This window comes from Pseudarthrobacter sp. NPDC059871 (assembly GCF_042731175.1).
Lineage (GTDB): Bacteria > Actinomycetota > Actinomycetes > Actinomycetales > Micrococcaceae > Arthrobacter.
In genome coordinates this window covers 1-56,440 of record NZ_JBHWJV010000007.1, presented here as the reverse complement: position 1 = coordinate 56,440, position 56,440 = coordinate 1, and the positions used below count along the sequence as shown (strand labels likewise).

The window sequence follows — 56,440 nt, the reverse complement described above, 5'->3', positions numbered from 1 at the left end:
GGTCTGCGGCGGTGCGTCCACTGCGTCCTTGATAACGGTGTCATCCACCAGGCGGCGGACGGCTCCACGGGACTGCAGCAGGTAGTACAGGCCCCGGCTCCGCGAGATGTCGTGGTAGGTCAGGTCCAGTTGGGCAATCCGCGGCGCATCCAGGCCCAGCCCGTGGCGTTCGCGGTAGCTGTCCATGAGCTTCTTCTTGATGGCCCAGTCAATTTCGGTATCAATGCTGCGTGTGTCGCCGCTTTCGATGGCCTTGAGCGTGCGCTCCCACAAGTCCAGGATCAGCGGTACGTGGGGGTTGTGGGCACCATGTTCCCGCACGAAGGCGGTGACTTTCGTCAGGTACTCCTGCTGGATTTCCAGTGCTGTCAGTTGGCGGCCGTTGGCCAGCCTCACCAGCGCGCGGCCGCTGAGGTCGTGGGAGATTTCGCGGATGCTGCGGATGGGGTTTTCCATCCTCATGTCCCGCATGATGACGCCGGCTTCGATCATCCGCAGGACCAGGTCGACGGTGCCCACCTTCATCAGGGCAGTGGTCTCCGACATGTTGGAATCACCCACGATGACATGCAGCCGGCGGTAGAACTCCGCATCAGCGTGCGGCTCGTCCCGGGTGTTGATGATGGGGCGCGACCGGGTGGTGGCGGAAGAGACGCCTTCCCAGATGTGGTCCGCCCGCTGGGAAAAAGCGTAGGTTGCCCCGTGCGGTGTCTTGAGGATCTTGCCCGCACCGGCGATGAGCTGGCGGGTGACGAGGAACGGGATCAGGATTTCGGCGAGCCGGGAGAACTCACCCCGCCTCGGAATCAGGTAGTTCTCGTGGCTGCCGTAGGAGTTGCCGGCGGAATCGGTGTTGTTCTTGAACAGGTAGACCGTGCCATTGAAGCCCTCGGCGGCAAGGCGGGCCTGGGCTTCGTCCACGAGGTCGTCCAGGATGAGCTCGCCGGCCCGGTCATGCGCGATGAGCTGGGCAAGATCGTCGCATTCGGCCGTGGCGTACTCGGGGTGCGACCCGACGTCCAGGTAGAGCCGGGAACCGTTCGTGAGGAATACGTTGGACGAACGGCCCCAGCTGACAACCTTGCGGAACAGGTAGCGGGCTACCTCCTCCGGGGCAAGAGGCCTCGAATCGGGGCTTGAATACGAGATTCCGAATTCTGTTTCGATGCCGAAGATTCTCTTGTCCATCTCTCCTCCTACGCCAGCAATGCAGTGATGTCTGCGTCGTTGAGCCTGCGGAAGGCGCGGCGGGCGCCGCGGACTTCCTCTGAGTGCCGGTCAAGGACCGCCACTTCAATCGCGCGTGCCGGGACCGGCTTGTCCGTTCCTTCCGCCTCAGGTGCGGGAGCCAGGCCCTTAAGGGCGAGGCGGACGGCGTCGGGGAAACCCAGGGACGCCCGCCAGCCCTCGTCGATGGCTGAGGCGACGCGGTCTGCCTGGCCACCCATCACTACGAAGCTGTGCTCGTCCGCGATGGAGCCGTCGAACGTCAGGCGGTACAAATGATCCTCAGCCTGCGTGGCACCAACCTCGGCCACCGCCAGTTCAACTTCGAACGGCTTCTGTTCGGCGGTAAACACGGCGCCAAGGCTTTGGGCGTACACGCTGGCGAGTCCGCGGGCAGTGACATCCTCGCGGTCATACGAGTAGCCGCGAACATCCGCATAGCGCACACCGGCCTGGCGCAGGCTTTCGAACTCGTTGTATTTGCCGACGGCGGCGAAGGCGATCTTGTCGTAGATCTCACCGATTTTGTGGAGTGAGGGAGAGGGATTTTCGGCCACCAGGGCGATGCCGTCCTCGCAGCTGATCACCACCACTGACTTTCCGCGCGCGATGCCCTTCCGCGCAAAGTCCGCACGGTCCTTCATCAGCTGTTCGGGAGAGACATAAAACTGCTGCGTCATATCAGGCCTCCCGTCCGGCAATGGTGCGGGCTTCGATGACGTTCAGTGAGGCCGCGGCGAGTTGCTCCTCCGCCACGCGGCGGGTGCCGGTGTTGTCCACCGTGTACACCACAGGCCAGAGCCTGCGCACGGTATCCGGGCCTCCTGTGGCGGAGTCGTCATCTGCGGCATCGAACAGGGCCTCGATGGCGACGGCGACGGCTTCCTCTGCGGAGAGGTTGGGACGCCAAAGTTTCTTGAGGGCTCCACGGGCGAAGACCGACCCGGAACCCACTGTGTGGTGTTCGTGTTCTTCGTACCGGCCACCGGTCACGTCGTACGAGAACAGCCTGCCCACACCGGCGCTGGTGTCGAAGCCGGCAAAAAGGGGTACTACAGCCAAACCCTGCAGGGCCAGGGGAAGGTTCCCGCGGATCATCGCTCCCAGCCTGTTCGCTTTGCCTTCAAGGCTGAGGAGGGTTCCCTCGATTTTTTCGTAATGTTCCAGTTCCACCTGGAACAGCCGCGTCAGGTCAATGGCGATACCTGCAGTGCCGGCGATGCCCAGGACCGAGTACCGGTCAGCAGGGAACACTTTCTCGATGTGCCTGCTGGCAATGACGTTGCCCATGGTGGCCCGCCGGTCCCCCGCCACCAGCACGCCGCCGTTGTAGCTCATGGCAACGATAGTGGTGGCATGGGGCACCTGGAGCGGGGCAGCAGCCGTTGCGCCGCCCTGCCCTGAGCGGCTAAACGGCAGAAGCTCCGGCCGGTCGCGCTGAAGGTGTTCGGTGAATGACGAGGTGGCGTTCGCGGCTACCTTGTTGGCGGTTGATTCCTGCACTCATGCACTCCTAAAACGTGGTGTTCAACGTCGGTACAGATTCCGGCCGTCCGCGGCTTCCGCCACCATCCGGGGTCCGGGTTACTGGCCGCCCTTTTGGACAAAAGCCCTGACGAATTCCTCGGCGTTCGATTCAAGGACCCCGTCGATTTCGTCGAGCAGGTCGTCCACGCCTTCGGTCGATGCCGAGGCCTGCGCCTCCGGGGGTGCGGGCGGTGCCTCGGGAATGTCTTCGTCGACCTGGCTGTCGCGTGATTGCGGCTGCTGCTGCTCCTGGCCTGCCATTGCTATGCCTTCCCTCTCGTTGCCGGCGGATCCGGCCGATCCACCAATATATGCCCATCCTGCCACGCCCCGGGGCGTCCCGTGCGGTTTATGCCGCAGGCGGAGCGGTGTTATGTCCCAGCAGTTCACCGAGGAACGGACCGGCCTCGCGGTAGCGTTCAAACAGGGCCCCCGTCAGCGCCTTTGTGCCGCGGAGGGGCTCGCGGGTGGGCACCCGTTGCAGCCGCCCGTAGCCGGGGACATCGAAGATGACGGAATCCCAACTGGCCCCCACGACATCCTTGCCGAAGCTGCTGATGCACTTGCCGCGGAAGAACGCCCGGGTGTCAGCCGGCGGTTGCCCCACAGCTGCCGAGATTGCGGCGTCCTCCACCACGCGCTGCATCCGGTTCCGTGCCAGGACCCGATAGTAGAGGCCCTTCTCCGGACGGATGTCGGCCCACTGGAGATCCACCAGTCCCAACCGGGCGTCATCCCATTCCAGGCCGTCACGCTGACGGTAGCCGTCCAGGAGCGAAAGCTTGGCAAGCCATTCCACCGAGAACGCCGCGGCCGCCCGGTTGCTGTCCAACTGCGTGAGGACTTCAGCCCAGCGTTCAAGGACCTCGTGGGTATGGCCGTCACCATCCACGGCGTCGCCTACACCGGTGTCCTGGGCCAGTTTGGCCGCCGCTTCGTGGTAAATCCACTGCAGGTCGAGGGCGGTGACGCGGCGGCCGTCCGCCAGGCGCACGGTGGCAGTCAGGGACGTGTCGTGGCTGATTGCCTGCAGCGCCCGCACGGGCTCGTGGACTTCGACCTTCGGTGCCAGCCCGGCCTCAATAAGGCTCAGCACCATGGCGGTGGTTCCGAACTTGAGGTAGTTGGAGACCTGGCTGAGGTTGGCGTCGCCAATGATCACGTGGAGCCGGCGGTACTTGTCGGCCGTGGCGTGCGGTTCATCCCGGGTGTTGATGATCGGCCTGCGGATGGTTGTCTCCAGCCCCACCTCAGCTTCGAAGAAGTCCGCGCGCTGGCTAATCTGGTAACCCGCCGTCGAGCTGTCCTGGCCAATGCCCAGGCGTCCGGCGCCGCACACGGCCTGGCGGCTCACGAAGAAGGGCGTCAGGCCCCGCACAATGTCGGCGAAGGGAACCGAACGCGGCATGAGGTAGTTCTCGTGGGAACCGTAGGACACCGATTTGTTGTCCGTATTGTTCTTGTAAAGATTCACGGGCGGCAGGTCCGGGTCGGCGGCGAGCCGGCGCACCGCGGCCAGGGCCACAAGGTCCCCCGCAGCGTCCCAGGCCACGGCGTCCCGGGGGTTCGTGACCTCGGGGCTGGAATACTCAGGATGCGCATGGTCCACGTAGAGGCGTGCCCCGTTGCCGAGGACCATGTTCATCAGGAGGGATCCGGACTCGTCCTGGCCATCGAACTCCAGGTCCTCCCGTCCGTAGGCCAGGGCCACCGCTTCGGCGTCAAGAACGGGCGGCTGGTCAGTGAGCTGGCTGGGATGGGCGGATTCCCGGTCCACGGTCCACCCGCGGGCGTCATGCAACGGCTCCTCGTCCGTATAGTCCCAGCGGGTTTCCGCTCCGCCCGCCGCGCGTTGCCGGGTGACCTGGGCGTACGCCTGGACCACCCGGGCACTCATCATGGTGGCGTTGGCCGTAGGCGCAGTCGGAGCGTGGATCCCGTATTCGGTTTCTGCGCCCATAACCCGCATGGCGCCGCCGGCGGGAAGGCCTTCCCCGCCCGCCGGGTCCGGTGCAGCCGTCACAGATACTGCCCGGTGGTGGGCGTGGTTTCGATGGACTTGCCGGGTTCCTGACCGGCCTTGCCCTGGACAATCGTCCGGATATAGGTGATCCGTTCGCCCTTCTTGCCGGAGATCCTTGCCCAGTCATCAGGGTTGGTGGTGTTGGGCATGTCCTCGTGCTCCCGGAACTCATCAACCACAGCACGGAGCAGGTGCTCGATCCGAAGCCCCTTCTGCTGGCTGGTGAGCAGGTCCTTGATGGCGTACTTCTTGGCACGGTCCACCACGTTCTGGACGACCGCGCCGGAGTTGAAGTCTTTGAAGTACAGCATCTCGGTGTCCCCGTTGGCGTAGGTCACTTCGAGGAACTCGTTGGACTTGTCGGTGGAGTACATGGCTTCCACGGTCCGCTGCACCATGGCGTCCACTGTGGCCTGCACGTCGCCGTTGTGCTCGGCAAGGTCAGACTCGTGGAACGGCAGGTCCGGGGTGATGTATTTGTTGAAGATGTCCGCAGCCGCTTCGGCATCGGGGCGGTGGATCTTGACTTTGACGTCCAGGCGGCCGGGCCGGAGGATGGCGGGATCAATCATGTCCTCGCGGTTGGAGGCGCCGATCACGATCACGTTGTCCAGCCGTTCCACGCCGTCGATCTCGCTGAGCAGCTGCGGGACGATGGTGGTCTCGACGTCGGATGAGATACCTGTGCCCCTGGTCCGGAACAGCGAATCCATCTCATCGAAGAACACGACAACGGGGCTGCCGTCCGACGCCTTTTCACGGGCACGGGCGAAGATCAGCCGGATGTGGCGCTCCGTTTCGCCCACGTACTTGTCGAGCAGTTCCGGGCCCTTGATGTTCAGGAAGTAGCTCTTCAGGTCCACGTTGCCGGAGCGTTCGGCGGCGCGGGCGGCCAGCGAGTTGGCCACCGCCTTGGCGATCAGGGTCTTGCCGCAGCCCGGGGGGCCGTAGAGGAGGATACCCTTGGGGGCCTTCAGGCCGTGCTCGCGGTAGAGGTCGGGGTGGAGGAACGGCAGTTCCACGGCGTCGCGGATTTGTTCGATCTGCGGGCCAAGGCCGCCGATGTCCTCGTAGGTGATGTCCGGAACTTCTTCGAGGACGAGGTTCTCCACCTCGGAGCGGGGCACCTTCTCCAGTGCGTACCCTGTCCGTGAATCGATGGACAGGGCGTCCCCCACGCGGAGCTTCTGCGCCAGGAGGGCACCCGAGAGCCGGACCACGCGTTCTTCGTCGGCCCGGCCCACCACGAGTGCGCGGTCAGCCCCGAGCATTTCCTTGAGCGTGGCAAGCTCCCCGGCACGTTCGTAGCCCAGGCCCGCTACGATCAGCAGGGCCTCGTTCAGCAGGACCTCCTGCCCCACAGAGAGCTGGTTGATGTTCACCAGGGGGCTGAGGCCCACGCGCATCTTCCGGCCCGCGTTGAAGATGTCCGCTGACTCCTCCGTGGCCGCCTGCCCGCTGCTGCCCGGGGCCGGTTGCCGCCGCGGGTTCAGCTGCAGGATGGTGCCGAAGCTGTAAGGTGGCTGCCCTTCCTGGTCCAGCGCGTTCTTAAGGCGGAGGATCTCCGCCTTCGCTGTTTCAAGCATGCTGACCAGCTTGGTGTTGTTCTGCGTTGCGGCAGCCAACTGGCGGTCGATGTGCCTGAGTTTGTCCCGGAGGATGTTGACCTGGCGGTCGGCAACCGAGAGGTCATTGGCGGCAAATTGCTCTGCCGGTGTACGTCCGGAGTCCTGGTTCGGTGTCTCCATGATGCATCAGCCCCTTCCTGCTCTTCTCTTAAGACATTAGTCCCAAGAGGGCAGCTAGGGATGGAGACTCCCGAAATGTGGACTAGTTCGTGACCTCGGGGGTGTCCTTGACGTTGGTTCCGGCAATCGCATCGCGTGCGGCGCGGCGAAGTTTCTTGTCCGACACGGCCCGCTCACCCACTGCGCCGGGGGTCCAGGCGTTGACGTCTTCTTCGTTGAACTCGGTCTTCGACGGCCGGCGCTTAACGGAGATGCCGGTGACGCCCTCGGCGAGCCGCCGGGTGACCAGCAGGAACCCGGTGTGGGCCACCATGCGGTGGTCCGGGCGCACGGCAAGGCCTTCGAGGTGCCAGCCGCGGACCATTGATTCCCAAGCATCCGGTTCGGTGAACCGGCCGTCCGCGCGGATGGCTTCAGCGGTGCGGGACAGCTGGGTGACGGTGGCGACATAGTTGATCCAGACGCCGCCGGGGGCCAGCACGGTGGCGACCGCGTCGAGGCATTCCCAGGGCGCCAGCATGTCGAGGACCACGCGGTCCACGGAGCCGGGGGCTTCGCTGCGGACCACCTCTTCCTGGAAGTCGCCCAAGGAGATCTGCCAGGCCGGGTGCGGGCCACCGAAGATTGTCTCCACGTTGCCGCGGGCGATGTCCGCAAACTCTTCCCGGCGTTCGAAGGAGTGCAGGTAGCCCTGGTCCCCTACGGCGCGGAGCAGGGAGATGGACAGGGCCCCGGAGCCGACGCCTGCTTCAACGACGCGCGCGCCGGGGAAGATGTCCGCCATGGTGACGATCTGCCCGGCGTCCTTGGGGTAGACGACGGCGGCGCCGCGCGGCATCGAGAGGACGAAGTCAGAGAGCAGGGGGCGCAGCGTCTGGTACTGCTGGCCCACGTTGTTCACGACGACGGAACCGTCCACTTTGCCGATGATGTCGTCGTGGTTCAGGAAGCCCCGGTGGGTGTGGAAGGCCCCACCGCGTTCAAGGGTGACGGTGTTCATCCGGCCCCGCTCGTCGGTCAGCTGGACGCGTTCGCCTTCTCGGAAGGGTCCGCGGCGCCGTGCCGCTCCGACGGGCTGCGAACCGCTGGCTGCGCCACCGGCCCCGGCTGCTGCTGTGGCGTCGTTGACGGCAGTTTCGCTGCTCATGATGTTCCTCACTCCTGTAAACCTGTGGTGCCTGCGCATGGCTGCCTGGCGATCGCGTCGGCGGCGTGGCACACCGGCAGGTAACTCTACCGGTTCCGCCCCCTTCGCTACTTGCGGGAGGGCTGCCCGGGTTCTTATGCCTGGCGGGTGCGGCGGTTCTTCCCGGTGATGGCGGCGAGGACGGCGTCCTGCGACAGCAGCCCGGTCACGGCCCCGTTGTGGTCAACCACGGCGTAGTGCTTGCCCTCAACCTGGGCGAGGAACTGGATGAGTTCCTGCCCCTTCGACCATTCCGGGACGTAGGCGCCGGGGGCCAGCGCAAAGGCGACGGCGGTGACCGGAGTGGATCCTGCCGCTGCTTCGGGAACGGACGCCAACGCTGCCGGATCAACAACGCCCTGCGGCCGGCCGTCGGGGCCGCAGACAACCACCGACTTGTGGGCCGCCGCGCCGAAGTCCAGGAGGTCCTGGACAGACGCCGTGGCGGGCACTGCGATGGCCGGCGTGGAAAGTCCCGCGGCGGTCACCAGCGGCAGGCGGGCCCGGAGGGTGCCTTGCTGGATGGAGGCCGAGGCTCCCATCCACAGGAAACCGCAAACAAGGACAGTGATCATCACGAGGCTGAAATCGGGATCACTTCCGGAAAGGAACGGCAGGAGGATGAACCACCCCACCAGGGCTACGACGATGATGCGGCCGGCCCAGCCTGCAGCTACCGTGCCCTTCGCCTGGCTCCCGGTTGCCTTCCAAACGGCCGACTCGACCAGGCGGCCGCCGTCCAGAGGGAGACCCGGAAGGACGTTGAAGACGCCGATGAGGAAGTTCGCCCACATGAAGATATTGGTCAGGATTTCCGCGACGCTGCCCATGGGCATGGCGGCGAGGACCAGCCAGGCGCCGCCAGCAAGGATGAAGTTGGCGGCTGGTCCCGCCAGGGCAACCAGGACCGACCGGCCCGGGGATGCGGTGAAGCTCTCGAACTGTGTATGGCCGCCCCAGAGGTTCAGGACAATCTTTTGCGTTGGCCAGCCGTAGACCTTGGCCGTCAGGGCGTGGGCGAGTTCATGGACAAGTACGGATATGAGCAGGAGCACTGCGTAAGCGAACGCGACGATGTAGGCGCTTGTACCCAAGGCGGGGTTGTTACGGTGCAGCACCGGCCCGTAAACGATGACGGTGAACGCGGCGATGATGAACCACGAGTACGCGAGGACCACCGGCACACCGGCGATCCGGCCCAGGGGAATCCCTTCACGGCGGCCCGGTGCCGCAGGTTCAGGGGTAGCCGGTTCCCGCATGCCGGGTTCCCCGGGCGCCGGCGCCGTCACGGCGTGGTCCCGACGTTGGCTGCCGGCCCGACAGCAGTGCTTGCCTTGTCCGCAGTGCTTGCGTTGTCCGCGGTGGCGAGGAGTTCCTCGAGGTCTGTGCGGGAACGTCCGGCCAGCGTGTCCCACAGCGTGTAGTGGGAGTGCTCGGGCAACGGGACGATGTGTGGAATGGCCACTGTGGCGACGCCTGACGCAACGGCCGCGGCCACGCCGGGCGCCGAGTCCTCCAGTGCCACGCAGTGTCCCAGGTGCAGGTGGGGGTCCGTCTCCCGAAGCCGTTCGACGGCGGTCAGGTACGCCTCCGGGTGTGGCTTGCCGCGGCTGACGGTGTCGCCTGTTACGAGGAACTCGAAATAGGGCCGGGGAAGGCTGTCCACCACCTGGCGGGCCAGCGGCCCCTCGGACATGGTCACCAGGGCACAACGGACACCGGCGAGGTGGAGGTCTTCGAGTAGTTCACGGGCGCCGGGTCGCCACGGCACCTCCTGCCGTACGCTGCTGACCACCTCGGCGGTGAGGTGGTCGATGATGTCCCGGATGCTGAGGGCAACGCCGGCTTTCTGCAGGAGGCCGGCGGAAAAGGTCAGGGACTGCCCCACCAGCTGCATGGCCTGTTCGTGGGACCAGGTGCCGCCGTGGGCTTCCACCAGCGCGTGTTCGGCGGCAATCCAGTACGGCTCCGTGTCCACGATGGTTCCGTCCATGTCCCAGAGGACGGCTTTGAGCTGTGATTCGGGGCCTGGAAGTTGCATGTCCCAAGTCTACGGGGACATGCTGGGCGGTCCCTGAGGGCTACGCCCTTGGCGAATACGCGGCTGGCAGGGCCTGTTGTGGCTGGTGGTTGCCGATGTTGCGGCGCTTCATTCCCTGCACGCGCCCGCTCCTTGGACGTAGGGTGATGGAATGAATAGCTTCGAGGGAGACACCGCCGATACGGGTGCCGGACCCGAGCGGGAACGGTTCCTGCAGCCAGTTGCCGGGGGGCAGCGCGTCACGGTGATGCTGGCCGCCTTTGAAGGCTGGAACGACGCCGGGGAAGCCGCAAGCGACTCGCTGCGGTACCTCAACAAGTTGTGGGGCGGCAAGAAGGTTGCGTCAGTCGACGCCGACGAATATTACGACTTTCAGTTCACCCGGCCCACGGTGCGCAGGAACTCCGCGGGGGAACGCAAGATAAAATGGCCTTCTACCCGGATCTACAAAGCCAGTGCGCCCAATTCCAACGTGGACGTCATCTTTGTCCAGGGCACCGAGCCGTCCTACAAGTGGCGCGCGTACACGGCCGAGTTGCTGGTGCACGCCGAAGCCCTGAACGTGGACTACGTGGTGCTGGTGGGTGCGTTGCTGGCCGATGTTCCGCACAGCCGGCCCATACCGGTGAGCACGTCGTCGGATGACGCACCGCTGCGGGAGCGCATGAACCTGGAGGCGTCGCAGTATGAAGGGCCTGTAGGCATCGTCGGCGTCCTGTCGGAAGTTGCACTGCTGGCCGGGCTTCCCACGGTGTCGCTGTGGGCCGCCGTCCCGCACTACGTGGCGCAGGCGCCGTCCCCGAAAGCCCAGCTGGCACTCCTGCACCGCATCGAGGAACTGCTCCAGGTGCCGCTGGACACCCACGAGCTGGCCGAGGAAGCGGACGCCTGGGAGCGCGGCGTGGACGAACTGGCCACCGAGGACCCGGAGATCGCCGCGTACGTCCGCCAGCTGGAAGAGGCCAAGGACACGGCCGACCTGCCGGAGGCCACCGGCGAATCGATCGCCAGGGAATTCGAGCGCTACCTTAAGCGGCGGGGCCAGGACAGACCCTGACCACTGACGAAAGGGGCCCTGCCGGAAATACTTCCGGCAGGGCCCCTTTTCCGTTAATAACAGTGCGTGGAAGCTTAGAGCTGAACCCCGAGGAGGGCGTTGACGGCGTCCCTTACCAAAGCCTGGTCCGGGGCGCTGGCCGGGGCGCCGCCGTCGTTAGCCTGCCGCGCCCAGCGCGACACCGCCGCGACGGCTGCGGGGGCGTCCAGGTCGGCTGCCAAGGCTGCGCGCATTTCTTCCACCAAGGGGGCCGCGGACCCCTGCGGGGCATGATCGAGTGCGTGGCGCCAGGCGGCCAGGTCTGCCTTGGCTGCGGCGAATCCCTCGTCCGTCCAGGACCAGTCCGACCGGTAATGGTGGGCCAGGATCGCCAGGCGGATGGCTGCGGGTTCCTCCCCCGCTGCCCGAAGTTTGGAGACGAGGACCAGGTTGCCCTTGGACTTGCTCATTTTTTCGCCATCCAGTCCCACCATGCCGGCGTGCGCGTAGTGCTTGGCGAGGGGTACACCGGCCAGCGAATAGGCGTGCCCGGCACCCATTTCGTGGTGCGGGAAGATCAGGTCGGAGCCGCCTCCCTGGACGGTGAATGGTGCGGGCAGGTATTTCTGCGCAATCACGGTGCACTCGATGTGCCACCCGGGGCGGCCGTCACCGAGGCTGGCGCCGGGCCAGCTGGGTTCGCCGTCCCGCGCCACCCGCCACAGCAAGGGGTCCAGGGCCTGGCGCTTGCCGGACCGGCCGGGGTCCCCGCCGCGTTCGGCAAAGAGTTCCAGCATTTCGCTTTCTGACAGTCCCGAGATGGAACCGAGGCTCCACGCATCGGCGGCGACGGACTGCTTTCCGGCCGCTTCGACGTCGTAATAGACGTCTCCGTCAGGTTCGCCATTGGTTCCCGGAACTGTGTATGCGAGGCCCTGGCTGACCAGCCGTTCCACCTCGGGCACGATGAGGCTGATGGATTCCACAGCGCCCACGTAGTGGTCCGGTGACAGGACGTTCAGTGCTTCCATGTCGGTCTGGAACAGATCGATCTGGCTTTGCGCGAGTTCACGCCAGTCGACGTTGGTGGCCGTCGCGCGCTCCAGGAGCGGATCATCCACGTCCGTAACATTCTGGACATAGTCAACGTCCTTGCCCGCGTCCCGCCAGGCGCGGTTCAGCAGGTCGAAAGCCACATAGCTGGCCGCATGGCCCATATGGGTGGCGTCATACGGCGTGATGCCGCAGACGTACATCGACGGCCGGTCGCCGGACTCCAGCACCACCTCGTGGCCTGCTGCGGTGTCGAACAAGCGGATGGCAGGCATGGTGCCGGGCAGGGTTGGAACGGGGCGGGAAGTCCAGGATTTCACAGACCAAGCCTAGTGCTAGGCGCTGATGACGCCGAAACCGAGGAGCAGGTACAGGGCCAGGCCCAGGAAGATCCGGTACCAGACGAACAGCCGGTAGCTGCGGGTGGACACAAACTTCAGGAACCAGCCAATGATGACGTAGCCCACCACGAACGCGATGACTGTGGCCAACGCCGTTTCGGGCAGTCCGTAGGGGCCCGTGATGCCGTCCTTGGATACCACCTTGTAGAGCTGGTACAGGCCGCTGCCAAAGACGGCAGGGATGGCCAGGAGGAAGGAGTACCGGGCGGCCGCTTCGCGGGTGTACCCCATGAGGAGGCCGGCGGTGATGGTGCCGCCGGACCGGGAAACACCGGGAATCAGGGCCATTGCCTGGGCAAAGCCATAGAGGATGCCGTGCTTGTAGGTCAGCTGGGTGAGATCCCGTTCCTGCTTTCCCACGGCGTCGGCCACGGCGAGGATGAGGCCGAAGACGATCAGCATGGTGGCCACGATCCACATGCTGCGCAGCACCGATTCGATCTGGTCCTGGAACAGCAGCCCAAGGACGATGATGGGCAGGCTGCCCAGGATGACCAGCCATCCCATCCGGGCATCCGGGTCCTGCCGGGACACCTTTCCGGCCAACGAACCCGCCCACGCCTTGACGATGCGGACGATGTCCCGCCAGAAGTAGACAACGACGGCCGTTTCAGTGCCCAGTTGGGTGATGGCCGTGAATGCTGCCCCGGGGTCTTCTGCGTTGGGCAGGAACTGCCCCACGATCCGCAGGTGCGCACTTGATGAAATCGGTAGAAATTCGGTCAGTCCCTGCACAAGGCCCAGCAGGGCCACCTCAAACCAGTTCACGCTAAGACCCTACGGCATGGGCATGGGTGCATCTGCCCGTAAGCTTGCTGCTATGCAGCAGCGTTACGTCGGCAACAGTGGATTGCGGGTTTCAGCCTTATCCCTCGGCACCATGACGTGGGGCGGGGAAACCGACGAACAGGACGCCTCGGAGCTGCTGAGGACCTTCCTGAATTCCGGCGGCCGGCACGTGGACACGGCGGCATCGTATGCCGAGGGCCGGTCCGAGGCGATGCTGGGCTCGCTGCTCGGCGACGTCGTCTCCCGCACCGGACTGACCATCTCCACGAAGGCGGGAATGACGACGCCGGATGGCCGGCGCGGCATCGACACGTCCAGGAATGCGATGCTCACCGGCCTTGACGCAAGCCTCGCCCGGTTGGGCACCGACTATGTGGACATCTGGTTCGCCGAGGCCTGGGACGGCAACGTTCCGCTGGAGGAGACCCTCTCCGCCCTGGAGTTTGCTGTCCGTAGCGGCCGCGCCCGGTATGCCGGCATCTCGAACTACACGGGGTGGCAGGCGGCGAAGGCAGCGGTCCTGGCAGGCTTCCCGCTTGTGGCAGCGCAGGCCGAATACTCTTTTCTGCACCGCGGTCCTGAGGCGGAACTCATACCGGCCGTGGAGGACGCAGGCATGGGCCTGATGGCCTGCGCACCGCTTGGCCGGGGCGTGCTCACCGGGAAATATCGGACCAGCATTCCTTCGGGTTCACGCGGCGCGTCCGCAACCGGGGCGGCTTCCGTTGAGCCGTACCTGGCGGAAAAGCCGTCCCGCACCGTGGAAGCCGTGTGCACCGCAGCGAAGGGCCTGGGCCGGACGCCGCAGGACGTGGCGCTGGGCTGGCTGCTGGCACAACACGGCGTCGCCACCGCGGTGGTGGGGCCCAGGACGCCTGTCCAGCTCAAGGAAATCCTCGAAGCCCAGCTGTCTCCGCTGCCGCCCGAGATTGCGCGGGCGCTGGAAGACGTGTCCGCCACGCCATAATTGGCGCGGCCCCCGGCTACTCTTCGACGATCTCCAGATCCTCGTCGTCCACGTCGCTGTCTTCGTCTTCGTCGTCCTCGTCGTCAAAGACCTGAAGCGGAGTCACTTCGTTGTAGGCCTCGTATAGGGCGTCTTCATAAACTTCGAATGCATCTGCCACTGCAAAAAAGGCTGCCTCCACGGAGGGGTCACCGTCTCCGCGGCGGTTCGATGCTGCTATAAGGTGTTCTTCCAAAGCGGTGGTCAGGGACGAAAGCGCGACACGCGGATCGATGCTCATGACTTCACGTTAGCGGGAAAAGGACGAAAATGGAGAGCAATGAAGGAACAATTTCTCACCAGCTCGGTCCAGCGGGAACGGGACTATTTGAGGCAGTACGAGTACCTCGTGCTGACCGTAAGTCCGAACGAGTCCCTGCCTGAGGCGCGCCGCCGCGTGGTGGAACACTCCGAATACGGCAAGTGGGAACTGGAGCGCAGCAAGCTCTACGTGGGTGGCGGCCGGCGTTTCTGGCTGCGCCGCCGGGTCATGCAGGTTCAGCGGACCGTCTGAGGCGCGGCTCAAACTGGCTTAGCCGTCCAGCGGACCCAACCAGGCGTTTGCCACCGTGTTGTGGGCCGATTCGTCGTCGGACGGGTGGAACATGCCGGCCAGCACGTCACGGTAGAGCCGCTCCAGCTCGGACCCGCGGAAGTAGCTGGACCCACCGCTGACCCTGATGGCCAGGTCCACGACCCGCCGGGCGGTTTCAGTAGCGTTAACCTTCAGCCCCACCAGCTTCGGGAACCACTGCGGCCCGTGCTCAGCCAGCGCATCAACATCCGCCGCGACGGATGCCAGCTGCGGATACAGGTTGTCCATCGCCATGGCTGCGTCCGCCACCTTCCAGCGGATGTCCGGGTCCTGCGCGTAACTGCGTCCTCCGTTCTTGAATGACGTGCGGCGTTTAGCGTTTTCCACGCCCAAGGTCAGGGCCCGCTCCCCCAGGCCGGTATAAACGGCCGCCAGCAACGTCTCAAAGCAGGCGAAGATGGCGAAGATGAGCGGGTCAGCGTTGGGCCCTACAGGCAGCTTCCGGAAGATCCGGTCCGCCGGGACTTCCACACCGTCCAGGACGGTAGTGGCGGACTGGCTGGCCCGCATGCCCAGAGTGTCCCAGTCGTCAAGGATGCGGTACCCCTCCGCCTTGCGGGTAATGAAGCCGTGGACCAACTCCCCCGCGCCGTCCCGGGCCGCTGCGTCCTTGCCGAAGATCCCCAGCCGCGTCCAGGCGGGCGAGAGGCTGGTGAAGATCTTGGTGCCGGTGAACGAGTAGCCCCCGCCGGGCAAGGGAGCAGCCACGGTCCGGGAGTCGAACAGCACAGAGTCATTGCCCGCTTCGGAGTTTCCGAACGCGAAGACCTCACCCTGGGCTGCCTCTTTCAGGACGAAATCCAGTGAGTCGTCCCCGCGGGCCTTCAGGACGTGCGCGACGCCGGTCCACACGAGGTGCATATTGATGGCCAAGGCGGTGGCCGGCGCTGCCGTTGCCAGCCTGCGCTGGCACTGCGCCGCCGCCGCGAGTCCAAGGCCCAGGCCGCCGTCGTCCGCCGGCACGAAGACCTTGAGGTACCCGGCGTCCGCGAGGTCCCGAAGGTCTTCGTGGAAGAAACCGTTGCTCCTGTCATAGTCCCCGGCACGCCCGCGGATCTTCTCCAGGAGCGGTTCCGGCAGCACGTCCTCGGGGGTCATGGGATTTCCTGTCAGTAATTGGTGAGCAAGGTGTTCAGGACGCGGGCACCAAACTTCAGCGAGTCGGCAGGGACGCGTTCGTCGACGCCGTGGAACATTCCGGTGAAGTCGAGGTCGTCCGGAAGCATCAGGGGCGCAAAGCCGTAGCCGGTGATGCCGAGCCTGCTGAGGGACTTGTTGTCGGTGCCGCCGGAAAGTGTGTAGGGCAGAACCTTCGCTCCCGGATCCTCCGAGTGGAGTGCATCGATCATGGAGTCCACAAGGTTGCCCGCGAACGGGACTTCCAGGGACACGTCGTTGTGGACGTAGCTGACGTCAACGCCGTTCCCCGCAAGTTCGCGGACGATCTCCAGGACCTGCTGTTCCTGGCCCGGCAGGGTCCGGCAGTCAATGAGCGCCTCGGCGGACTCCGGGATGACGTTGTGCTTGTAGCCGCCCTTGAGGAGCGTGGGGTTGGTGGTGTTCTGGAGGGTCGCCCCTACGAAGCGGGCCACAGTGCCCAACTGGTCCAGGAGCCGGTCCGGATTGTCGGCGTCGAACTCGACGCCGGTGAGTTCGGTGACGCCGTCAAGGAACTGGCGCGTGGTGGGCGTCAGCTCGATGGGCCACTTGTATTCGCCGATCCGGGTTACGGCCGCGGCCAGGCGGGTCACCGCGTTGTCCGTGTTGATCTGCGAACCGTGCCCGGCCCTGCCGTGGGCAACGAGCCGGAGCCAGGAGATTCCCTTTTCGGCAGTCTGCAGGAGGTAGGTCCGCTGGCCACCGATGGTTGCCGAGAACCCGCCCACTTCGGAGATGGCCTCCGTGGCGCCTTCGAACAGTTCAGGACGGTTCTCCACGGCGTACCGTGCGCCCAGTGCGCCGCCGGCCTCCTCGTCCGCAAAAAAGGCGAAGATGATGTCCCGCTTGGGCTTGGTGCCTGTGCGGGCAAAACTGCGCAGGACGGAAAGGATCATGGCGTCCATGTCCTTCATATCGACGGCGCCGCGGCCCCAGATCAACCCGTCCTTCAGTTCGGCGCCGAACGGGTCCACGGACCACTGGTCGCGCAGGGCGGGCACCACGTCGAGGTGGCCGTGGACCACGAGGGCGCTGGCTGACGGGTCTTCGCCGGCCATCCGCGTGACCACGTTGGCCCTGCCCGGCTCGGATTCGAAGAGTTCGGCATTGAGCCCGACTTCTTCTATGAGCCCTGCGACGTACTCAGCCGCCGCCCGTTCGCCGGGGCCTGAGCCGTCCCCGTAGTTGGACGTGTCAATGCGGATGAGTTCCTGGCAGATCCGGACAACTTCATCCTCGGGCAGGACGTCAGGCATAAGGGCTCCTCGCTGGGTTAATCGGCTGGTTTGCTCACGCGAAAGCGTTGCCCTCAGCCTACCCAGTTGGCCCGATTCGTTGTTCCCGGAAAGTCATGTTAGAGTTTTTCTCGCTGCTTCGGAGAGGCGCGAAACGTTGAAAGACGGACACGCTTCCCGGATTACCACCTGCGCGGGTGGCGGAATGGCAGACGCGCTAGCTTGAGGTGCTAGTCCTCGAAAGGGGGTGGGGGTTCAAGTCCCCCTCCGCGCACAAGGGAAAGCCCCGGAAAATCAATGATTTTCCGGGGCTTTTTTCGTGCCCCGAATGTTTGGCGCAACCTGGTTGCGCTGCCGTTTCGGCCATGATTTCGGTCACTTCGCTTCCCGCTGACAAATCGTCCTGCAGGCGGCGTCGCCACTAGAGTCAAAACAATGCCGAACGCACAGCACACTGACGATTCCCAGTTGACCACTTCCGCGCACCAGTCGGACGGCTTTGTCCGGGTCCGAGGTGCCCGCGAAAACAACCTCCGCAACGTCAGCGTGGACGTTCCGCGGGACGCCATCGTGGCGTTCACCGGCGTCTCGGGTTCCGGCAAGTCGTCTTTGGCCTTCGGCACGATTTACGCCGAGGCCCAGCGCCGCTACTTCGAATCCGTGGCCCCCTACGCCAGGCGACTTATCCAGCAGGGCCACAATCCGAAGGTGGAGCTGATCAGCGGGCTGCCGCCCGCCGTCGCCCTTCAACAGCGCCGCGGCACAGCGAGCAGCCGCTCCACGGTAGGAACTGTTACTACCCTTTCCAACTCAGTGCGCATGCTCTTTTCCCGGGCCGGCACCTACCCTGAGGGCAGCAGCCAGCTCGATTCGGACTCCTTCTCCCCCAACACGGCCGCAGGTGCCTGCAGGGAATGCCATGGCCTCGGAGTTGCCCACACGGTTTCTGAACAGTCGCTGGTCCCGGATCCGTCCCTCACCATCCGGGACGGGGCCATTGCCGCCTGGCCCGGCGCGTGGCAGGGAAAGAACCTGCGGGACATCCTGACCCACCTTGGTTACGACGTCGACGTCCCGTGGCGCAAACTGCCCAGGAAGCACCGCGATTGGATTCTCTTTACAGAAGAACAGCCGGTGGTGGAGGTAACGCCGCAACGTGACCGGGTGGCCAAGCCCTACAAAGGCCGGTTCTGGAGCGCACGGAGTTACGTGCTTCATACTCTGGCCGACTCGCAAAGCGCATCCATGCGGGACCGGGTCCTGGCATTCATGGAGTCAGGTCCCTGCCGGCGCTGTTCGGGCACCGGGCTGATTCCCGAGGCACTGGCCGTCACCTTCGCGGGCAGGACCATTGCGGAGTTCAACGCTCTCCCGCTGGCAGACCTGGCGGACATCGTCCGTCCGACCAGTGAACTGGCCCAGGCCGGCACAGCGTCGCGCACCCAACGTTCCGGTGAGTCCAACGAAGTGGCTGTCACCATCACACGGGACCTGCTCCAGCGGATCACCGTCCTCCTGGACCTTGGGCTGGGATACCTGGCGCTGGGCCGGGGAACCCCTACCCTCTCGCCGGGCGAGATGCAGAGGCTGCGGATCGCCACCCAGTTGCGCTCCGGACTGTTCGGAGTGATCTATGTCCTCGATGAGCCGTCAGCAGGACTCCATCCCGCAGACGCGGAGCCGTTGCTGGACGTTTTGGAGCAACTGAAGTCCTCCGGCAACTCCGTCTTCGTAGTGGAGCACAACATGGACGTTGTCCGCAGGGCAGACTGGCTGGTGGACGTTGGCCCCCGCGCCGGAGAAGGTGGCGGTGAAGTGCTGTACAGCGGCCCGGTGGAAGGACTGGCCGGCGTTGAAGCATCCGTGACCCGCCCGTTCCTCTTCGATGCGCCACAGCCATCCGCCCCGTCTTCTCCGTCCCGGAGTGATGGACCGCGCGAACCGGCCGGGTGGGTGGAGCTGGAAGATGTCAGGCAGCACAACCTGCAAGGGTTGGACGCCCATTTTCCCCTCGGAGTCCTGACAGCCGTGACCGGCGTATCAGGCTCCGGCAAATCCACCCTCGTTGGCCGCGTTCTCGGCGACGTGGTAGCTTCCTTACTCAGCTCGGACAGGACGCCCGGGGAACAGGACGGGCCGGCGGAGCCGCTTCACATAGGTGCGGTCAAAGGGAGCAGCACCATCGACCGGCTGGTTACAGTGGACCAGAAACCGATCGGCCGGACGCCCCGTTCCAACCTGGCAACCTACACGGGCCTCTTTGACGCCGTCCGCAAAGTGTTCGCCGGTACTGAAGCCGCCAAAGCCAAGGGGTTCGGCGCCGGAAGGTTTTCGTTCAACGTCGCGGGAGGCCGTTGTGAGACGTGCCAGGGCGAGGGGTTTGTGGCCGTAGAGCTCCTGTTCCTTCCGGGGAGCTACGGACCCTGCCCCGAATGCGAAGGGTCCCGCTACAATCCCGCCACGCTGGAGGTGGAGTACCTCGGCAGGAATGTGGCTGACGTCCTGGGCATGACAGTGGACCTCGCTTCGGAGTTCCTGGCAGGGATCCCCGCTGCGGCCCGCAGCCTCAAATGCCTGCAGGATGTGGGGCTGGGCTACCTTCGCTTGGGACAACCGGCCACGGAACTTTCCGGCGGCGAAGCCCAGCGCATCAAACTGGCCACCGAGCTGCAGCGCGCCCAGCGAGGGCACACCCTGTACCTGCTGGACGAACCCACCACGGGCCTCCACCCGGCGGACGTCCAGCTCCTGATGGCCCAGTTGCACGGCCTCGTGGACGCGGGGAACACAGTGGTGGTGGTCGAACATGAGATGTCGGTTGTGGCCGCCGCGGATTGGGTCATTGATCTGGGGCCCTCCGGAGGGGACCAGGGCGGGCGGATCATGGCATCCGGCTCGCCGGAAGACGTGGCGCAGGCAGCAGGTAGCCGCACCGCGCCGTATCTGGCGGCAGCCCTCGGCCGTTGATGTCTAGGGGCCGGGTGGGACCGGCTTTTGGCTGACTGAGCGGCCCAGCCACTCGGTAACCAAAGCTTCGAGGAGGTCCGGCTGCTCATGCGGGAGCGCGTGTCCTGCCTGGTCAAGCACGGCGAAAGTGGCCCGTGGGTAGAGCTGAAGGAGGTCCCATCCGCCGGTGTAGCCCACCGTGGCGTCCTGCCGGCCCGCAAGGATGAGAGCAGGACCTGAAAACGGCTGGCTGGCAGCGGTGCCGCGGAACTCCCACTGCCGCGCGATCCGCTCCATCGCCGCCTCGTCCGCCAGGCCCAGGGAGGGAGCCACCGCCGCCAGGTAACGGTCCAGCGTTGCCGGCGTCTGGACCACAAAGTACTCCGCGAACGATGCGGCCCCCTTGGGGCCCAACACCTTTTCCGGATCCACTGAAGCAACGAGGACGTCATGCTCCGGAACGTCCCTGGCGCTCCCTCCCAGCGGACAGACAAGGGCGAGCCCGGCCACCTGCCGCACCCTTTTGCCCGCCATGGCCCGGGCAAAGTAGGCGCCTGCCGAATGGCCGATGAGCCGGATCTGTGCCGGGCCGATGACTGCGTCGACGAAACCAAGCAGAAGGTCGAGTACGTCATCGGCGCCCGCAAGCATTGCAGGCGCCGGCGTGCGGCCCATGCCCGGCAGGTCCGGGTAAATCCTCCGGTAGCCAGGCAGCCGGCCGAATATCGGCTCAAAGACGGCGGCCATCTCCCGGTGGTCCACGCCGGCGCCGTGCAGTACCAGGACCGGGACGCCGTCACCGAATGCCTCGTAATGCACCGGAATACCGCTTACCTCACACTCCACAGCGCCAGCCTAGGCCGCCGCGTGGCGCTGCGGAACCCAGCGGTTTCCTGCATGCAAAAGGGAGCCTGATCGAAACGATCAGGCTCCCTTGGGTCACGGCTGTGAGGCTAGTGGCCCGCGGGCTGGTCGAACCGCTGTCCGGCCGGGTTGGACGGCAGGATTGATATGACGAAGAGCGCCAGTGCACCCAGGAACGGCACCAGGATGATCAATACCAGCCAGCCGCTGATGTTGACGTCGTGGAGCCGTCGGACCAGCAGAGCCAGGGACGGCACGATGGTCGCAAGGAACCACAGAAGTGCAAGGATTCCGCCAACCACTAAGCCCGGCCCTGGCACGGCAGTTCCATTTGCAGCCACGGTAGCCCCAGCCGACCCGCCTGCACCGGCAATGATGTTCAAAACAATGCCAACGACTGACGCCACCAGCGTCCACCACCAGTACTCGCTCCTGCTGGCCCGGCCCGAGAATGTGGCGTACTTCTTGAAGAACCGTTTAACGGCAATGGGCAGCGTGGCACCGTAGTACGGAGCCCACAGCGGCGGCTCTCCGCCGGGCTGGTAGGACGTAGCCTGCTGCTGCTGCTGTTGGTTAGGGTATTGCGGATAACTCATTGATTCCCCCCGGAATGGTAGACAGAGTGATGCGTGACCATCGTAGGGGTAAAAGGAGCCAAAAGTCCGTTCGATGGATAAACTTCATCCGGATTTCTACGAAGTGTTTCCTTCAGGACTCCACATGGACGGCGATGACGTTGATGCCGCAGCCAGGAGGACGCGTCAGTGCGGACGCAGTTTCCTGGTCCGGGGATGCCTCCTGCGGCCCTCCGGGTGGGAGCCCGCCGTGACGGGACGGTACTCCACTCGCCGCCTGTGTTCTCCAGCCCGGGTGTCACGCCGCTCCTGGCGGCGGGCTTTGCGTTCCGGCCGGTCGATGGCGGAGAGAATTACCAGCGTCCCGGCCATCCAAGCGAACGCTGTCAGCAATACCAAGGCAATCCCAATTTCAGTGCCCATGACTCCATTTTAGGATCGACGGCACCGCCCGGCGCTTCCCGTATCCACAAATTTTGCTCAAGCCGGCAGCAGACCGAGGCCGCCTACCGCCGCCAGGACATCGTCAACTTCCACGGCCAGCAGGGCCGGGTCCGGGACATCGGAAAAGGTGTCGCCGCGGCGGAGCTTTGCCTTGGTGAGCACAACGTGCGGGCCCGGCGGAGGACCCCAGATTTCCGGCGGCGCGGGGCCGAAGAGCACCACGGAGGGCGTGCCATAGGCCGATGCCAGATGCGCGGCACCGGTGTCGGCGGAGATGACGAGCCTGGCTCCGGCAATGACGGCGGCGAACCCGGCCAAACCCAGGCTGCCGGCGAGAACGGATCCCGCCGGGAGACCAGCCAGCCCGCTGACAGCATGGGCGCGGTCTCTTTCTCCCTCGCCGCCGGTGAAGACCACGTGGTGGCCGGCCTGGGATAGTTCCGCGGCAACGGCGGCAAACCTTTCGGCAGGCCAGAGCCGGCTGCCGTACGCGGCACCAACATGCACAACCGTTGCTCCCGGCGCTGGGTTGGCAACCTGCGGATGTTCAAGCCGAAGATCCGTTGGATCAGTTTCGATCCCGTGCCAGGACAGCAGGTGTGCCCAGCGTTCGCGCTCATGCAGTTCTCCCCGCCATGGCGGGCCGTCAAGGTTGCCACTGCCGTAGGCAATGGTCCGCCGGGCCCTTAGCGCCGCGATCCGGCCGGCGCTTTCCGGACCGTTTCCGTGGAGGTTCACTGCCACGTCCACCACTCCGGGCCGTACGGCCAGCGGTTCGTCGAGCCCATGCGTGGGCAGCAGCTCATACCCGCCCACGAGGCCCAGCGCCTCGGACAGCCACCCTTGGGCTGCGTAGCGAAGCCTGTGATCCGGGAAAGCCCGACGGATGGCCTTCAACGCCGGAACGGCCACCAGCAGGTCGCCGAGCTTCAGCGCCCGGAGAACCAGCAATTCCGGCCTGTCGCCCGTACCGCTGCCCGCCCCGGGCACCGCTCCCCCGTTCATGCGTGTGACTTTAGTACGGCAGTGGCCACCAGGTTCCGGACATCCTCGTAGACTCCCCTGACCTCCACGCCGGCGACGATTGAATCGTCGTGCGCACACCGCGGGGCAGTCCAACCCACCTGCGTGATGTCAATGCCGCACGTGGGACACCCCGTGAGCCATGACAGGTGCACACGGTGCATTGCCCTTCCCAGGGCACCGGCGTTGATGACGTTGCCCACCCAGAAAACGCCCACAGTTGGCACACCCAGCGCCTGGGCGAGATGGCGCGGGCCGCTGTCGTTCCCCACCACCACCGAGGCGCCGCCCAGCAGGCCCACCAGTTCGGCCATGGTGAGCTTGCCCGCCAGGGACTCCACGGATGTTGAGGCGGAAGTCGCAGCGACCTGTTCGCCCAGCTCCTGTTCGCTGTCGTCGCCGATGATCAGCACGCGGCAGCCGTCCGCGGCGCATTCGCCGGCAAGCTGGGCAAAGCGCTCAACGGGCCAACGACGACGGGGGTCGGTTGCGCCCGGATGGATCACCACGAGGGGCTGCGCGCCGTCGTCGTTGGTTGCGTGGCGTGTGCCCTTCGCCCCTGCCGCGGGGACAAGCCTCGCTTCAAGGTCCACGGGTACGGCGCCGGCGAACCCTGCCACCTCGAGGGCGCGCAGGGGCTCATGCTGGTAGTACGTATAGGGAACGGTCCGCTCCAGGCCCGCGGCATCCGCCGTCCGGGTACCCACCGTGTGGCGTGCGCCGAGGCGTAGCAGGAAGGGGTTTGAATACCGTCCACCGCCATGAAGCTGTACTGCGAGATCAAACGGTCGTGCCCGCTGCCGGTCGAAAAATCCCTCCAGCTCTGAGTGATCTTCAACACCGGGCCGAACGCCTTCGGCAAACGGCAATAGGCGGAAATCGTCCACCGGGCTTTCGACAGCAGCCAAAAGCGCCTGATGAACCGGCGTGCCGAGAAGCGTCAGTGCTGCCTCCGGATAGGCCGCCTTTAGTGCCGCCATCGCGGGAACAGCGAAGATCAGGTCACCCAGCCCGCCGCCGCGAAGGACGGCAATCCGCGAGATGCCGTCGAATTTCTCCAGTACGGGCCCAACGCCCGTTGCTACCTGGGCGGCACCGCCCAAGCCTGCAGTGAGTAGTTCCACGTGCGTCCTTTCGGATCTTTTGGACGCACAACTGCTGGTGCGCCCACCGCTTCCGGCGCGGAAACCACCCAGTGGTGATTCGCCGGCCGCGTCATGGAACCTGTACCCAGGCGGCGGCGAATATACTCCCTCTCTTGGGGAATACCCCCTTGATGCTGTACGTTTCATACGCGACAGGCCAACCAAAGAAAAGAGAAGCACCTAAATTGGCAACCGATTATGATGAACTGCGCTCCGACGTCAAGGAGTCGCAGGACAACTCGCTCGAGCAGCTCCAGTCAGCGAATGCTCCCGATGCGCGAAGTGTCGTCCTTGAGCTGGATGAGGCTGACGGGCTCGACAGCGCGGGCGTACCGGGCGGCGAATTCGTTGCCGAAGAGCTCGTGGTGCAGGTCATTCCGCAGGCTGACGACGAATTTACCTGCTACTCCTGCTTCCTGGTCCGTCACCGGTCCCAGATAGCCCGCCAGAAGGATGGTCACAGCTACTGCACCGAGTGCGAAGGCTAGGCACCAGGAACCCTTCGGATCCTTCCGGATCCGGCCGTAACGGAAGGCACGCCACCCGGCGTGCCTTCCGGCTTTAAAGGGGACGTCCAGCGGGGCCCGGTAGCGTTGGAGCCATGGACGGCACCTTAACCATTAGACGTGGCACGCCCGGATGAACGGGACCCCTGACCTGTGGCAGGTCCTGCTGGCATCCTTCACCCGCACGGCACCGCCCCTCGTCACCCTGACCGAACTTGTGCTGACGCTAGTGGCTGCGACTGCGCTGTCAGTACCTCGGCGCTCCTGGAAGTACTTTGGTCTCCTAACCACGGCCACGCATGAGCTCGGACACGCTTTTGCCGCCGTCACAAGCGGACAGCGGCTCTCCGGCATCCATTTGCGCCTCGATCATTCCGGCACCACCACCACTTACAGCCGCAGCAGGCTGGCCACTGTGTGGTCATGCTTCTGGGGGTACCCTGTTCCGGCGGTGGCCGGAGCGGTGTTTGTGGTGTGCGGATTCAGCGGTTGGGGGCCGGCTGCCATCGCCGCCGGAGGCCTTGCCCTTGCGGCCACGCTGGTGTTCCTGCGCAACCTTGCCGGATTCCTCATCACGCTGGCAGCGATTGGCGGTGCACTGGCCATGATCCTGGTTGTGCCCAGGGATTTGACTGGGCACGTCGCCGTGATCCTCGGACTGGCCCTGCTGGTTGGGGCAGTGCGGGACCTCATCAAACTGACCCACGTACACGTCCGCAGGCGGAGCCAGCTTGCCACCTCCGACGCCTACCTGCTGTACCGGGCCACCCATGTTCCCTCCGGCGTATGGATTGTCCTTTTCTCGGCTATCGTCGCCGGCTCGTGGATCGTCGCGTTGCGGCCTGTCGCCGCAGTCCTGTCTGCTGGCGCATAGGCTGGGCAGATGAGCCATGACACGGAGAGCACCCTGACGGCCGGCGGAACCGGGGAGCACAGCACCCGGGGCGCCTACGTCACCGGCGGCCAGGAGTTTACGCGGGACACCAATTACATCGAGGACCGCGTCACCCGGGATGGCAGGCCCGGGGACCACGGCGAGCCAGGCTGGCGCGCGGAAGCGGGACGTTACCGGCTGGTTGCAGCACGGGCCTGCCCCTGGGCCAACCGGACAGTCATCGTGCGCAGGCTGCTGGGCCTCGAGGAAGCAATCTCCCTTGGGCAGCCTGGACCAACGCATGATTCCCGGTCCTGGACTTTCGACCTTGATCCCGGCGGAAAGGATCCGGTCCTGGGCATGGAGCGGTTGCAGGACGCCTACTTCAAGCGTTTTCCCGGGTACCCGCGGGGCATCACCGTTCCCGCCTTGGTGGACGTGCCCACCGGCGCTGTGGTGACCAACAACTTTCCCCAAATCACGCTGGATTTCTCTACGGAGTGGACTGAATTCCACCGGCCGGGCGCCCCGGACCTTTATCCGGAACCGTTCCGCGATGAGATCGATACCGTGAACAAGCGGGTGTTCACGGAAGTGAACAACGGCGTGTACCGGTGCGGCTTTGCAGGATCCCAAGACGCGTACCAGGCCGCCTATGACCGGCTCTGGACAGCCATGGACTGGCTGGAGGACCGGCTCACCGCCCAGCGTTACCTGGTTGGTGACACCATCACCGAAGCGGATGTCCGCCTTTTCACGACGCTGGCACGCTTTGACGCGGTCTACCACGGCCACTTCAAGTGCAACCGGCAAAAGCTCAGCGAAATGCCGGCCCTGTGGGCTTATGCCCGAGACCTTTTCCAGACTCCCGGTTTCGGCGACACTACAGACTTCGTGCAGATCAAGCAGCACTATTACATCGTTCACGAGGACATCAATCCCACCGGCATCGTCCCGGCCGGGCCGGACCTGTCCGGGTGGCTCGAAGCGCACGGCCGGGAAGCACTCGGCGGGCGGCCCTTCGGCGACGGAACGCCACCAGGGCCAGTACGGAACGGCGAGGAAGTGGCGCCGGGGCACGGAGCGGCTCGCTAGGCGGAAAGCGGTTTCCCCTACAATGTGGGGATGCAGATTTCCCTCGGCGCGGTAGCTGCCGGCTTCGAAGACGTCCTGGACCTGTTTGAGTCCTTCCTGGCAGAAGACCCGAACTACAGCGCACAGCTCTCGGCGTACCACGGCGGTGTGCGGGTGGTGGGGTTGACCGGGGGCCCGGACCTGGCCGCGGACACCGTCACCGGGGCCTACTCATGTTCAAAAGGCGTTGCCGCCATGGTGATCGGGCTCCTGGTGCAGGAGAACGTCCTTGACCTCGACCGGCCCGTGGCCTTCTATTGGCCGGAGTTTGGGGTGCACGGCAAGGACCGGTTACTGGTCCGCGAGGCCCTGTCGCACCAGGCCGGGCTGCCAGGCATCGAAGGTGGCTTCGGCTTGGCCGAGTTCACAACACCCGGGGCTGCGGCCAGGCTGGCCTCAGCCCGGCCAGTGTGGCAACCGGGACGGCAGTTCGGCTACCACGCACTCACCATAGGCATCCTGATGGAGGAGCTTTGCCGGCGTACGTCAGGAGAGTCACTACAGGACCTCTACGACCGCCGGATACGAATCCCGCATGGGGTGGACTTCTTCCTGGGCCTGCCGGAGGAAGACGACCACCGCTACAAAGACGTCCTGTACACCACTAATGCGGACCAGCCGTGGCTCGATCCGCTGAGCTTGGACGGGCTCAACTCAAATTCGCCGGTCAGCACCATCATGGAGCTTCCAAACATCAGGACCATCCGCGCAGCTGGAATGTCAGCTGCCGGAGGCGTGGGCTCAGCGGACGGCCTTGCCCGACTGTATGCTGCGGCCACCACAGGCGTGGACGGCTCAGAGCCGTTCCTCGGCGAGGAGACGGTCAGCCGGATGTCCGCCGAACAGGTCTGGGGGCTGGACCGTTCGTCAGGCCTGGACAATGCTTTCGCCGTGGTCTTCATGAAGCCACATCCATCCCGCAACTTTGGCAGCCACCGGGCCTTCGGTCACGAAGGCGCCAATGCCGCGCTTGGCTTTGCCGACCCCGCATACTCCCTCGGGTTCGGTTACATTCCACGGCGGGCTGAGGACGGCCGTACGCCCGGCAGAGCCCACCGGCTGGCGGCCGCAGTACGGCGCTCGGCGGCTCGGCTGGCGTAGTGCGCCAAGGTAGTCCGGCCCGCTGACCTGCGCCTTTTGGGGTTGGGGGCAAAACCGCCCTAAGGTTGGGCGGATGATCACGCCGCAAGCCAGAACGCAAGTCATATGGGACCGGGGAACCGACGTCCTGAAGCGGGCGGTCTCCGGACTCACGGCCGCCTTCGCCGCCCAGCGGCTCCAGCTGGCCGCCAAAGCCGCCATCGCGGCCGGCCTTGCCTTCCTGATCGCACCGCTCATGCCCGGGGCGGCCGCAGACTACCCGTATTACGCTCCCCTGGGAGCCTTGGTGGCGATGTACCACAACATCGCAGGCTCGGTCCGCCAGGGGCTGCAGGCACTGGCGGGCCTCGCGCTCGGTATCGGCCTGGCATTTGTCCTGGTGGCGTACACCGACCCCTCGCCGCTTACCGTGGCGATCTTCATGGGCATCGGCGTCCTCCTGGGCGGCTTGCCCGGCATCGGTTCCGGCAGCGATTGGATTCCCACGGCGGCGCTCCTGGTGTTGCTGGTGGGCAACAGCCACCCCGACGATTTTTCTTTCGGTTACCTGGTGCAGATGGGGGTAGGAGTAGCGGTGGGCATCGGCGTGAACTTCGTGATTTTTCCACCCCTGCACTTCAACGCAGCCGCTGCCAGCCTCGATGAACTGCGGCGTGCGCTCGGTACCCAGCTGACGGACATGGGAAAGGCACTCCGGGAAGAGTGGCCGCCCGCCCACGCCGAATGGTCCCGCCGGTCTGATGAACTGGCGGCTGCCACACGGTCCGTGCGCCACCTCGTCAGGGAAGCCGATGCCAGCCGCCGGGGCAATCCCAGGCGGCGGTTCCATCCCCGCGATGTGGACGAGGACTACCGGCACCTGCGCGAGCTGGAGCGGGTAACGTTCCATATCCAGGACATGACCGATGTCCTGAGCGACGTCATCTGGGAGAGCGACGCTCCCTATGACGTGCCGGTGGAAGACAACGAGTCCCTGTCGGCGGCAATGATGGCGTCCGGAGACCTGCTGACGTCCTACGGGGACGATGACCAACAGGGGCACCAGGACCGTTTCGATGCCGCCAAGGCTGCGGTGGACGCCTGCATGGCTGCCACTGCTACCCGGGAAGCCGAGCAGGGAACTGTACCCGCTTCGGAATCAATCCTGCTCAGCCTGCACCGCATTCTTCGAGCTGTCCGTCCGGCCGACTAGCAGGCGTTCCTAGACCCGTTCTTCCTGCACCAGCCCTGAAACGCCGGTTTCGGCGGGAACAGTAGATTCCTTGCCAGACCCTTCGTCACCCTTATTGGGGGCCGTGCCTTCAAGCGCCGCGACTGAACCGGTGAAGTGGCGCCGCCCTGACCTCGGGTTCCAGGCAACGAAATCCGAACGGTGCCAGCCGCCTGTGCCGTCCTGTTCAGTGGCAATGTCCAGGGCAACCCGTGCCGGCAGGAACACCGGCGCCTCGAACCCCACCTCCCAGATGAAGGAATCACCGCGGGCAGGGCCGACGTCGGCGAGCGCCCTGGAAGCCAGGTACATGCCGTGTGCTATCGACCGGCGCATGCCCAACGCCTTCGCAGACAGCACGCTGAGGTGGATGGGGTTGAAGTCGCCGGAAACGGCGGCGTAGGCCCGGCCCGCGTCCACACCCAACTGCCAGAGTGCAGTCGGATCGGGCGCACGGAAATCGGGCTTGCCGTGATGGGCCGAAGGTTTGTCGATCCCCGGCAGGAAGATCCCCTTCGCCAGGTACGTGGAGACTCCCAGCCAGCAAACGGCATGACTGCCGGACTTGCGGACTTCTGCCACAACATCCACCTGCGTGCCGGACCGGTGCCCCCGCAGGTTCTCTACCCGCGCCCTGATGTCGAGGGCCTCGGTGAAGAGCAGCGGTACGCGTTGTTCCACCCGGTTGCCCAGGTGGATCATGCCCAGCAATGGAAGCGGGAAATCGTCCCGGTTCATCACGCTCATGGCCAGCGGAAACGCCAAGGCGTGGACGAAACCCGCGGGCAGCACATCGCTGGCAGTCTCGCCCAACAGGTGCTGGTAGGCGGTGAGGTTTTCGACGTCCACCGCGACACCGCGCACCTCGTGGCTTTCGTCGGGCAGGTGGAAGGAATCGCCTGTGCCGAGGAGCCGCCGCCGGGCAGCCTGCGCGGCGGCGTTGATGTAGAGCTTGGACAGCGACGGCATCTCCCCCAGGATGAGGGGCTGCGCCGCCACTACGCGCCCACCAGGTTCTGTCCGCATACCCGGAGTACTTCACCGCTGATACCTCCGGCGGAGTCGCTGGCAAGGAAAGCGATGGTTTCAGCCACGTCCGCGGGCTGGCCGCCCTGCTTGAGCGAGTTCAGGCGCCTCGCCGTTTCCCGAAGGGCCAGGGGGATCCGTGCAGTCATCTCAGTTTCGATGAAGCCCGGCGCCACTGCGTTGATGGTGCCGCCGGCTTCTGCCAGCAGTGGCGCTGTTGCCCTGACCATGCCCATGACTCCTCCCTTGGAGGCCGCATAGTTGGTCTGCCCCCTGTTGCCGGCAATCCCGCTGGTCGACGCAACAGTCACGATACGCGGTGACTGGCTGAAGTGCTCCGAGGCGAGGAGGGACTCGTTGATCCGAAGCTGGGCAGCGATGTTGATGTTGATCACCGAGTCCCAGCGGGCCGGATCCATATTGGCGAGAAGCTTGTCGCGCGTGATGCCGGCGTTGTGGATGACAATATCAAGCCGGCCGTGGCGTTGGACGGCGTGGTCGATGATCCTTTGTCCGGCGTCCGCGCGGGTGATGTCCAACTGCAGGGCTGTTCCCTTGACTTCGTTGGCCACGGCCGCCAGGTGTTCCCCGGCTGCGGGGAGATCCACCACCACCAGTGTGGCGCCGTCCCGGTGCAGGGTACGGGCAATCTGCGCGCCGATCCCCCGGGCTGCGCCCGTGACGACGGCGATCCTTCCTGCCAGCGGTGTGTCAGGGTTGTGCGGCAGCGTGCCTCCGGCGTCGGAAATCTTCAGGAACTGCCCGTCCACGAAAGCTGAACGTCCGGAAAGGAAGAAACGCACCGCGCCGAGGGCGCTGGGGCTCGTGATGTCCACACCCTCCGCCAGGAGGATGCCGTTTCCGGTTGCGCCGGCACGCAGTTCCTTTGCCAGGGACCGCAGGAGTCCGTCGATTCCCTGACGGGCCGCTGCAGCTGCAGGCGAACCGGCTTCAGCGGCGGGCCGGGACACCGTGAGGACCCTGCCGCTTGGCGCGAGGTCCCGAAGGGAGGCAGCCGCACCCAGGACGGTCCTGCCGAGGTCCTCCGGCCGCTCCACCTCGTCCAGCACCAGGATGATGGCCCCGAGCTTTTCTCCCGGAACTGCGTGGCGGCGGATGTCCAGGTCCCAGGACAACAGCTCAGCACCCAGTTTGTCGGCGGCCGCGGAATCGCCCTGGATGACGACCGGTCCCGATATCAGTGGCTGGCCCGGGTGGTACCGGCGCAGCAGTGCCGGCTGGGGCAGTCCAAGCCTCTTGGCGACGTTCTTGCCGAGCCCTTGGTTGACCAGTTGGGTGTATTTGTCTGCCATGCCTGCCCCCTACACCGATTCCAGGATTGCGACGACACCCTGGCCGCCGGCAGCGCATACCGACACCAGTCCGCGGGCCGGCCGCCCGTCCGTGCTGCCCTTGGCGTGCAGCAACTTGGCCAGCGACGCCACGATACGTCCGCCGGTGGCGGCAAACGGGTGTCCTGCGGCCAGCGACGAGCCGTTGACGTTCAAACGTGACCGGTCCACCTTGCCGAGGGCACCGTCCAGGCCCAACCGGGTGCGGCCGAAGTCTTCGTCCTCCCACGCAGCAAGCGTGCTCAGTACGGTGGCCGCGAAAGCCTCGTGGATCTCGAAGTAGTCGATGTCCGCCAAGGTCAGGTTATGCCGTGCCAGCAGCCTGGGAACCGCGAAGACCGGGGCCATCAGGAGCCCGTCCTTGCCATGGACGAAGTCCACCGCCGCGGCCTCTGCGTCCACCACGGCAGCCAGCTTCGGCAGGTCACGGGCGTCTGCCCATTCGTCCGAGGCCAGCAGGACTGTTGAAGCACCGTCTGTCAGCGGCGTCGAGTTTCCGGCGGTCATGGTGGCGTCGGCGCCAAGGTTCCTTCCGAAGACCGGCTTCAGTGACGCGAGCTTTTCCGCCGAAGTATCGGCGCGCATGTTGCCGTCACGGGACAGTCCCCGGTAGGGGGTGATGAGGTCGTCAAAGAAGCCGGCCTCGTAAGCGGCGGCAAGGTTGCGGTGGCTGTTGAGGGCAAGCTCATCCTGGGCTTCCCGGGAAACCTTCCATTGGGCAGTCGTAAGGGCCTGGTGCTCCCCCATGGACAGGCCGGTGCGCGGCTCTGCAGTACCCGGAGCCAGCGGAGCCAGGTCCTTGGGGCGCAGGCGGCTGAGGATCTGCAGCCGCTGCGGCAGCGTCTTCGCCCGGTTGAGGTCGAGGATGACCTCCCTGAGGCCTTCACTGACCACCACGGGCGCATCCGAGGCGGAGTCGACCCCTCCGGCGATGGCGGAGTCAATCTGGCCGAGCTTGATCTTGTTGGACAGGCCCACCACGGTTTCCAGGCCCGTGGCGCAGGCCTGCTGGAGGTCGTAGGCCGGCGTTTCGGCTGACAACGCCGAGCCGAGGACAGCTTCGCGGGTCAGGTTGAAGTCACGGGAATGCTTGAGCACCGCGCCGGCTGCCACCTCGCCCAGGCGTTCGTCCTGGAGGCCGAAGCGGGCAATGAGTCCGTCCAGGGCTGCCGTCAGCATGTCCTGGTTGGAGGACTTTGCGTAGGCACCTCCGGCTCGGGCGAACGGAATCCTGTTGCCGCCCACAACGACCGCCCGGCGGAGTGCGGTGGCCCCCGCGGTTGGGCGGGCTGACTCTTCGGGGCCGGTGGCTGACTGTCCGTCAATGGACATGGGTGTCTCCTCTGGTCGCATGCGGTTACCGATACCCAGCGTACCTGATACGCTGGGTATCGTGAACATCCCCGGAGCAGTAACTGAAGCACGCGCCGACGGGCACTCCGCTGCCGCCAGTCCGGACGGCAGGTCGTCCCGTTGGGAGTCCCACCGTGAAGAGCGCCGGCGGCAGCTGATCAAGCAGGCCCGGCGGGCGGTACATGCACTTGGCAGTGACGCTTCCATGGAGGACATCGCCGCAGCTGCCGGTACATCCAAGTCCGTGTTCTACCGCTACTTCGGCGACAAGGCGGGGTTGCAGCAGGCGGTGGGCGAGGTGGTCCTGGACCAGATGCAGCGGCGTATCCGCGAGGCCGCACAGAGCGCTGTGACGCCGCGGGAAGGGTTGTTCGCGATGGTCTCCGCCTACCTGCAGATGGCGTCCACCAGCCCGAACGTCTACACCTTCGTGACACGCCACGCTGAGGCGGCCGGCGCGGCGGCCGTCTCCGGCGCCTTGGGGCACTTCTTCGACGCAGTGGCCGAGATGATCGCCACCCCCATGCGCTCCCACTTGGGTGACGGGAAGGAAGCGGTGATCGGATTCTGGCCCAAGGCCGCCATCGGCCTCGTACGAAACGCCGGCGAACAGTGGCTGAGCACCCCTGATTCCGCCGCCAAACCCGGCCAGGACGCCATGGCCCGCCAGATCACCGACTGGCTCTGCGTCGGCATCGCACCCGAACTGTCTACGCCCAGAACCACCAAGCAACCTGTCAGCACCAACGAAGGACATTGACATGACTGAAGTAGTGGACCGACCCGCCGCCAAGGGCTCCCGGCCGGCCGGCACCGCCCGGGTCCCAGCCCACACTGACCGCCTCCTGCCTGCCGTCGACACCGAAGCGCTGGGCAGGCAACTCCTGGGCAAGTGGGCGGATGTCCGCCGCGAGGCGCGGGAGCTCGCCGCCCGCCCCGAGCTGCACAAGGTCGAGGGCGAAACCCACACGGACCACCGTGCCAGGGTGTTCGGGCAGCTGCAGTACCTCGTTGACAACGGGGCGGTCCACCGCGCCTTCCCCTCCGGGCTTGGCGGCTCCGACGACCACGGCGGCAACATCGCCGGCTTCGAGGAGCTGGTGGTTGCGGACCCGTCGCTGCAGATCAAGGCCGGGGTCCAATGGGGACTGTTCGGCTCAGCCGTCATGCACCTTGGCACAGCAGAGCACCATGCCAAGTGGCTGCCGGGCATCATGAACCTGGCCATCCCCGGCTGCTTCGCCATGACCGAAACCGGACACGGCTCCGACGTTGCCAGCATCGCCACCACTGCCACGTACCACCCTGCCACCGCGGAGTTCGTCATCCACACGCCCTTCCGCGCTGCCTGGAAGGACTACATCGGAAACGCCGCAACGGACGGACTTGGCGCCGTGGTGTTCGCCCAGCTGGTGACGCAGGGCGTCAACCACGGGGTCCACGCCTTCTATGTCGATCTCCGCGACCCGGACACCAAGGAATTCTTGCCGGGCATCGGCGGTGAGGACGACGGAATCAAGGGCGGCCTGAACGGGATCGACAACGGACGGCTGCATTTCACAAATGTCAGGGTCCCGCGCACCAACCTGCTCAACCGCTATGGCGACGTAGCTGCCGACGGCACCTACAGCTCCCCCATCGCCAGCCCCGGCCGGCGTTTCTTCACCATGCTGGGGACCCTGGTCCAGGGCAGGGTGTCCTTGGACGGTGCAGCCGTGGCGGCATCCAAGGTGGCACTTAAAGCCGCCATCCAATACGCCACCGAACGCAGGCAGTTCAACGCTTCGTCCCACACGGACGAGGAAGTGCTGCTGGACTACCAGCGGCACCAGCGCCGCCTGTTCACCCGGCTCGCCACCACCTACGCCGCCGGGTTTGCGCACGAACAGCTGCTGCAGAAGTTCGACGACGTCTTCTCCGGCGCCGCGGAAACCGACGCGGACCGCCAGGACCTCGAAACCCTTGCGGCGGCCCTCAAGCCCCTCAGCACCTGGCATGCCCTGGACACCCTGCAGGAATGCCGTGAGGCCTGCGGTGGCGCCGGGTTCCTGATTGAAAACCGGTTCGCCTCGCTCCGGGCGGATCTGGACGTCTACGCCACGTTCGAAGGCGACAACACGGTGCTGCTGCAGCTCGTTGCCAAGCGGCTGCTGGCCGACTACGCCAAGGAGTTCCGCAACGTGGACTTCGGTGTGCTGGCACGCTATGTGGTGGGGCAGGCCACCGGCGCGGCAATCCACCGCACCGGCCTGCGCCAGGTGGCACAGTTCATCACCGACACCGGCTCCGTGCAGAAGGCCGCGATCGCCCTGCGGGACGAGGAAGGACAGCGGGCGCTCCTCACCGACCGGGTGCAGACCATGGTCGCTGAGGCCGCCACTGCGCTCAAGGGCAGTAACCGGCTCCCGCAGGACAAGGGCGCGGCCCTCTTCAACCGCCACCAGAACGAACTGATCGACGCTGCGCAGGCCCACGCCGAACTGCTGCAGTGGGAGGCCTTCACCGAGGCGCTCGCCGACGTCACCGACCCCGGCACCAAGAAGGTCCTGACCTGGCTGCGCGACCTCTTCGGGCTGTCCCTGATCGAGAAGAACCTCTCCTGGTACCTCATGAACGGCAGGCTCTCCATGCAGCGGGCGCGGACCGTGGGCGGCTACATCAACAGGCTGCTGGAGAAGATCAGGCCGCATGCGCTGGACCTGGTGGACGCTTTCGGGTACGGCGACGAACACGTCCGCGCCACCATCGCCACCGGAGCCGAAAGGGAACGCCAGGACGAGGCCCGCGCATACTTCCGCAGCCAACGTGCCAGCGGACAGACCCCCGTGGACGAAAAGGTGCTGCTGGCCCGCAAGGCCGGCGGCCGCAAGGCCTAAAGCACGCCGGCGGCCCACCACCGCCCGAGGGCAAAGGCCTGGTACGACGACGGCGCCGCTTCCCTTTCGTGGGGAGCGGCGCCGTCGTCGTACTGCTGGGGGACGTCAGCTGCCGGCGGGCAGAACCGAACGGTACACCTCAAGGGTGGTCTCCGTAATGGACTCCCACGAGAAGTGCTTCTCGGCACGCTCGCGGCCCGCCTGGCCCATGGCCCTCGCGCGGTCCGGATCGGACACGACTTCCGTGAGGGCGGCCGCGAATTCACTGACGAACTTTTCGGGGTCCAGCGGCGTGCCGGTACCGTCGGTGACCTGCTCAAGGTCCACCAGCAGCCCGGTCCGGCCGTGCTCCACCACCTCGGGAATGCCACCCGTGGCGCTGGCCACCACTGCGGCACCGCAGGCCATGGCCTCGAGGTTGACGATGCCGAGCGGCTCGTAAATGGAGGGGCAGGCGAAGGCCGTGGCGTGGCTCAGGACCTGGATCAGCTCGTGGCGGGGCAGCATCCGCTCGATTAGCACCACGCCGGTCCGCTGCTTCTGAAGGTCCTCGATCAGAGTGGCGGTCTCGGCGGCCAGTTCCGGGGTGTCCGCCGCGCCCAGGCACAGCACGAGCTGGACGTCATCAGGAAGCTTCGCGGCCGCCCGTAGGAGGTACGGAACCCCCTTCTGCCGCGTGTTTCTTCCCACAAAGACGACGCTTGGCCTGGCGGGATCAATGCCCAGCGCGCGGATGGCGTCGTCGTTTTCGTCACGCTTCCACATTTCGACGTCGATGCCGTTGTGCACCACCCGGACCTTCTCCGGATCCACATCGGGGTAGCTGCGCAGGATGTCCTGCCGCATTCCCTCGGACACAGCGATGATGGCGGCGGCAGCCTCATACGCGGTCTTCTCGACCCAGGAGGACAGGGCGTAGCCGCCACCCAGCTGCTCCGCCTTCCACGGCCGCAGCGGCTCCAGGCTGTGGGCACTCAAAACATGCGGAATTCCGTGCAGCAGCGAGGCCAGGTGGCCGGCCATGTTGGCGTACCAGGTATGCGAGTGGACAAGGTCGGCGCCGGCGATGTCGGGGACGATCCTCAGGTCCACACCCAACGTCTGCACTGCAGCGTTGGCGGAGCCGAGGTCCTCCGGCACCGCGTAGGAAGTCACCGCTGCCCCGTGATAGTCGGCGTCGCGGGGAGCACCGAAGGCACGAACCTGCAGGTCAACGTGCTTACTAAGCACCCTGCTCAGTTCGGCGACGTGCACCCCGGCGCCACCATAAATTTCCGGCGGGAACTCTTTAGTCACAATATCTATTCGCACAAGACCCAAGGTAGTCCTTCACGCATAACTGTTCTAGTGTGAAGGAGTCCGGGCGTACCGGACTGTCTTGGGGAGTTACGAAGGCGTACAGGAGCGACCACTATGCCGTTGAATAAAAAAGTCCTGGCCATTGTCCTCGCAGGTGGCGAGGGAAACAGACTGATGCCACTGACGGCAGACCGGGCGAAGCCCGCGGTGCCTTTCGCCGGCAGCTACCGCCTTATCGATTTTGCGATTTCCAACCTGGTAAATTCGCGCTACCTGCAAATTGTGGTGCTCACCCAATACAAATCCCATAGCCTTGACCGGCATATTTCGGAAGCCTGGCGCATGTCCACCCAGCTGGGGAACTACGTCGCCTCCGTCCCGGCACAGCAGCGCGTAGGCAAGAGCTGGTTCCTGGGCAGCGCCAACGCCATCTACCAGTCCCTGAACCTGATCCATGACGCTAACCCCGACATCGTCGTCGTGGTGGGTGCAGACCACGTCTACCGCATGGACTTCGCCCAGATGGTGGAGCAGCACGTCCACAGCGGCGCCAAGGCAACGGTTGCCGCCGTCCGCCAGCCGCTGAACATGGCCGACCAGTTCGGCGTCATCGAGGTGGACCAGAACGATCCGCAGAAGATCGCGGCATTCGTGGAGAAGCCGGCCACCACACCCGGCCTCGCCGCAGATCCGTCCCAGTTCCTCGCCTCCATGGGCAACTACGTGTTCGACGCCGACGCCCTGGTTGCGGCCCTGCACGTGGACGCCGAACGGCTCGACACCAAGCACGATATGGGTGGCGACATCATCCCCTACTTCGTCAACCAGGGCGAGGCAGGCGTCTACGACTTCACGCTCAACGAAATCCCCGGATCCACCGAACGCGACCGCACCTACTGGCGCGACGTAGGCACCATCGACTCCTTCTACGACGCCCACATGGACCTCATCTCGCCGCTGCCGGTGTTCAACCTCTACAACTCCGAGTGGCCCATCTACACGCGGCAAAGCATCTCCCCGCCCGCCAAGTTCGTCCGCGGCCTCAACAACACCGTGGGCACCGCCCTGGATTCAATCGTCTCCAGCGGCGTGGTGATCTCCGGCGGCGTGGTGGAAGGGTCTGTCCTCTCCAACGACGTGTACGTGGCAACCAGCAGCCGGGTCATCGACTCCGTGCTGATGGACAAGGTGCAGGTCGGCGAGGGCGCCGTGATCAACCGGGCCATCATTGACAAGAACGTCAAGGTGCCGGCCGGCGCCGCCATCGGTTTGGACCCGGACCTAGACCGGGCGCGCGGCTTCAAGGTCACCGAATCGGGCATCACCGTCCTGTCCAAGTACCAGGAAGTCCCCGAGCCCGGCGAACATGAACGCCAGCTGGCGGCCAAGAACCTGCACCTGGTCCCCAACGCCGTGAAGGCCGCCGCGGACCAGTACCCGGAGGTGCGCGAATCTGTGGACAAGGTGGCCCGGACCCACGCCGCCGCAGCCGAAGCTTCCCCCGGGGCACGCGTCTCCTGACACGCCACTGACACCTGGTCGAAGGACCGGCGGCGCCTGCACGGCGCCTCCGGTCCTTCAGTCATGTTGCCTTGTGTGCACGCTGTAAAATTGACCCAATGAGCTCTCCCGACCTGACCCCTGAGGAAATCCAGGCCTGCCTCAAGGTCCTGAACACCATCCACGTCTATGACGAGGAGCACCCTGACTACATCTCGGTGCGCCGGGCCACCGGCAAGATGTTCAAAGCGGTCAAGCGCCACCGCAGGGTCACCAAGCGCGACCTGATTGCCGACGCCGATCGTGCCGTCATTGCCCTGACGGCCACGGCCGCCCCGGACCGGATCGACGACGAGACGCGCGGAAACAAGCTCGCTACCTCGGCCACCGGCGAAGTAGCCGGCCACCTCATCCGCTCCCGGCCGTGCTACATCTGCAAGCAGCACTACACCCAGGTGGACGCCTTCTATCACCAGCTGTGCCCGGAATGCGCGGCATTCAGCCATAGCAAGCGCGATGCGCGCACCGATCTCACCGGCCGCAGCGCCCTGCTGACCGGTGGCCGCGCCAAGATCGGCATGTACATCGCCCTCCGGCTGCTGCGGGACGGCGCCCACACCACCATCACCACCCGGTTCCCCAAAGACGCTGCGCGGCGGTTCGCTGCCATGGAGGACAGCGCCGACTGGCTGCACCGGCTGCGGATTGTCGGCATCGACCTCCGCGACCCGTCCCAGGTCATGGCCCTGACAGACTCCCTCAACGAGGCCGGGCCGCTGGACATCATCATCAACAACGCCGCCCAGACCGTCCGCCGCTCCGGCAATGCCTACAAGCCGCTGGTGGATGCCGAGGACGAACCGCTGCCCGCAGCGCTGGAGCAGGCCAACGGCGGGCCGGAGCTGCTGACTTTCGGCCACGCGCACGACAAGCATCCGCTGGCACTCACAGGCACCGTCACCGAGCACCCGGTGCTCGCCGGGGATGCCGTGACGTCATTGGCACTGTCCACCGGTTCCGCCTCACTGGAGCGCATCGCCGCGGGAACGGCCATCGACGCCGGCGGCCTGGTCCCGGACCTGGCCACCATCAACAGCTGGACGCAGGTGGTGGACGAGGTGGACCCGCTGGAGATGCTTGAAGTCCAGCTCTGCAACGTCACGGCACCGTTCCTGCTGGTCAGCCGGCTCCGCGGGGCCATGCAGCGTTCCACGGCACACCGCAAATACATCGTGAACGTCTCCGCCATGGAAGGCCAGTTCTCCCGCGCCTACAAGGGAGCCGGACACCCGCACACCAACATGGCCAAGGCCGCGCTGAACATGATGACCAGGACAAGCGCCCAGGAGATGCTCGATACCGACGGCATCCTGATGACAGCCGTGGACACCGGCTGGATCACCGACGAGCGGCCCCACTACACGAAGGTCCGCCTCATGGAGGAGGGCTTCCACGCGCCGCTGGACCTGGTGGATGGCGCAGCCCGGGTTTACGACCCCATTGTCATGGGCGAAAACGGCGAAGACCAGTACGGTGTCTTCCTCAAGGATTACAAGCCCAGCCCCTGGTGAAAGGCGTATGCTCACGGCATGAGCAACGAGTCATCACCTGACGTCCAGAACCTCGAGCACCACGAATGCTGGGCCATGCTGCGCACCGTCTCCGTTGGCAGGCTGGCCGTTATGGCTGACGGCCGGCCGGATATCTTCCCCATCAACTACACGGTGGACGGCGGCACGGTGGTCTTCCGCACCGGCCAAGGCACCAAGCTGTCGGCCGCGTCCGGAGACGCGGCCGTAGCGGTGGAGGCCGACGGCGTGGATCCGGAGAGCGGACTCGCCTGGAGCGTGGTGGTCAAAGGTACCGCTGAAGTGGTGAAGCAGGCCGAGGACGTGCTGGACACGTCCCGGCTCTACCTCTTCCCCTGGCAGGCAGGCCGGAAGGACGCTTTCGTCCGGATTACCCCCGACTCCGTTACGGGCCGGCGGTTCAAGGTTACCGAGCCGATGACCTGGTGGACCCAGATCAGCAGCTCTGCCAAGTCCGCCCACGAGTAGGCACCGGCAGCGTGCGCGCGGTGCGCACGCCACCGGTCAGGCGAGTTGGGTGATCTCCACGCTAACGTTCAGGGCTGATCCGCCGCCGCCGGACAGGATGCCCTTGAGCGGCGAGACGTCCCGGTAATCCCGTCCCCGGGCCACGGTGACGTGGAAGTCACCGGCGGGCTTGTGGTTGGTGGGGTCCCAGCTTCGCCATTCGCCGTCCCACCACTCCAGCCACGCGTGTGACTGGCCGGCAACGGTCTCGCCCACACCAGCGCTGGAGCGCGGGTGCAGGTAGCCCGAAACGTAGCGTGCGGGGATCCCGCAGCTGCGCAGGGCACCGATGGCCAGGTGCGCGAGGTCCTGGCAGACGCCCTGCCGCTGGGTCCAGGCCTCTTCCGCGTTCGTGGTGACGGCGGTGGAGCCGGACATGTAGGTCATCTCGCCGCGCATCCAGGCGAAGATGGCCATAGCGGCCTCGTGGGGGTTCTTTCCCTCAACGACGCCCGGGATGATGCCCAGGACTTCGTCCCCCGGCCCGCTGAGCCGCGACTGCGGCAGCCAGTCGCTGTGGGTGTTGAGGGTTTCCGGCGATGCCAGCACGTCCCAGCCAACGATGTCGGATTCGGACGGGATTTTCCCGGCACGGTGGACCTCGACGGTGATGTTGGAGATGACCTCCAGGTGGTCGTGCGGCATCTGCATGTCGAAGGCCGTCACCCTGGTGCCCCAGTAGTCGCGGTAGGTGCTGACGGCGGCCTGCGACGGGGACACCTTGACCACCGATTCGAGGACCACCTGCTGGGAGTCCGTCAGCGGCGTCATCCGTGCCTCGTTGTACGAGAGGGTGACGCGCTTGTTGTACTTGTACGCCGTCCGGTGGACGATGCTCAGCCGGGTCATGAAACTTCTCCCACCCAGGCCAGTTCGTCCGCCTGATTGAAGTACTTACGGGAAATGGCGTCCGAGGCCTGGGACACAGCCTTCTGCACGCGTTCCATGTGTTCGGGAAGTTCGGACATGAGGTCGTCCGTCCGGTGGAACTCAAGGAATGTGCGGGCCTGGCCCACGATCCGGCGGGCGTCGTTGATGAAGCCAACGCGCTGCGCTGAGGGGTCCAGCTTGGCGAGGCATTCGTCGGCGTCACGCAGTGCGTACACGATGGAGCGCGGGAACAGCCGGTCCAGGAGCAGGAACTCGGCCGCGTGCTGGTCACCGAAAGCTGCCCGGCGGGTCCGAAGGAAGGATTCGTAGGCTCCGGCGCACCGGAGCATGTTCACCCAGGACATGCCTGCGGACAGGACATCCCTGGTGGACAGCATGCGGGCGGTCATGTCGGCCCGCTCAAGGGACCGGCCCAGGACGAGGAACAGCCAGCTTTCGTCGTGGCTGACGGTGGTGTCCGCCAGGCCGCTGACCATGGCGGTGCGTTCCAGGGTCCAGTTGCAGAACCGGTAGGTGCCCACCACGTCCTTGCGGTGCTGGCTGAGCCCGTAGTAGGTGGTGTTAAGGCTCTCCCACAGCCCTGAGGAGACCGTTTCGCGGGCACGCCGGGCGTTCTCGCGGGCAGCGCCCAGGGACCCGGCAATGGACGTGGCACTGGTCTTGTCGTACGCCAGGGCATGCAGCAGCTCGGGCAGGCCGAAGTCATCGCTTTGGGGCCTTGCTCCCATCACGGCCAACAGCTCCTGCGCCACGCTTTTGCGCTCCTCCATGGGGAGGTGGTTGAGCCGCTCCAGGTGCACGTCGAGGATACGGGCGGTGCCGTCGGCCCGCTCCACATAGCGGCCGATCCAGAATAGGGATTCGGCAATACGGCTAAGCATTCGCGGCTACCTCCTGCGGGGCCGAAACGGACAAGAAACGGTGCCAGGTGGGGCGGTTCACTGCTGCTGCTCCGACTGGCGGTCCCGCCAGTTGCTTTCCACGGGCCACACGGAGACCCGCTCGCGGACCGAGATGGACTGCCGCGGAACGGACTCGACGGGCATCTGCGGTGAATCGGCCAGGACCCAGGTGTCCTTGGAGCCACCGCCCTGGCTGGAGTTCACGATCAGCGAGCCTTCCTTCAGCGCCACTCGGGTGAGGCCGCCGGGGAGCACCCAGACGTTGTCGCCGTCGTTCACGGCAAACGGACGCAGGTCCACGTGGCGGGGGCCGAACTTGTCGCCGCTCAGCGTGGGCACCGTGGAGAGCTGCAGGACCGGTTGGGCGATCCAGCCGCGCGGATCGGCGATGATCCGCTGCCGCAGGGCGTCCAGTTCGTCGTTGGAGGCGTCCGGGCCGATGACCAGTCCCTTGCCGCCGGAGCCGTCCACCGGCTTGACCACGAGTTCGGCAAGGTTGTCCAGGGTGTACTCCCGGGCTTCCTTCTCCTCGAGGCGGAACGTATCCACGTTCGCGATGATGGGCTCCTCGCTGAGGTAGTAGCGGATCAGGTCAGGAACGTAACTGTAGACCAGTTTGTCGTCCGCGACGCCGTTGCCCACGGCGTTGGCGATGGTGACGCCGCCGGCCCGGGCCGCGTTGACCAGTCCGGGGCAGCCGAGCATGGAATCTGCCCGGAACTGGAGGGGATCCAGGAAGTCGTCGTCGATGCGCTTGTAGATGACATCCACGCGCTGCTCACCTGCGGTGGTGCGCATGTACACGCGGTTGCCGCGGCAAATGAGGTCGCGCCCTTCCACGAGTTCCACGCCCATCAGCCCGGCCAGCAGCGTGTGCTCAAAGTAGGCGCTGTTGAACACGCCGGGCGTGAGCACGACGACGGTGGGATCGTCCACGCCCGAAGGTGCGGTCTTGCGCAGGGCCGAGAGAAGCCGGCGCGGGTACTCCTCGACCGGACGGATGAGCTGCTGGCCGAAGGCCTCCGGCAGACCCTTGGCCATGGCACGGCGGTTCTCAAGGACGTAGCTGACGCCTGAGGGAACACGGACGTTGTCCTCCAGGACGCGGAAAGTTCCGGCCGCGTCGCGGACCACGTCGATCCCGGAAATGTGGACGCGGACGCCGCCGGCGGGTTCAAACCCGTGCACCTGGCGGTGGAAGTGGGCGCTGGTGGTTACGAGCTGGCGCGGGATCACGCCGTCGGACACCACCGTCATCTTGTCGTACACGTCGTTGAGGAAGGCCTCGAGGGCGCGGACGCGCTGCGCTACACCGCGCTCCATGACATCCCATTCGGCAGCGGGAATGACCCTGGGCACGATGTCCAGGGGGAAGGGACGCTCCTCCCCCGCAAAGTCGAAGGTGACGCCGCGGTCCAGGAAGGTCCGGGCCATGGAATCGGCCCGGGCGCTGACATCGGCCAGCGAGAGCTTGCGGAGCGCATCCGCCACCTGCTCATAGGAGGGGCGGGCCTGTTGCCCGGGGGCGAACATTTCGTCGTAGGCTCCGGTCCGGCCCGCGGCCTCGGAGTAATCCTGGAAGAGGTCTGACATGCCCAATAGCCAACCACCTTTTTGTTTCGAATTCATAAACGGCCTTCCATTGTGGCGTGTTGGCGCCCGCAGCCGGTTCGGACATTCCGGGCTCCGTCCGGCAAAGTGGGTGAGTGCCAGTCAGCAGAAGCTCCCCCGCCCCCGGCCCGGGACGCCCTCGGGGAGCCGCACGGCTGCTGCCAGGCCTGGCCGCTGCGGCAGTGGCCCTGGTGCTCGCGTTCCTCATCCACGCGCTGGTGCCGTCCCTGCCGGCGATGACCCTGGCCGTGGTGCTGGGGGTCCTTGCCGCCAACCTGCCGGTGACCGGAGGATGGACGGCCGGACGGGCCCGCCCCGGCCTGGACTTCGCCGGCAAGCACCTGATGCGCGGCGGAATTGTGCTGCTGGGCCTGAAAGTGGGCATCGGCGACGTCCTGGACCTCGGGTGGCTGGCGCTGGTGCTGATCACCGCCGTGGTCGCGGCAAGTTTCGGCGGCACGTACCTGATTTCCAGGCTGTTCAGGTTGCCGCCGGTGACATCGCTGCTGGTGGCCACCGGGTTCTCCATCTGCGGGGCCTCAGCCATCGGCGCGATGGCAGCGGTGCGGCGCATCCGCCACGTGGACACCGTCCTGCCGGTGGCTCTGGTGACCCTGTGCGGCACCCTGGCCATCGGCGTCCTGCCACTGCTGGTCCACCCGCTCCAGCTCAGCGCCGAGGTCTTCGGCGCGTGGACCGGCGCGTCCGTGCACGATGTGGGACAGGTGGTGGCCACAGCGCAAACCGCCGGCCCCGCGGCCCTGGCGATCGCCGTCGTCGTCAAACTCACCCGGGTGCTGCTCCTGGCGCCCGTCACGGCACTGGCCGGCGCGCACCACCGGATTTCCCTTCGCCCTTCCGGGGACGACGCCGGCCTGCCGCCCGTGGTGCCGCTGTTCGTGCTCGGATTCGTGGCCATGGTGGCGCTGCGCTCCACCGGATGGCTGGCGGACGGCTGGCTGGAGGCAGGGGCCATGCTGCAGGATGTGCTGCTGGGGGCGGCCCTCTTTGGCCTGGGGTCCGCGGTGCGGATCCGCACGCTGCTCCTGACCGGCGGGCGGGCCCTGCTGGCTGCGCTGGCATCCTGGCTGCTGATTGCAGTCCTGGGCCTCGCGGCCGCCCTGCTCATCGTCGGTTGACGTGCCGCCCGCGGCAGGCAATGGCGGCCTTTGCAGCGTGATTAGATAGCTGGGTGTCACATGAGAATCTGCACCGCGACGAAGCTGCCGGCCGCTCGGCCCTGATCAGCACCGCCAGCTACGACGTCTCCCTCGACGTCCGCCAGGCCGAAAATCCGGAGGCTGCCGGCTACACCACCCGCAGCGTCATCACGTTTACCGCCGCGGAAGCGGGCACGTCCACGTTCCTGGACTTCATTGGCAGCGGCGTGCACAGCGTGTTCCTCAACGGCAAGGGCCTGCCGGTGGAGGACGTGGTGGACGGTGCACGTATCAGGCTGGACAACCTGCAGCTGGAAAACCAGGTCACGGTCACCGGAACAGCCCTGTACAGCCGCTCCGGTGAGGGCATGCACCGGTTCGTGGACCCCGCCGATGGCCAGACCTACCTCTATACGCAATACGAACCGGCGGACGCGCGCAGGGTCTTCGCCAACTTCGAGCAGCCGGACCTCAAAGCCACCTACACCTTCCACCTGATGGCCCCGGCCTCCTGGCAGGTGGCATCCAACGGCGTGGAAACCGCCAGGACCCTGCTCACCAGTGACCCCGCCACCGCGCGCTGGGATTTCGCCAGCACCCTGCCGATGTCCACCTACATCACCACCGTGCTGGCCGGCCCATATTTCAAGGCTGAAGACCATTGGCATGGAACGCTGGAGGACGGCACTCACCTGGAGGTTCCGCTGGCGCTGTACTGCCGTGCCTCCATGGCAGAATCCTTTGACACCGCCGAGTTGTTCCGGCTTACCAAAGCCGGCCTGGACTTCTTCAACCGGCTCTTCGACTACCCCTACCCCTGGGGCAAGTACGATCAGGCCTTCGTGCCCGAATACAACCTGGGCGCCATGGAAAACCCGGGGCTGGTGACGTTCACGGAGAGCTACGTCTTTACCTCCCGGGCCACGGACGCCCAGTACCAGGCGCGGGCCAACACGCTGATGCACGAGATGGCGCACATGTGGTTCGGCGACCTGGTCACCATGCAGTGGTGGGACGATCTGTGGCTCAAGGAATCCTTCGCCGACTACATGGGCACCCTCGCCGTGGACCGGGCCACGGACTGGGACACCGCCTGGGTCAACTTCGCCAACAAGCGCAAGGCCTGGGCCTACGTCCAGGACCAGCTGCCCACCACACACCCCATCGTCGCGGACATCCCGGACCTCGAAGCGGCCAAGCAGAACTTCGACGGCATCACCTACGCCAAGGGCGCCTCAGTGCTTAAGCAGCTGGTGGCCTACGTGGGCTTTGAGGCATTCATCGCCGGATCCCGGGAGTACTTCCGCAAGCACGCCTACGGCAACACCACCTTGGCAGACCTCCTGGAAGCCCTAAGCTCTGCCTCCGGACGCGACCTGTCGGAATGGGCGCGCCAGTGGCTGCAGACTTCGGGAATTTCCATGCTGGCCCTGGAGACCGCCACAGCGTCGGCGCACGACGACGGCGGGCTTGGCTCGGCAGTCATCGTCCAGGAGGCCACGGACCCCGTCACGGGACGTGACGAGCTGCGGCCGCACCGGCTCCGGGTGGGCCTGTACGACTTCGACGGTGGCGGCGCCCTGGTACGGAGCGGCAGCATCGAAACGGATGTGGCCGGTGCACGGACGGAGCTCCCCCAACTGGCCGGGCGGCACCGGCCGGCCCTCCTGCTGGTCAACGACGACGACCTGACCTACGCCAAGGTACGGCTCGACCCCGTTTCCGAAGCCACGGTCCTTGCCTCCCTGGACAGGATCAGTGACCCCATGGCCCGTGCCCTGTGCTGGACGGCGCTGTGGAACTCGGCCCGTGACGGCGAGTCCCCGGCCGAACGGTACGTGGCGGCGGTGGCCAGCTTCGGTCCGTCCGAAACCGGGATCGGCGTGCTGCTGAACATCCTCGATAACGCCTGCACCGCCGTCGAACGCTACACTCCCGCATCCCGCCGCGATGCCGTCCGTGCTTCCTTCCTGGGCACCGCCGGCGCCCAGTTGCGGCGGGCCGAACCGGGCTCGGACCAGCAGCTCGCCTGGGCGCGCACGCTGGGAACGCTCAGCAGGCATGACGCTTCGCTGCTGCCGCTGCTGAGGGGGCTGCTGGACGGTTCTGAACAGGTGGCCGGCCTGGCCGTAGACGCCGAACTCCGCTGGCACTTCTGGCACGCCCTCGCTGCCCACGGCCAGGCATCCGCGGCAGAGCTCGATGCCGAACTGGCCACAGATACCACCGCCTCGGGACGGGCCGGCCACGCCACGGCCGGTGCTGCCCGGCCGGAGGCGGATGTTAAGGCGGCGGCCTGGGCCGAAGCCGTGGAGGGCACAGCGCTGTCCAACCAGCTCCTGACCGCGACCATCTCCGGGTTCGGCACCGCCCCGGCGGCCCTCATGGAACCCTACGTTGAGCCGTACTTCAGCTGCCTGAGGGATGTCTGGGACAGCCGCAGCATCGAGATCGCCAGCCGGATCGTGCGGGGCCTGTTCCCGTCAGACCAGGACTTGGCCGACGGCGCAGACCCCGGCGCCCACCCGGTGCTGCGCCGGACCGACGCCTGGCTTGAGGCGAACGCCGATGCTCCCCGTGCCCTGCGGCGGATTATCGTGGAACAGCGCAACCACCTGCTGCGGGTACTCACCGCGCAGGCCGCCGTCGTTGGTTCACCTCCGGCCCACCCTGCGCCGTAACGGCCACGGGTCGCTGCTCCGGGACTGACCGTGCGCAGTGACGCTGCAGGGCAGTGTGCGGAGCGGCTCAGGGGACCCGGTGCAGCCACTCCTCGGTGCCGAACTTGGCGGCCGCACGTTCCCGCGCAGCAGTGAGTTCGGCCTCGGTCAGCTCCGAGTGCGTGGCCCCGTACCGGCCCGTGAACACGTCCATCATGGCTTCGATGATGTCCGTGCGGGCCAGTCCGGTCTGGCGGCGCAGCGGATCGACCCGTTTCTTGGCGCTGCGGGTGCCCTTGTCAGAGAGCTTCTCCTTGCCGATGCGCAGGACGTCCACCATTTTGTCGGCGTCGATGTCGTAGCTCATGGTGACGTGGTGGAGCATGCCGCCGTTAGCCAGCCGTTTCTGGGCGGCGCCGCCGATCTTGCCTTGGTCCGTGGCGATGTCGTTAAGCGGGACGTAGAAGGCTGTCACGCCGATCTTCTCCAGCGCGGCCATCACCCAGGAATCGAGGAACGGGTAGGAATCGGCGAAGCTGAGCCCGTCTACCAGGGTTTGGGGCAGGTACAGGGAATAGGTGATGCAGTTGCCGGCCTCCATGAACATCGCTCCCCCGCCGCTGATCCGGCGGACCACCTTGATGCCGTGCCGGGCCACGCCGTCGGGATCCACCTCGTTCCGGACGGACTGGAAGCTGCCGATGACCACGGAGGGTTCCTGCCAGTCCCAGAACCGCAGGGTGGGGTTGCGGCGTCCGGCGCCGACTTCTTCGGTGAGGACCTCGTCAAGGGCCACGTTGATTTCGGTGGGGAGGACGTTGGGAGCGATGACGTTCCAGTGGTGGTCTGCCCAGGAGGTGGCCTTCGCCAGTGCGCGGCGGACGGTCACGGCCACGGCGTCGGCGGAGAAGCCGAACAGGGTTGCGTCTGCGGGCAGGGCAGCAGTGACCGCCGCTGCGAGGTCCGCGGCCGGGGTGGTTTCCGGTAGCCCAGTGAGCGCCCTGTTGATGGCCAGGAGGGCCTCATCCGGTTCGAGGAAGAAGTCGCCGCTGATCGAGACGTCGGCCAGGACGCCGCCGGCCACGGAAAGGTCCGCCACCACCAGCTTGCCGCCCGGGACCTTGTACTCGCCGTGCCGGCGGGGGTTTGTTGCTGCGTCCTGGTCCGGGGAGGTCATATGGCTCATGGTTTACATCCTGCCGTACGGCGTGCCTGCCCCGCCAACGGGCCGCTAACGCAAAGAAAGCCCGCACCGTTCCCGGTGCGGGCTTTCCGAAAAGCTATGGGTGGAAGAATTACTTCTTGCCGCCGAAGCCCTTGAAGCGTGCGTTGAAGCGCTCCACGCGGCCTGCGGAGTCCATGATGCGCTGCTTGCCCGTGTAGAACGGGTGGGACTCGGAGGAGATTTCGACGTCGATGACCGGGTAGGTGTTGCCGTCTTCCCACTCGATGGTCTTCGAGGAAGACACGGTGGACTTGGTCAGGAACTTGGTACCGGAGGCCAGGTCATTGAAAACGACGGCGGCGTACTTCGGGTGGATATCAGACTTCATAATGGGGCCTTTGTTCGCGCAGCTGGATTTTGCCAGCTGCCAGGTATGAATGGGATGGCCGGTTCCGCGCCGAAAGACACTAGAGGGCCAGCAGTCAATAATAGCGGATCACGGCGACACCTGCGAACCGCACCAGGGCATCTTTCCGGCCTTCACCTGCAGGGTCCCGGCTTAGCGCCGGGGGCGCAGTTCCCAGAACGCCACTGCAGACGCCGCGGCCACGTTAAGAGAGTCCACACCGTTGCGCATGGGGATCTTCACGGCGAGGTCGACGGCGGCCAGCGTGTCCGGGCTCATGCCAGCCCCTTCGGTGCCCAGGACCAGGGCCAGCCGGTCCGGATTGCCGGCCGCGACGGCGTCGACGTCCAGCGCATCGGGAGTCAGTTCCAGGGCGGCCACGGTGAAGCCGTGGTCCTTGAGGACCTGCAGGTCACCCGGCCAGCTGTCCAGGCGCGCCCACGGAACCTGGAACACCGTTCCCATGCTGACGCGGACACTGCGCCGGTACAGCGGGTCGCCGCAGCGCGGCGAAACCAGGACGGCGTCGATGTCAAGGGCGGCCGCAGAGCGGAAGATGGCGCCCACGTTGGTGTGGTCCACGATGTCTTCGAGCACCGCAACCCTTCGGGCGCCGGCCAGGAGCTCGGGCAGGGGCACTGGGTCAGGCCGCTGCATGGCGGCCATGGCTCCGCGGTGGAGGTGGAAGCCGGTGATTTCCTCCAGGAGGGCGGCTTTGCCGATGAAGACGGGGACGTCAGGATAAGCCTGGAAGACGTCGTCGAGGTCGGCGAGCCATTTCTCCGCCAGGAAGAACGAGCGCGGCTGGTGGCCGGCCGCGAGGGCCCGCCTCAGGACCCGGGAGGACTCGGCAATGTACATCCCCTCGCGCGGTTCGCGGAGCTTGCGGAGATGGACGTCAGTCAGCGTCGTGTAGTCGCTGACCCGCGGGTCGCTGGCGGATTCAAGGTAGTGGAAAGTCACCGGAAGACTATTTCAGGAGGTTGGCCACCATGACGACGAGCGCCACAATGCCCAGGGTGAAGATCACGCCGCGGAGGACTTTCGGGGAAAGCTTCCGGCCAACCTTGGCGCCGGCGAGTCCGCCGATGGTGGAGCTGACGGCGATCAGGAGGACCACCAGCCAGTTGATCCGGTCGAAGGCGAACAGCAGGTAGGAGATTGCAGCCACCATGTTGACGCCCAGGACCAAAAAGTTCTTCATGGCGTTGGCGTTCTGCATGGTTCCACTGAGGAAGACGCCCAGGATGCCTACCAGCAGGATGCCCTGGGCGGCCACGAAGTAGCCGCCGTAGACGCCGGCCAGGTAAACGAGCACCACCAGCAGCACGCCGTGGCTGCGGTCGCGGACGGCATGCTCCGGGTTCTGTTCGCGGTTGCGCACCCAGGACTGCAGCTTGGGCTGGAACATCACCATGAGCAGCGCCAGGACCAGTAGTACCGGGGCTACGTAATGGAAGACTTTCTCCGGCAGATGGAGGAGAAGCCAGGCGCCGGTGATCCCGCCGAGCAGCGAGGCCGGGAGCAGCTTCAGCAGCTGGCGGCCCCGTCCTGCCAGCTCGCGCCGGTAACCCCAGGCGCCGGCGGCAGTGCCAGCCACCAGGCCCATGGCGTTGCTCATGGACGCAACCACGGGGGTGATGCCCAGCGCGATGAGGACTGGGAAGGTCACCAGCGTGCCGGAGCCGACCACCGCGTTGATGGTGCCGGCCCAAAGGCCGGCGAAAAAGACCAGGATGCTGCTAAGAATCTCCACAGTAAGTGTCCAGCCCCGCCCTTAGCGGCGGGCGGTGGCGGCGTAGCGGCCGCCATTTTCCGTGACGTCCAGGGCCAGGCCGAACGTTTCACTGAGGTGCTTGTCCGTGAGGACCTCGGTGATGGGGCCGGCCGCCACCACGCCGCCGTCGCGCAGCAGCATGGCATGGGTGAAGCCCGGGGGTACTTCTTCAAGGTGGTGGGTCACCAGGACCATCGCGGGCGCTGCCTCGTCCCGGGCCAGTTCACCGAGCTTGTGGACCAGCTCTTCGCGGCCGCCGAGGTCAAGGCCTGCGGCCGGCTCGTCCAGCAACAGCAGCTCGGGATCGGTCATGAGGGCGCGGGCAATCTGGACACGCTTGCGTTCGCCTTCGGACAGGGTGGCAAACGTCCGGTTCAGCAGCGGACCCATTCCCCAGTCGTTCAGGAGGCGGAAGGCGCGGCGTTCGTCGTCGCGCTCGTAGCCTTCACGCCAGCGCCCGGTGACTCCGTACGCGGCGGTGACCACCACGTTGAGGACGTTCTCGTGCTCCGGGATTTGGGTGGCCAGCGCGGCCGACGACAGGCCGATGCGGGGACGCAGTTCGAAGACGTCGGTCCGGCCGAGGATTTCGTCGAGGATTCCGGCCTTGCCGCTGCTGGGGTGCAGGCGTGCCGCCGCGATCTGGAGGAGCGTGGTTTTTCCGGCTCCGTTGGGGCCGAGGATGACCCAGCGTTCGCCTTCGTTGACCTGCCAGTCGACCTTGTCCAGCAGGGTCTTTTTGCCTCGGACAACGCTAACGGAGTCCAGTTCCAGAACATCACTCATAGGAATAGACACTAGGACAAAAAAGTGGACGACTGATAACCGGTGTGACCGCTCCCCCGCCGCGTGTCCGGCCGCGGTGCCGGGCCGGTAGCGCTCCGCAATGAATACGCGGGACCATTCTTCCGCTGGCTAAGATTGCAGGCATGACTTCCAACGTGACTGCGGTCAGCTATGGCCAAAATCTGACCGACACCGGACTGGAGCAGCTGCGTTCCATCCTCGCGGAGCACGGTGCAGCTGTAGGAGCCGAATCCACGGCCGGCGACGACCGCTACCAGGTGCATGTCACAGAACTGGAACTGCCGGATGCCACGGAGGCCGGCCTGGCTGCGCTCCGCGGCGCCGTGGCCGGGACCGCCATCCCCGGAATGGACACCGCCCTGGTGCCCGGGGACCTGCGCTCGGCCAGCCGGAAGCTGCTGATCATGGACGTGGACTCCACCCTGATCCAGCAGGAGGTCATCGAACTCCTGGCCGCGTATGCGGGCAAGCGGGACGAGGTTGCCGCGGTCACCGAAGCCGCCATGCGCGGGGAGCTGGACTTTGCCCAGAGTCTGCACGCGCGGGTGGCCGTCCTCGCCGGGCTGCCGGCCGACGTCGTCGATTCCGTCCGTCACGAAGTGAAGCTCAGCGAAGGCGCCGCCGAACTCGTGGCCGCATTCAAGGCGGCCGGGCACCCGGTAGCCGTGGTCTCCGGCGGATTCAACCAGATCCTCGAGCCCATCGCAGGGGACCTTGGCCTGGACTACTGGCAGGCCAACGAACTGGAAATCGTTGACGGTGCCCTGACCGGCAAGGTCCTGGGGGCAGTGGTGGACCGGGCGGCCAAGGAAAAGTACCTGCGCGAGTGGGCAGCCGCCGAGGGGATCGCGATGGAACACACCATCGCCGTGGGCGACGGCGCCAACGACCTCGACATGCTGGGCGCAGCCGGGATTGGGGTGGCCTTCAACGCCAAGCCGGCCGTGCGGGCCGTCGCCGATTCTGCCGTCAACATGCCCTACCTTGATGCGGTGCGCCACATCGCCGGGGTCTGAACCGCCCGCGGGGGCTGACGAAAAGAGGTGCCCGGCGCAAAATGCGCCGGGCACCTCTTTTGAGTCGGTGGACTACTGGCCGCTCTTGCCGAAGTAGTCTGCGCCGCCGGCGTATTCCGTGTGGCCGGACTCGACGTCGGCGGTGGCCATTCCGGCCACCACCTGGGCGAACTCCTCCACGGAGTACAGCTTGCCGGCTTCGGCGCGGCGGGCCTCAATGGCGCCCGGCGTCGAACGGTCCAGCAGCGTGGCGGTGACGGTGCCCTCGATCATGTCGCCGGAAACCACCACCAGGCTGATGCCCTTCTCGGCGAGGTTGGGGATGAGTTCCCGCAGTGCGTCCTCACCGGCACGCTTGCTGCGGGCCACGGCCTCATAGGCGGGCATGGTGGGAACCGTGTTGATGAAGTGTGCCTGGTGGCTGGTCACGAAGACAACGCGGGAGCCTTCCTGCATCAGCGGCACAGCGGCGTTGAGCATGTTGAGCTGCGCGTCGCGGTTGAGCTTGAGGGCGTAGTCCTCCCCCATGCCGGTTTCCATGCCGCCAGAGGCGTTCAGGACCAGGACGTCCAGGGAACCGAAGTTCTCCATGGCAGCGGAGGCCAGCGCCTGCACGCCTTCCTGGGTGGTCAGGTCGGCGCCCACGGCCACGGCGCGGCCGCCGTCGGCCTCAATGCCCTGGACCACTTTGTTGGCGCGCGGTGCCTTCTGGCGGTAGTTGACCACGACGGCGGCGCCTTCGCCGGCGAGGATCTTGGCTACGTCAGCGCCGATCCCGCGTGATGATCCGGTGACGATGGCGGTCTTGTTGTCCAGCAGTCCCATCTGGGCTCCTTTGTTTGAAACGTCTAAAGTGAAGCGGCTCTGAACTCCATCATGCCAGCGCGACTTGCCGATTCCGTTGTCCGGGTTCCACAAAGAAGGGCCGGACCGCTGGTGGCGGCCGCGTGGGGTTCGAAGGTTAGTGCCCCATGCCCAAACCGCCGTCAACAGGGATGACAGCGCCGGAGATGTAGGACGCTTCGTCGCTGGAGATCCAGCGCACCACGTTGGCCACCTCGTCGGCGTCCGCGAACCGGCCGGCGGGGATGCTGGCCAGGTAATCCTTCTGGGTCGCTTCCGGGAGCTCGGCCGTCATGTCCGTGTTGACGAAGCCGGGGGCCACGACGTTGGCGGTGATGCCGCGGGAGCCAAGTTCGCGGGTCAGCGACCGGGCGATGCCCACCAGGCCGGCCTTGGACGCTGAGTAGTTGATCTGGCCGGGGGCGCCATACAGGCCCGAGACGGAGGAGATCAGGACCACGCGGCCCTTGCGCAGCCGGATCATGCCCTTGGACGCGCGCTTGATCACACGGAACGCGCCGGTGAGGTTCGTGTCGATGACTGAGGTGAAGTCGGTTTCGCTCATCCGCAGCAGGAGGGTGTCCTTGGTGATGCCGGCGTTGGCCACCAGTACTTCCACGGGGCCGTGGGCTGCCTCCACTTCCTTGAACGCCGCATCCACGGACGCCTCATCGGTGACGTCGGCCTTTACTCCCAGGATTCCTTCAGGGAGTTCCGATTCACTGCGGTAAGTAACCGCCACCTTGTCCCCGTTGGCCAGGAATGCTTTGGCGATGGCCAGGCCGATGCCGCGGTTGCCGCCGGTGATCAGGACGCTGCGGGGGGCGGTAACTGCTTCAGTCATGGAGGAACTCCGGAATTCTGCGGCGGGATGCACCGCGGTAGGAAGGTGGAATTTGGCTGCCTCCGATCTTAGCGCCCGGGCCCGCCCGGGTTTGGGTGCCACTGCCGATGGTGAGAGAATTGACGCAAGCCTTTGGAGCGTGAGAAACCACTGTGACCCTTGAAAACCACGCGGGACGTTCGGTGCCCGGAGAACCCGGCCGGTTCTCCGAGGACGCGGAAGTCCACAGCATTACGGATGCCGCGGAATCCCATTCCGAGGACATTCGCAGGCGCATGGTCAAGTACGCGCTGGCGATGGGCATCCGCATGGTGTGCCTGGTCATGATTTTTGTCCTGGACGGCTGGCTCAAGATCATCGCCGTGGCCGGTGCAGTGTTCCTGCCATGGATCGCGGTAGTCATTGCGAACGGCAGCGACATGGCTGAGGAGCACAGTGACGCGCTCCTGGATTCAGCGCCGCTGGCCGAGTTGGAAGCGCCGCCGCCGCCAACGGGTCATGAGGAACAGGGTTCCGAGGTGCTGCAGGGCGAACTTATCAATGACGACGACGAACCGGACAACGGAGAGGGGCGGCAGGGGCCGTGAGTATTTTTGATTTCGCCGCCGGAACCAGCCCGGCAGCATCGGACTCCGCTATCTGCTCCCGGAAGGCATGCCGCTCCGGAGCGTCCTGGCAGCTGCTGTGGAACAACCCCAAAATCCACACCCCGGAGCGCCGGAAGACGTGGCTGGCCTGCGAGGACCACCGCGGCTGGCTGGAAGACTACCTGCAGACGCGCGGCCTGTGGAAGGAAACCCTTCCCCTTCAGCCCGGCAGCACGGACAGCCTTTTGGAGCAGGACAACTGAATGTACCGTTTCCTCTTCTCCAGCAAATGGCTGGGTTATCTGCTGCTGGCCGCGATCTTTGCCACGGCCTGCGTGTTCCTGGGCCGTTGGCAGATGGACCGGCGCGCCGAAACCCTCGCCGAGATTAATCGCGTCGTCAGCAACTACTCCGCCACGCCCATTCCTTTCGCGGCGGCCCGGGACCAGTTCTCGCAGCTTGATCCCGCCAAGGAATGGACGCAGGTGCAGTTGCAGGGAACCTACGACACCGACGGCCAGCGCATCGTGCGCAACCGTCCCCTGAACGGCCAGCCGGGCTACGAAGTGGTGGTTCCGTTCAAGCTGGCCACCGGCGAAACGGTCGTCATCGACCGCGGCTGGCTGCCCATCGGCAACAACAACCCCGGCAGCCCGGACTCGGTCCCGGCGCCACCCTCCGGCCAGGTCACCGCTGTCGTCCGGCTGAAGCACGGCGAACCGGAGCTGCAACGCGGCGCCCCGCAGGGCCAGCTGGCGTCCATCGACCTCCCCACGTACGCGGCCCAGCTCGGCTACCCGGTGCTGACCGGAGCCTACGGCCAGCTGGCTTCGGAGACGCCTGCGTCCGCTGACATGCCGGTGGCTTTCCCGAAACCGTCCACCGAAGAAGGCACGCACCTGTCCTATTCGCTGCAGTGGTTCGCGTTCGGCGTGCTGATGTTCGTGGGCTTCGGTTACGCGGCTCGGCAGCAGGCCCGCAACGCGGCCATCGACGCCGAGGAAGACGAGGCCGAGTCAGCGGGGACCGTCCACGCTGCGGTGCCGTCCCGCCGTCGTACGGCCCCTGTGCGCAAGCGGAAGAAGGCGACGGCCGAGGAAGAGGAAGACGCGCTGCTGGACGCGCAGGGGTACTAGGACGTGGAGAAGCACGACGGCGGCCCCTTAGGCAGTTGCGGTTCTTCCGTCAGCTTCGCAACGTGCGTGATTTCCCGCGTGCTGGCTCGTTCCTCGCCTTTGACGCACGCTACATAAATCACGCACGCGGCAAGTCACGCGGCCGGGGGCGCGACGCGACCCCGGCCGAGGTGACGAGAGTGCAGGCTAGGTGTACTGCCCAGGCAGGTTGGTTAAGCGGCTGATGGGCGGATGGCCTCCGATTGCGGTGTGGGGCCTGTGGTGATTGTAGTGGTGCAGCCATGCC

Annotated in this window: 53 protein-coding genes and 1 tRNA gene (1 of these 54 cut by a window edge); 21 read left to right on the top strand and 33 right to left on the bottom strand. The window is 65.9% G+C overall.

Annotated features, from left to right (window positions below):
* The 9 genes from pafA to ACFV4R_RS10915 all read right to left on the bottom strand — a co-directional run.
* Positions 1-1,188: the 5' portion of a Pup--protein ligase gene (gene pafA, locus ACFV4R_RS10955; protein WP_056079210.1), read on the bottom strand. Its footprint begins 177 nt before the window's first position; only the first 1,188 of its 1,365 coding nucleotides appear in the window; its start codon is at positions 1,186-1,188; its stop codon lies off the left edge, out of view.
* A gap of 8 nt (positions 1,189-1,196) precedes the next feature.
* Positions 1,197-1,907, bottom strand: a complete 711-nt coding sequence (gene prcA / locus ACFV4R_RS10950; RefSeq protein ID WP_377203598.1) for a proteasome subunit alpha — start codon at positions 1,905-1,907, stop codon at positions 1,197-1,199.
* 1 nt (position 1,908) lies between these two features.
* Positions 1,909-2,730, bottom strand: coding sequence for a proteasome subunit beta (prcB, locus tag ACFV4R_RS10945; RefSeq protein WP_377203599.1), 822 nt, complete (start codon positions 2,728-2,730; stop codon positions 1,909-1,911).
* An 81-nt stretch (positions 2,731-2,811) separates the two neighbouring features.
* Positions 2,812-3,015, bottom strand: coding sequence for a ubiquitin-like protein Pup (locus ACFV4R_RS10940; protein ID WP_015937113.1), 204 nt, complete (start codon positions 3,013-3,015; stop codon positions 2,812-2,814).
* An 88-nt stretch (positions 3,016-3,103) separates the two neighbouring features.
* Positions 3,104-4,723: a depupylase/deamidase Dop gene (gene dop / locus ACFV4R_RS10935; protein ID WP_377203643.1), complete on the bottom strand. Its 1,620-nt coding sequence runs from the start codon at positions 4,721-4,723 to the stop codon at positions 3,104-3,106.
* Positions 4,724-4,773: 50 nt separating this feature from the next.
* The gene (gene arc / locus ACFV4R_RS10930; protein ID WP_377203600.1) at positions 4,774-6,525 is read right to left on the bottom strand and encodes a proteasome ATPase; all 1,752 of its coding nucleotides are present in this window, start codon (positions 6,523-6,525) and stop codon (positions 4,774-4,776) included.
* Between the two features lie 82 nt (positions 6,526-6,607).
* Positions 6,608-7,672, bottom strand: a complete 1,065-nt coding sequence (locus ACFV4R_RS10925; protein ID WP_377203601.1) for a tRNA (adenine-N1)-methyltransferase — start codon at positions 7,670-7,672, stop codon at positions 6,608-6,610.
* 134 nt (positions 7,673-7,806) lie between these two features.
* Positions 7,807-8,970, bottom strand: coding sequence for a site-2 protease family protein (locus ACFV4R_RS10920; RefSeq protein WP_377203602.1), 1,164 nt, complete (start codon positions 8,968-8,970; stop codon positions 7,807-7,809).
* Positions 8,971-8,996: 26 nt separating this feature from the next.
* Complete coding sequence (locus ACFV4R_RS10915) at positions 8,997-9,752, bottom strand: HAD family hydrolase (protein ID WP_377203603.1); 756 nt, start codon at positions 9,750-9,752, stop codon at positions 8,997-8,999.
* Positions 9,753-9,903: 151 nt separating this feature from the next.
* Here ACFV4R_RS10915 and ACFV4R_RS10910 point away from each other — a divergent pair, with 151 nt between their 5' ends.
* Positions 9,904-10,809: a PAC2 family protein gene (locus ACFV4R_RS10910; protein WP_377203604.1), complete on the top strand. Its 906-nt coding sequence runs from the start codon at positions 9,904-9,906 to the stop codon at positions 10,807-10,809.
* Positions 10,810-10,883: 74 nt separating this feature from the next.
* Here the strand turns inward: ACFV4R_RS10910 and mshC are convergent, their stop codons facing one another.
* Together mshC and ACFV4R_RS10900 are read right to left on the bottom strand one after the other, a co-directional pair.
* Positions 10,884-12,161 (bottom strand): cysteine--1-D-myo-inosityl 2-amino-2-deoxy-alpha-D-glucopyranoside ligase, encoded by a 1,278-nt coding sequence (mshC, locus tag ACFV4R_RS10905; protein WP_377203605.1) that lies wholly within the window; start codon positions 12,159-12,161, stop codon positions 10,884-10,886.
* Positions 12,162-12,176: 15 nt separating this feature from the next.
* Positions 12,177-13,010 (bottom strand): undecaprenyl-diphosphate phosphatase, encoded by an 834-nt coding sequence (locus ACFV4R_RS10900; RefSeq protein ID WP_015937105.1) that lies wholly within the window; start codon positions 13,008-13,010, stop codon positions 12,177-12,179.
* A gap of 52 nt (positions 13,011-13,062) precedes the next feature.
* Between ACFV4R_RS10900 and ACFV4R_RS10895 the strand changes: the two genes are divergently transcribed.
* A complete protein-coding gene (locus tag ACFV4R_RS10895) occupies positions 13,063-13,998 on the top strand; it encodes an aldo/keto reductase (RefSeq protein WP_377203606.1) in 936 nt (311 codons plus the stop codon).
* 16 nt (positions 13,999-14,014) lie between these two features.
* On the opposite strand, the gene ACFV4R_RS10890 is transcribed toward ACFV4R_RS10895, so the two are convergent.
* Entirely contained in the window at positions 14,015-14,278 is a 264-nt protein-coding gene (locus ACFV4R_RS10890; RefSeq protein WP_015937103.1) for a hypothetical protein, read from the bottom strand.
* A 39-nt stretch (positions 14,279-14,317) separates the two neighbouring features.
* Between ACFV4R_RS10890 and ACFV4R_RS10885 the strand changes: the two genes are divergently transcribed.
* A complete protein-coding gene (locus tag ACFV4R_RS10885; RefSeq protein ID WP_377203607.1) occupies positions 14,318-14,551 on the top strand; it encodes a DUF5703 family protein in 234 nt (77 codons plus the stop codon).
* Positions 14,552-14,569: 18 nt separating this feature from the next.
* On the opposite strand, the gene ACFV4R_RS10880 is transcribed toward ACFV4R_RS10885, so the two are convergent.
* Together ACFV4R_RS10880 and ACFV4R_RS10875 are read right to left on the bottom strand one after the other, a co-directional pair.
* Positions 14,570-15,730 (bottom strand): acyl-CoA dehydrogenase family protein, encoded by a 1,161-nt coding sequence (locus ACFV4R_RS10880; protein ID WP_377203608.1) that lies wholly within the window; start codon positions 15,728-15,730, stop codon positions 14,570-14,572.
* 11 nt (positions 15,731-15,741) lie between these two features.
* Positions 15,742-17,046 (bottom strand): M20/M25/M40 family metallo-hydrolase, encoded by a 1,305-nt coding sequence (locus ACFV4R_RS10875; protein ID WP_377203609.1) that lies wholly within the window; start codon positions 17,044-17,046, stop codon positions 15,742-15,744.
* 170 nt (positions 17,047-17,216) lie between these two features.
* On the opposite strand from ACFV4R_RS10875, the gene ACFV4R_RS10870 reads away from it, so the two are divergent.
* Both ACFV4R_RS10870 and uvrA read left to right on the top strand, forming a co-directional pair.
* Positions 17,217-17,299: transfer RNA gene (locus ACFV4R_RS10870), tRNA-Leu, on the top strand.
* Between the two features lie 161 nt (positions 17,300-17,460).
* Positions 17,461-19,992, top strand: coding sequence for an excinuclease ABC subunit UvrA (uvrA, locus tag ACFV4R_RS10865; protein WP_377203610.1), 2,532 nt, complete (start codon positions 17,461-17,463; stop codon positions 19,990-19,992).
* 3 nt (positions 19,993-19,995) lie between these two features.
* On the opposite strand, the gene ACFV4R_RS10860 is transcribed toward uvrA, so the two are convergent.
* The 5 genes from ACFV4R_RS10860 to ACFV4R_RS10840 form a co-directional block, all read right to left on the bottom strand.
* Positions 19,996-20,817 (bottom strand): alpha/beta fold hydrolase, encoded by an 822-nt coding sequence (locus ACFV4R_RS10860; protein WP_377203611.1) that lies wholly within the window; start codon positions 20,815-20,817, stop codon positions 19,996-19,998.
* Between the two features lie 107 nt (positions 20,818-20,924).
* Positions 20,925-21,431 (bottom strand): DUF805 domain-containing protein, encoded by a 507-nt coding sequence (locus ACFV4R_RS10855; protein ID WP_377203612.1) that lies wholly within the window; start codon positions 21,429-21,431, stop codon positions 20,925-20,927.
* Positions 21,432-21,596: 165 nt separating this feature from the next.
* Positions 21,597-21,833: a hypothetical protein gene (locus ACFV4R_RS10850; protein WP_377203613.1), complete on the bottom strand. Its 237-nt coding sequence runs from the start codon at positions 21,831-21,833 to the stop codon at positions 21,597-21,599.
* 57 nt (positions 21,834-21,890) lie between these two features.
* The gene (locus ACFV4R_RS10845; protein WP_377203614.1) at positions 21,891-22,859 is read right to left on the bottom strand and encodes a glycosyltransferase family 9 protein; all 969 of its coding nucleotides are present in this window, start codon (positions 22,857-22,859) and stop codon (positions 21,891-21,893) included.
* Complete coding sequence (locus ACFV4R_RS10840) at positions 22,856-24,001, bottom strand: glycosyltransferase family 9 protein (RefSeq protein ID WP_377203615.1); 1,146 nt, start codon at positions 23,999-24,001, stop codon at positions 22,856-22,858. The genes ACFV4R_RS10845 and ACFV4R_RS10840 overlap by 4 nt, the downstream gene beginning before the upstream one ends.
* A gap of 206 nt (positions 24,002-24,207) precedes the next feature.
* On the opposite strand from ACFV4R_RS10840, the gene ACFV4R_RS10835 reads away from it, so the two are divergent.
* From ACFV4R_RS10835 to ACFV4R_RS10815, 5 genes are all read left to right on the top strand, one after another.
* Positions 24,208-24,510 (top strand): DUF4193 domain-containing protein, encoded by a 303-nt coding sequence (locus ACFV4R_RS10835; RefSeq protein ID WP_015937093.1) that lies wholly within the window; start codon positions 24,208-24,210, stop codon positions 24,508-24,510.
* A gap of 151 nt (positions 24,511-24,661) precedes the next feature.
* Complete coding sequence (locus ACFV4R_RS10830; protein WP_377203616.1) at positions 24,662-25,402, top strand: M50 family metallopeptidase; 741 nt, start codon at positions 24,662-24,664, stop codon at positions 25,400-25,402.
* A gap of 9 nt (positions 25,403-25,411) precedes the next feature.
* Entirely contained in the window at positions 25,412-26,497 is a 1,086-nt protein-coding gene (locus ACFV4R_RS10825) for a glutathione S-transferase family protein (protein WP_377203617.1), read from the top strand.
* A 30-nt stretch (positions 26,498-26,527) separates the two neighbouring features.
* On the top strand, positions 26,528-27,637 hold the full coding sequence (locus ACFV4R_RS10820; RefSeq protein WP_377203618.1) for a serine hydrolase domain-containing protein: 1,110 nt from the start codon (positions 26,528-26,530) through the stop codon (positions 27,635-27,637).
* A gap of 73 nt (positions 27,638-27,710) precedes the next feature.
* Positions 27,711-28,829 carry an aromatic acid exporter family protein gene (locus ACFV4R_RS10815; RefSeq protein WP_377203619.1) on the top strand — a complete coding sequence of 373 codons (1,119 nt, stop codon included), beginning with the start codon at positions 27,711-27,713 and terminating at the stop codon, positions 28,827-28,829.
* Positions 28,830-28,838: 9 nt separating this feature from the next.
* On the opposite strand, the gene ACFV4R_RS10810 is transcribed toward ACFV4R_RS10815, so the two are convergent.
* Genes ACFV4R_RS10810 through ACFV4R_RS10800 form a run of 3 tightly spaced genes read right to left on the bottom strand, consistent with a single transcriptional unit; the run spans position 28,839 to position 32,557 of the window.
* Complete coding sequence (locus ACFV4R_RS10810) at positions 28,839-29,873, bottom strand: MaoC/PaaZ C-terminal domain-containing protein (RefSeq protein ID WP_377203620.1); 1,035 nt, start codon at positions 29,871-29,873, stop codon at positions 28,839-28,841.
* Positions 29,846-31,186, bottom strand: a complete 1,341-nt coding sequence (locus tag ACFV4R_RS10805; RefSeq protein WP_377203621.1) for a 3-oxoacyl-ACP reductase — start codon at positions 31,184-31,186, stop codon at positions 29,846-29,848. Before ACFV4R_RS10805 ends, ACFV4R_RS10810 begins: the two co-directional genes overlap by 28 nt.
* 9 nt (positions 31,187-31,195) lie before the next feature.
* Complete coding sequence (locus ACFV4R_RS10800; RefSeq protein ID WP_377203622.1) at positions 31,196-32,557, bottom strand: acetyl-CoA C-acetyltransferase; 1,362 nt, start codon at positions 32,555-32,557, stop codon at positions 31,196-31,198.
* A 19-nt stretch (positions 32,558-32,576) separates the two neighbouring features.
* Here ACFV4R_RS10800 and ACFV4R_RS10795 point away from each other — a divergent pair, with 19 nt between their 5' ends.
* Together ACFV4R_RS10795 and ACFV4R_RS10790 are read left to right on the top strand one after the other, a co-directional pair.
* A complete protein-coding gene (locus ACFV4R_RS10795; RefSeq protein WP_377203623.1) occupies positions 32,577-33,338 on the top strand; it encodes a TetR/AcrR family transcriptional regulator in 762 nt (253 codons plus the stop codon).
* A 1-nt stretch (position 33,339) separates the two neighbouring features.
* Entirely contained in the window at positions 33,340-35,454 is a 2,115-nt protein-coding gene (locus ACFV4R_RS10790) for an acyl-CoA dehydrogenase (protein WP_377203624.1), read from the top strand.
* Positions 35,455-35,559: 105 nt separating this feature from the next.
* On the opposite strand, the gene glgA is transcribed toward ACFV4R_RS10790, so the two are convergent.
* The gene (gene glgA, locus ACFV4R_RS10785) at positions 35,560-36,765 is read right to left on the bottom strand and encodes a glycogen synthase (RefSeq protein WP_377203625.1); all 1,206 of its coding nucleotides are present in this window, start codon (positions 36,763-36,765) and stop codon (positions 35,560-35,562) included.
* A gap of 102 nt (positions 36,766-36,867) precedes the next feature.
* Here glgA and glgC point away from each other — a divergent pair, with 102 nt between their 5' ends.
* From glgC to ACFV4R_RS10770, 3 genes are all read left to right on the top strand, one after another.
* Positions 36,868-38,274 carry a glucose-1-phosphate adenylyltransferase gene (gene glgC / locus ACFV4R_RS10780; RefSeq protein ID WP_377203626.1) on the top strand — a complete coding sequence of 469 codons (1,407 nt, stop codon included), beginning with the start codon at positions 36,868-36,870 and terminating at the stop codon, positions 38,272-38,274.
* Between the two features lie 98 nt (positions 38,275-38,372).
* The gene (locus tag ACFV4R_RS10775; protein ID WP_377203627.1) at positions 38,373-39,824 is read left to right on the top strand and encodes an SDR family NAD(P)-dependent oxidoreductase; all 1,452 of its coding nucleotides are present in this window, start codon (positions 38,373-38,375) and stop codon (positions 39,822-39,824) included.
* An 18-nt stretch (positions 39,825-39,842) separates the two neighbouring features.
* The gene (locus tag ACFV4R_RS10770) at positions 39,843-40,310 is read left to right on the top strand and encodes a pyridoxamine 5'-phosphate oxidase family protein (RefSeq protein ID WP_377203628.1); all 468 of its coding nucleotides are present in this window, start codon (positions 39,843-39,845) and stop codon (positions 40,308-40,310) included.
* A 36-nt stretch (positions 40,311-40,346) separates the two neighbouring features.
* Here the strand turns inward: ACFV4R_RS10770 and ACFV4R_RS10765 are convergent, their stop codons facing one another.
* Genes ACFV4R_RS10765 through ACFV4R_RS10755 form a run of 3 tightly spaced genes read right to left on the bottom strand, consistent with a single transcriptional unit; the run spans position 40,347 to position 43,735 of the window.
* Positions 40,347-41,198, bottom strand: coding sequence for a transglutaminase N-terminal domain-containing protein (locus tag ACFV4R_RS10765; RefSeq protein ID WP_377203629.1), 852 nt, complete (start codon positions 41,196-41,198; stop codon positions 40,347-40,349).
* A complete protein-coding gene (locus ACFV4R_RS10760; protein WP_015937078.1) occupies positions 41,195-42,121 on the bottom strand; it encodes an alpha-E domain-containing protein in 927 nt (308 codons plus the stop codon). The genes ACFV4R_RS10765 and ACFV4R_RS10760 overlap by 4 nt, the downstream gene beginning before the upstream one ends.
* 57 nt (positions 42,122-42,178) lie before the next feature.
* Positions 42,179-43,735 carry a circularly permuted type 2 ATP-grasp protein gene (locus ACFV4R_RS10755; protein ID WP_015937077.1) on the bottom strand — a complete coding sequence of 519 codons (1,557 nt, stop codon included), beginning with the start codon at positions 43,733-43,735 and terminating at the stop codon, positions 42,179-42,181.
* Positions 43,736-43,848: 113 nt separating this feature from the next.
* Between ACFV4R_RS10755 and ACFV4R_RS10750 the strand changes: the two genes are divergently transcribed.
* Entirely contained in the window at positions 43,849-44,892 is a 1,044-nt protein-coding gene (locus tag ACFV4R_RS10750) for a YeiH family protein (protein ID WP_377203630.1), read from the top strand.
* Positions 44,893-44,945: 53 nt separating this feature from the next.
* Positions 44,946-47,594: an aminopeptidase N gene (gene pepN / locus ACFV4R_RS10745; RefSeq protein WP_377203631.1), complete on the top strand. Its 2,649-nt coding sequence runs from the start codon at positions 44,946-44,948 to the stop codon at positions 47,592-47,594.
* 67 nt (positions 47,595-47,661) lie between these two features.
* Here pepN and ACFV4R_RS10740 read toward each other — a convergent pair whose 3' ends face one another.
* From ACFV4R_RS10740 to ACFV4R_RS10720, 5 genes are all read right to left on the bottom strand, one after another.
* Positions 47,662-48,759, bottom strand: a complete 1,098-nt coding sequence (locus ACFV4R_RS10740) for a biotin/lipoate A/B protein ligase family protein (RefSeq protein ID WP_377203632.1) — start codon at positions 48,757-48,759, stop codon at positions 47,662-47,664.
* A gap of 109 nt (positions 48,760-48,868) precedes the next feature.
* Positions 48,869-49,126 carry a type B 50S ribosomal protein L31 gene (locus ACFV4R_RS10735; protein ID WP_015937073.1) on the bottom strand — a complete coding sequence of 86 codons (258 nt, stop codon included), beginning with the start codon at positions 49,124-49,126 and terminating at the stop codon, positions 48,869-48,871.
* 171 nt (positions 49,127-49,297) lie between these two features.
* The gene (locus ACFV4R_RS10730) at positions 49,298-50,107 is read right to left on the bottom strand and encodes a TrmH family RNA methyltransferase (protein ID WP_377203633.1); all 810 of its coding nucleotides are present in this window, start codon (positions 50,105-50,107) and stop codon (positions 49,298-49,300) included.
* A gap of 7 nt (positions 50,108-50,114) precedes the next feature.
* A complete protein-coding gene (locus ACFV4R_RS10725; RefSeq protein ID WP_091720171.1) occupies positions 50,115-50,900 on the bottom strand; it encodes a sulfite exporter TauE/SafE family protein in 786 nt (261 codons plus the stop codon).
* Between the two features lie 21 nt (positions 50,901-50,921).
* Positions 50,922-51,707 carry an ABC transporter ATP-binding protein gene (locus ACFV4R_RS10720; RefSeq protein ID WP_377203634.1) on the bottom strand — a complete coding sequence of 262 codons (786 nt, stop codon included), beginning with the start codon at positions 51,705-51,707 and terminating at the stop codon, positions 50,922-50,924.
* Positions 51,708-51,850: 143 nt separating this feature from the next.
* On the opposite strand from ACFV4R_RS10720, the gene serB reads away from it, so the two are divergent.
* A complete protein-coding gene (gene serB, locus ACFV4R_RS10715) occupies positions 51,851-52,744 on the top strand; it encodes a phosphoserine phosphatase SerB (protein WP_377203635.1) in 894 nt (297 codons plus the stop codon).
* Between the two features lie 72 nt (positions 52,745-52,816).
* Here the strand turns inward: serB and ACFV4R_RS10710 are convergent, their stop codons facing one another.
* Together ACFV4R_RS10710 and fabG are read right to left on the bottom strand one after the other, a co-directional pair.
* Positions 52,817-53,569, bottom strand: coding sequence for an SDR family oxidoreductase (locus ACFV4R_RS10710; protein ID WP_091720162.1), 753 nt, complete (start codon positions 53,567-53,569; stop codon positions 52,817-52,819).
* A gap of 136 nt (positions 53,570-53,705) precedes the next feature.
* A complete protein-coding gene (fabG, locus tag ACFV4R_RS10705; RefSeq protein ID WP_377203636.1) occupies positions 53,706-54,431 on the bottom strand; it encodes a 3-oxoacyl-ACP reductase FabG in 726 nt (241 codons plus the stop codon).
* 152 nt (positions 54,432-54,583) lie between these two features.
* Here fabG and ACFV4R_RS10700 point away from each other — a divergent pair, with 152 nt between their 5' ends.
* From ACFV4R_RS10700 to ACFV4R_RS10690, 3 genes are read left to right on the top strand one after another with little or no spacing between them, the layout of a single operon-like run.
* Positions 54,584-55,018 (top strand): DUF3099 domain-containing protein, encoded by a 435-nt coding sequence (locus ACFV4R_RS10700; RefSeq protein WP_377203637.1) that lies wholly within the window; start codon positions 54,584-54,586, stop codon positions 55,016-55,018.
* A complete protein-coding gene (locus tag ACFV4R_RS10695) occupies positions 55,015-55,281 on the top strand; it encodes a hypothetical protein (RefSeq protein ID WP_377203638.1) in 267 nt (88 codons plus the stop codon). The genes ACFV4R_RS10700 and ACFV4R_RS10695 overlap by 4 nt, the downstream gene beginning before the upstream one ends.
* Positions 55,282-56,154, top strand: coding sequence for an SURF1 family protein (locus ACFV4R_RS10690; RefSeq protein WP_377203639.1), 873 nt, complete (start codon positions 55,282-55,284; stop codon positions 56,152-56,154). It abuts the gene before it with no gap.
* Positions 56,155-56,440 lie beyond the last annotated feature (286 nt).

Bases quoted from the DNA above. Each gene is read 5' to 3' on its own strand.
- serB (WP_377203635.1), top strand. From the start codon at position 51,851: ATGACTTCCAACGTGACTGCGGTCAGCTATGGCCAAAATCTGACCGAC.
- ACFV4R_RS10885 (WP_377203607.1), top strand. From the start codon at position 14,318: ATGAAGGAACAATTTCTCACCAGCTCGGTCCAGCGGGAACGGGACTAT.
- ACFV4R_RS10740 (WP_377203632.1), bottom strand. From the start codon at position 48,759: ATGAGCCATATGACCTCCCCGGACCAGGACGCAGCAACAAACCCCCGC.
- ACFV4R_RS10720 (WP_377203634.1), bottom strand. From the start codon at position 51,707: ATGAGTGATGTTCTGGAACTGGACTCCGTTAGCGTTGTCCGAGGCAAA.
- ACFV4R_RS10850 (WP_377203613.1), bottom strand. From the start codon at position 21,833: ATGGGCACTGAAATTGGGATTGCCTTGGTATTGCTGACAGCGTTCGCT.
- ACFV4R_RS10790 (WP_377203624.1), top strand. From the start codon at position 33,340: ATGACTGAAGTAGTGGACCGACCCGCCGCCAAGGGCTCCCGGCCGGCC.
- ACFV4R_RS10735 (WP_015937073.1), bottom strand. From the start codon at position 49,126: ATGAAGTCTGATATCCACCCGAAGTACGCCGCCGTCGTTTTCAATGAC.
- ACFV4R_RS10920 (WP_377203602.1), bottom strand. From the start codon at position 8,970: ATGCGGGAACCGGCTACCCCTGAACCTGCGGCACCGGGCCGCCGTGAA.
- ACFV4R_RS10895 (WP_377203606.1), top strand. From the start codon at position 13,063: ATGCAGCAGCGTTACGTCGGCAACAGTGGATTGCGGGTTTCAGCCTTA.
- ACFV4R_RS10775 (WP_377203627.1), top strand. From the start codon at position 38,373: ATGAGCTCTCCCGACCTGACCCCTGAGGAAATCCAGGCCTGCCTCAAG.
- ACFV4R_RS10820 (WP_377203618.1), top strand. From the start codon at position 26,528: ATGCAGATTTCCCTCGGCGCGGTAGCTGCCGGCTTCGAAGACGTCCTG.
- ACFV4R_RS10755 (WP_015937077.1), bottom strand. From the start codon at position 43,735: ATGTCAGACCTCTTCCAGGATTACTCCGAGGCCGCGGGCCGGACCGGA.
- arc (WP_377203600.1), bottom strand. From the start codon at position 6,525: ATGGAGACACCGAACCAGGACTCCGGACGTACACCGGCAGAGCAATTT.
- ACFV4R_RS10825 (WP_377203617.1), top strand. From the start codon at position 25,412: ATGAGCCATGACACGGAGAGCACCCTGACGGCCGGCGGAACCGGGGAG.
- ACFV4R_RS10845 (WP_377203614.1), bottom strand. From the start codon at position 22,859: ATGAACGGGGGAGCGGTGCCCGGGGCGGGCAGCGGTACGGGCGACAGG.
- fabG (WP_377203636.1), bottom strand. From the start codon at position 54,431: ATGACTGAAGCAGTTACCGCCCCCCGCAGCGTCCTGATCACCGGCGGC.
- glgC (WP_377203626.1), top strand. From the start codon at position 36,868: ATGCCGTTGAATAAAAAAGTCCTGGCCATTGTCCTCGCAGGTGGCGAG.
- ACFV4R_RS10810 (WP_377203620.1), bottom strand. From the start codon at position 29,873: ATGCGGACAGAACCTGGTGGGCGCGTAGTGGCGGCGCAGCCCCTCATC.
- prcA (WP_377203598.1), bottom strand. From the start codon at position 1,907: ATGACGCAGCAGTTTTATGTCTCTCCCGAACAGCTGATGAAGGACCGT.
- ACFV4R_RS10815 (WP_377203619.1), top strand. From the start codon at position 27,711: ATGATCACGCCGCAAGCCAGAACGCAAGTCATATGGGACCGGGGAACC.
- ACFV4R_RS10765 (WP_377203629.1), bottom strand. From the start codon at position 41,198: ATGACCCGGCTGAGCATCGTCCACCGGACGGCGTACAAGTACAACAAG.
- ACFV4R_RS10915 (WP_377203603.1), bottom strand. From the start codon at position 9,752: ATGCAACTTCCAGGCCCCGAATCACAGCTCAAAGCCGTCCTCTGGGAC.
- ACFV4R_RS10855 (WP_377203612.1), bottom strand. From the start codon at position 21,431: ATGAGTTATCCGCAATACCCTAACCAACAGCAGCAGCAGCAGGCTACG.
- ACFV4R_RS10830 (WP_377203616.1), top strand. From the start codon at position 24,662: ATGAACGGGACCCCTGACCTGTGGCAGGTCCTGCTGGCATCCTTCACC.
- uvrA (WP_377203610.1), top strand. From the start codon at position 17,461: ATGCCGAACGCACAGCACACTGACGATTCCCAGTTGACCACTTCCGCG.
- ACFV4R_RS10795 (WP_377203623.1), top strand. From the start codon at position 32,577: ATGCGGTTACCGATACCCAGCGTACCTGATACGCTGGGTATCGTGAAC.
- ACFV4R_RS10925 (WP_377203601.1), bottom strand. From the start codon at position 7,672: ATGAGCAGCGAAACTGCCGTCAACGACGCCACAGCAGCAGCCGGGGCC.
- ACFV4R_RS10890 (WP_015937103.1), bottom strand. From the start codon at position 14,278: ATGAGCATCGATCCGCGTGTCGCGCTTTCGTCCCTGACCACCGCTTTG.
- ACFV4R_RS10770 (WP_377203628.1), top strand. From the start codon at position 39,843: ATGAGCAACGAGTCATCACCTGACGTCCAGAACCTCGAGCACCACGAA.
- ACFV4R_RS10805 (WP_377203621.1), bottom strand. From the start codon at position 31,186: ATGGCAGACAAATACACCCAACTGGTCAACCAAGGGCTCGGCAAGAAC.
- ACFV4R_RS10875 (WP_377203609.1), bottom strand. From the start codon at position 17,046: ATGCCTGACGTCCTGCCCGAGGATGAAGTTGTCCGGATCTGCCAGGAA.
- ACFV4R_RS10940 (WP_015937113.1), bottom strand. From the start codon at position 3,015: ATGGCAGGCCAGGAGCAGCAGCAGCCGCAATCACGCGACAGCCAGGTC.
- dop (WP_377203643.1), bottom strand. From the start codon at position 4,723: ATGCGGGTTATGGGCGCAGAAACCGAATACGGGATCCACGCTCCGACT.
- ACFV4R_RS10760 (WP_015937078.1), bottom strand. From the start codon at position 42,121: ATGCTTAGCCGTATTGCCGAATCCCTATTCTGGATCGGCCGCTATGTG.
- ACFV4R_RS10800 (WP_377203622.1), bottom strand. From the start codon at position 32,557: ATGTCCATTGACGGACAGTCAGCCACCGGCCCCGAAGAGTCAGCCCGC.
- ACFV4R_RS10690 (WP_377203639.1), top strand. From the start codon at position 55,282: ATGTACCGTTTCCTCTTCTCCAGCAAATGGCTGGGTTATCTGCTGCTG.
- ACFV4R_RS10710 (WP_091720162.1), bottom strand. From the start codon at position 53,569: ATGGGACTGCTGGACAACAAGACCGCCATCGTCACCGGATCATCACGC.
- ACFV4R_RS10880 (WP_377203608.1), bottom strand. From the start codon at position 15,730: ATGACCCCCGAGGACGTGCTGCCGGAACCGCTCCTGGAGAAGATCCGC.
- ACFV4R_RS10910 (WP_377203604.1), top strand. From the start codon at position 9,904: ATGAATAGCTTCGAGGGAGACACCGCCGATACGGGTGCCGGACCCGAG.